Source organism: Amycolatopsis sp. NPDC059235, assembly GCF_042754125.1.
Lineage (GTDB): Bacteria > Actinomycetota > Actinomycetes > Mycobacteriales > Pseudonocardiaceae > Amycolatopsis > Amycolatopsis albidoflava.
Genome location: NZ_JBHZAG010000059.1, coordinates 1 through 55,267 on the forward strand (window position 1 = coordinate 1; position 55,267 = coordinate 55,267).

At 68.7% G+C, this 55,267-nt stretch carries 57 protein-coding genes (1 of these 57 cut by a window edge); 23 read left to right on the top strand and 34 right to left on the bottom strand.

Features of this window, described 5'->3' with window-relative positions:
* Window positions 1-181: 181 nt before the first annotated feature.
* The 17 genes from ACFXI3_RS31045 to ACFXI3_RS31125 form a co-directional block, all read right to left on the bottom strand.
* Window positions 182-529, bottom strand: coding sequence for a hypothetical protein (locus tag ACFXI3_RS31045; protein WP_378404295.1), 348 nt, complete (start codon window positions 527-529; stop codon window positions 182-184).
* Between the two features lie 170 nt (window positions 530-699).
* Window positions 700-2,445, bottom strand: coding sequence for a CocE/NonD family hydrolase (locus ACFXI3_RS31050; protein WP_378404296.1), 1,746 nt, complete (start codon window positions 2,443-2,445; stop codon window positions 700-702).
* Between the two features lie 24 nt (window positions 2,446-2,469).
* The gene (locus ACFXI3_RS31055; protein WP_378404298.1) at window positions 2,470-3,696 is read right to left on the bottom strand and encodes an MFS transporter; all 1,227 of its coding nucleotides are present in this window, start codon (window positions 3,694-3,696) and stop codon (window positions 2,470-2,472) included.
* Window positions 3,697-3,794: 98 nt separating this feature from the next.
* Window positions 3,795-4,772 (bottom strand): biotin-dependent carboxyltransferase family protein, encoded by a 978-nt coding sequence (locus tag ACFXI3_RS31060; RefSeq protein ID WP_378404300.1) that lies wholly within the window; start codon window positions 4,770-4,772, stop codon window positions 3,795-3,797.
* Window positions 4,766-5,662 (bottom strand): allophanate hydrolase subunit 1, encoded by an 897-nt coding sequence (locus ACFXI3_RS31065; RefSeq protein ID WP_378404302.1) that lies wholly within the window; start codon window positions 5,660-5,662, stop codon window positions 4,766-4,768. The genes ACFXI3_RS31060 and ACFXI3_RS31065 overlap by 7 nt, the downstream gene beginning before the upstream one ends.
* The gene (locus ACFXI3_RS31070) at window positions 5,659-6,408 is read right to left on the bottom strand and encodes a 5-oxoprolinase subunit PxpA (protein ID WP_378404304.1); all 750 of its coding nucleotides are present in this window, start codon (window positions 6,406-6,408) and stop codon (window positions 5,659-5,661) included. The genes ACFXI3_RS31065 and ACFXI3_RS31070 overlap by 4 nt, the downstream gene beginning before the upstream one ends.
* Before the next feature lie 2 nt (window positions 6,409-6,410).
* On the bottom strand, window positions 6,411-7,733 hold the full coding sequence (locus ACFXI3_RS31075) for an aspartate aminotransferase family protein (RefSeq protein WP_378404306.1): 1,323 nt from the start codon (window positions 7,731-7,733) through the stop codon (window positions 6,411-6,413).
* Window positions 7,730-8,710, bottom strand: a complete 981-nt coding sequence (locus ACFXI3_RS31080) for a phosphotransferase (RefSeq protein WP_378404307.1) — start codon at window positions 8,708-8,710, stop codon at window positions 7,730-7,732. Before ACFXI3_RS31080 ends, ACFXI3_RS31075 begins: the two co-directional genes overlap by 4 nt.
* Window positions 8,707-9,465 carry an SDR family NAD(P)-dependent oxidoreductase gene (locus tag ACFXI3_RS31085; RefSeq protein WP_378404309.1) on the bottom strand — a complete coding sequence of 253 codons (759 nt, stop codon included), beginning with the start codon at window positions 9,463-9,465 and terminating at the stop codon, window positions 8,707-8,709. The genes ACFXI3_RS31080 and ACFXI3_RS31085 overlap by 4 nt, the downstream gene beginning before the upstream one ends.
* A gap of 189 nt (window positions 9,466-9,654) precedes the next feature.
* A complete protein-coding gene (locus tag ACFXI3_RS31090) occupies window positions 9,655-10,227 on the bottom strand; it encodes a TetR-like C-terminal domain-containing protein (protein WP_378404311.1) in 573 nt (190 codons plus the stop codon).
* Window positions 10,228-10,250: 23 nt separating this feature from the next.
* The gene (locus ACFXI3_RS31095) at window positions 10,251-11,747 is read right to left on the bottom strand and encodes an MFS transporter (RefSeq protein WP_378404313.1); all 1,497 of its coding nucleotides are present in this window, start codon (window positions 11,745-11,747) and stop codon (window positions 10,251-10,253) included.
* A gap of 29 nt (window positions 11,748-11,776) precedes the next feature.
* Window positions 11,777-12,679, bottom strand: a complete 903-nt coding sequence (locus ACFXI3_RS31100) for an NADP-dependent oxidoreductase (RefSeq protein WP_378404315.1) — start codon at window positions 12,677-12,679, stop codon at window positions 11,777-11,779.
* Window positions 12,676-14,223, bottom strand: coding sequence for a carboxylesterase/lipase family protein (locus ACFXI3_RS31105; protein WP_378404317.1), 1,548 nt, complete (start codon window positions 14,221-14,223; stop codon window positions 12,676-12,678). The genes ACFXI3_RS31100 and ACFXI3_RS31105 overlap by 4 nt, the downstream gene beginning before the upstream one ends.
* A gap of 223 nt (window positions 14,224-14,446) precedes the next feature.
* A complete protein-coding gene (locus ACFXI3_RS31110) occupies window positions 14,447-15,163 on the bottom strand; it encodes a TetR/AcrR family transcriptional regulator (RefSeq protein WP_378404319.1) in 717 nt (238 codons plus the stop codon).
* Between the two features lie 84 nt (window positions 15,164-15,247).
* Window positions 15,248-16,060 carry a class I SAM-dependent methyltransferase gene (locus ACFXI3_RS31115; protein ID WP_378404321.1) on the bottom strand — a complete coding sequence of 271 codons (813 nt, stop codon included), beginning with the start codon at window positions 16,058-16,060 and terminating at the stop codon, window positions 15,248-15,250.
* A gap of 10 nt (window positions 16,061-16,070) precedes the next feature.
* Window positions 16,071-16,523: a GbsR/MarR family transcriptional regulator gene (locus ACFXI3_RS31120; RefSeq protein ID WP_378404323.1), complete on the bottom strand. Its 453-nt coding sequence runs from the start codon at window positions 16,521-16,523 to the stop codon at window positions 16,071-16,073.
* Window positions 16,524-16,556: 33 nt separating this feature from the next.
* Entirely contained in the window at window positions 16,557-17,489 is a 933-nt protein-coding gene (locus ACFXI3_RS31125) for an alpha/beta hydrolase (protein WP_378404325.1), read from the bottom strand.
* A 108-nt stretch (window positions 17,490-17,597) separates the two neighbouring features.
* Here ACFXI3_RS31125 and ACFXI3_RS31130 point away from each other — a divergent pair, with 108 nt between their 5' ends.
* Both ACFXI3_RS31130 and ACFXI3_RS31135 read left to right on the top strand, forming a co-directional pair.
* On the top strand, window positions 17,598-17,936 hold the full coding sequence (locus tag ACFXI3_RS31130; RefSeq protein WP_344286812.1) for a helix-turn-helix transcriptional regulator: 339 nt from the start codon (window positions 17,598-17,600) through the stop codon (window positions 17,934-17,936).
* Window positions 17,933-18,847: a hypothetical protein gene (locus tag ACFXI3_RS31135; protein WP_378404327.1), complete on the top strand. Its 915-nt coding sequence runs from the start codon at window positions 17,933-17,935 to the stop codon at window positions 18,845-18,847. Before ACFXI3_RS31130 ends, ACFXI3_RS31135 begins: the two co-directional genes overlap by 4 nt.
* Before the next feature lie 70 nt (window positions 18,848-18,917).
* On the opposite strand, the gene ACFXI3_RS31140 is transcribed toward ACFXI3_RS31135, so the two are convergent.
* Both ACFXI3_RS31140 and ACFXI3_RS31145 read right to left on the bottom strand, forming a co-directional pair.
* Window positions 18,918-19,787 (bottom strand): cyclase family protein, encoded by an 870-nt coding sequence (locus ACFXI3_RS31140; protein ID WP_378404329.1) that lies wholly within the window; start codon window positions 19,785-19,787, stop codon window positions 18,918-18,920.
* A 44-nt stretch (window positions 19,788-19,831) separates the two neighbouring features.
* On the bottom strand, window positions 19,832-20,188 hold the full coding sequence (locus tag ACFXI3_RS31145) for a winged helix-turn-helix transcriptional regulator (protein ID WP_378404331.1): 357 nt from the start codon (window positions 20,186-20,188) through the stop codon (window positions 19,832-19,834).
* Between the two features lie 86 nt (window positions 20,189-20,274).
* Here ACFXI3_RS31145 and ACFXI3_RS31150 point away from each other — a divergent pair, with 86 nt between their 5' ends.
* A complete protein-coding gene (locus tag ACFXI3_RS31150) occupies window positions 20,275-21,570 on the top strand; it encodes an MFS transporter (RefSeq protein ID WP_378404333.1) in 1,296 nt (431 codons plus the stop codon).
* On the opposite strand, the gene ACFXI3_RS31155 is transcribed toward ACFXI3_RS31150, so the two are convergent.
* The 3 genes from ACFXI3_RS31155 to ACFXI3_RS31165 all read right to left on the bottom strand — a co-directional run bounded on the left by ACFXI3_RS31155 (window position 21,554) and on the right by ACFXI3_RS31165 (window position 24,707).
* Window positions 21,554-23,161 carry an ABC-F family ATP-binding cassette domain-containing protein gene (locus ACFXI3_RS31155; RefSeq protein WP_378404335.1) on the bottom strand — a complete coding sequence of 536 codons (1,608 nt, stop codon included), beginning with the start codon at window positions 23,159-23,161 and terminating at the stop codon, window positions 21,554-21,556. The two genes, ACFXI3_RS31150 and ACFXI3_RS31155, sit on opposite strands and share 17 nt — an antisense overlap.
* Window positions 23,162-23,436: 275 nt before the next feature.
* Window positions 23,437-23,853, bottom strand: coding sequence for a Dabb family protein (locus ACFXI3_RS31160; RefSeq protein WP_378404337.1), 417 nt, complete (start codon window positions 23,851-23,853; stop codon window positions 23,437-23,439).
* 11 nt (window positions 23,854-23,864) lie between these two features.
* Window positions 23,865-24,707 (bottom strand): NmrA family NAD(P)-binding protein, encoded by an 843-nt coding sequence (locus tag ACFXI3_RS31165; RefSeq protein ID WP_378404339.1) that lies wholly within the window; start codon window positions 24,705-24,707, stop codon window positions 23,865-23,867.
* Window positions 24,708-24,821: 114 nt separating this feature from the next.
* Here ACFXI3_RS31165 and ACFXI3_RS31170 point away from each other — a divergent pair, with 114 nt between their 5' ends.
* Entirely contained in the window at window positions 24,822-27,488 is a 2,667-nt protein-coding gene (locus ACFXI3_RS31170; protein WP_378404341.1) for an AAA family ATPase, read from the top strand.
* Here the strand turns inward: ACFXI3_RS31170 and ACFXI3_RS31175 are convergent.
* The 3 genes from ACFXI3_RS31175 to ACFXI3_RS31185 are packed head-to-tail and all read right to left on the bottom strand — an operon-like array spanning window position 27,454 to window position 28,864.
* A complete protein-coding gene (locus ACFXI3_RS31175) occupies window positions 27,454-27,735 on the bottom strand; it encodes a hypothetical protein (RefSeq protein ID WP_344286828.1) in 282 nt (93 codons plus the stop codon). The genes ACFXI3_RS31170 and ACFXI3_RS31175 overlap by 35 nt on opposite strands.
* A complete protein-coding gene (locus tag ACFXI3_RS31180; protein ID WP_378404343.1) occupies window positions 27,732-28,187 on the bottom strand; it encodes a DUF2269 family protein in 456 nt (151 codons plus the stop codon). The genes ACFXI3_RS31175 and ACFXI3_RS31180 overlap by 4 nt, the downstream gene beginning before the upstream one ends.
* On the bottom strand, window positions 28,184-28,864 hold the full coding sequence (locus tag ACFXI3_RS31185; protein ID WP_378404345.1) for a DJ-1/PfpI family protein: 681 nt from the start codon (window positions 28,862-28,864) through the stop codon (window positions 28,184-28,186). Before ACFXI3_RS31185 ends, ACFXI3_RS31180 begins: the two co-directional genes overlap by 4 nt.
* Window positions 28,865-28,985: 121 nt before the next feature.
* Here ACFXI3_RS31185 and ACFXI3_RS31190 point away from each other — a divergent pair, with 121 nt between their 5' ends.
* From ACFXI3_RS31190 to ACFXI3_RS31235, 10 genes are all read left to right on the top strand, one after another.
* Window positions 28,986-29,945, top strand: a complete 960-nt coding sequence (locus ACFXI3_RS31190; RefSeq protein ID WP_378404347.1) for a GlxA family transcriptional regulator — start codon at window positions 28,986-28,988, stop codon at window positions 29,943-29,945.
* 95 nt (window positions 29,946-30,040) lie between these two features.
* Complete coding sequence (locus tag ACFXI3_RS31195) at window positions 30,041-31,081, top strand: ABC transporter permease (protein ID WP_378404349.1); 1,041 nt, start codon at window positions 30,041-30,043, stop codon at window positions 31,079-31,081.
* Complete coding sequence (locus ACFXI3_RS31200; protein ID WP_344286838.1) at window positions 31,078-32,043, top strand: ABC transporter permease; 966 nt, start codon at window positions 31,078-31,080, stop codon at window positions 32,041-32,043. The genes ACFXI3_RS31195 and ACFXI3_RS31200 overlap by 4 nt, the downstream gene beginning before the upstream one ends.
* A complete protein-coding gene (locus ACFXI3_RS31205; RefSeq protein ID WP_378404351.1) occupies window positions 32,040-33,047 on the top strand; it encodes an ABC transporter ATP-binding protein in 1,008 nt (335 codons plus the stop codon). Before ACFXI3_RS31200 ends, ACFXI3_RS31205 begins: the two co-directional genes overlap by 4 nt.
* The gene (locus ACFXI3_RS31210; protein ID WP_378404353.1) at window positions 33,047-34,057 is read left to right on the top strand and encodes an ABC transporter ATP-binding protein; all 1,011 of its coding nucleotides are present in this window, start codon (window positions 33,047-33,049) and stop codon (window positions 34,055-34,057) included. The genes ACFXI3_RS31205 and ACFXI3_RS31210 overlap by 1 nt, the downstream gene beginning before the upstream one ends.
* Entirely contained in the window at window positions 34,050-34,994 is a 945-nt protein-coding gene (locus tag ACFXI3_RS31215; protein ID WP_344286844.1) for a LysR family transcriptional regulator, read from the top strand. Before ACFXI3_RS31210 ends, ACFXI3_RS31215 begins: the two co-directional genes overlap by 8 nt.
* The gene (locus tag ACFXI3_RS31220) at window positions 34,991-36,691 is read left to right on the top strand and encodes an ABC transporter substrate-binding protein (RefSeq protein WP_378404355.1); all 1,701 of its coding nucleotides are present in this window, start codon (window positions 34,991-34,993) and stop codon (window positions 36,689-36,691) included. Before ACFXI3_RS31215 ends, ACFXI3_RS31220 begins: the two co-directional genes overlap by 4 nt.
* A gap of 37 nt (window positions 36,692-36,728) precedes the next feature.
* Complete coding sequence (locus ACFXI3_RS31225) at window positions 36,729-37,799, top strand: hypothetical protein (protein ID WP_378404357.1); 1,071 nt, start codon at window positions 36,729-36,731, stop codon at window positions 37,797-37,799.
* Window positions 37,800-37,854: 55 nt separating this feature from the next.
* On the top strand, window positions 37,855-38,880 hold the full coding sequence (locus ACFXI3_RS31230; RefSeq protein ID WP_344286850.1) for a LysR family transcriptional regulator: 1,026 nt from the start codon (window positions 37,855-37,857) through the stop codon (window positions 38,878-38,880).
* Window positions 38,881-39,540: 660 nt separating this feature from the next.
* Window positions 39,541-40,137, top strand: coding sequence for a TetR/AcrR family transcriptional regulator (locus ACFXI3_RS31235; protein ID WP_378404359.1), 597 nt, complete (start codon window positions 39,541-39,543; stop codon window positions 40,135-40,137).
* A gap of 4 nt (window positions 40,138-40,141) precedes the next feature.
* On the opposite strand, the gene ACFXI3_RS31240 is transcribed toward ACFXI3_RS31235, so the two are convergent.
* Window positions 40,142-40,711 carry a TetR/AcrR family transcriptional regulator gene (locus tag ACFXI3_RS31240; RefSeq protein WP_378404361.1) on the bottom strand — a complete coding sequence of 190 codons (570 nt, stop codon included), beginning with the start codon at window positions 40,709-40,711 and terminating at the stop codon, window positions 40,142-40,144.
* A 31-nt stretch (window positions 40,712-40,742) separates the two neighbouring features.
* On the opposite strand from ACFXI3_RS31240, the gene ACFXI3_RS31245 reads away from it, so the two are divergent.
* Window positions 40,743-41,141, top strand: a complete 399-nt coding sequence (locus ACFXI3_RS31245) for a PaaI family thioesterase (protein ID WP_344286857.1) — start codon at window positions 40,743-40,745, stop codon at window positions 41,139-41,141.
* Between the two features lie 3 nt (window positions 41,142-41,144).
* Here ACFXI3_RS31245 and ACFXI3_RS31250 read toward each other — a convergent pair whose 3' ends face one another.
* Window positions 41,145-41,933: a hypothetical protein gene (locus ACFXI3_RS31250; protein ID WP_378404363.1), complete on the bottom strand. Its 789-nt coding sequence runs from the start codon at window positions 41,931-41,933 to the stop codon at window positions 41,145-41,147.
* A complete protein-coding gene (locus tag ACFXI3_RS31255; protein ID WP_378404365.1) occupies window positions 41,930-43,174 on the bottom strand; it encodes an MFS transporter in 1,245 nt (414 codons plus the stop codon). The genes ACFXI3_RS31250 and ACFXI3_RS31255 overlap by 4 nt, the downstream gene beginning before the upstream one ends.
* Before the next feature lie 170 nt (window positions 43,175-43,344).
* On the opposite strand from ACFXI3_RS31255, the gene ACFXI3_RS31260 reads away from it, so the two are divergent.
* Window positions 43,345-43,926: a hypothetical protein gene (locus ACFXI3_RS31260; protein ID WP_378404367.1), complete on the top strand. Its 582-nt coding sequence runs from the start codon at window positions 43,345-43,347 to the stop codon at window positions 43,924-43,926.
* On the opposite strand, the gene ACFXI3_RS31265 is transcribed toward ACFXI3_RS31260, so the two are convergent.
* Both ACFXI3_RS31265 and ACFXI3_RS31270 read right to left on the bottom strand, forming a co-directional pair.
* Complete coding sequence (locus ACFXI3_RS31265; RefSeq protein ID WP_378404368.1) at window positions 43,923-44,552, bottom strand: O-methyltransferase; 630 nt, start codon at window positions 44,550-44,552, stop codon at window positions 43,923-43,925. The genes ACFXI3_RS31260 and ACFXI3_RS31265 overlap by 4 nt on opposite strands.
* Window positions 44,549-45,139, bottom strand: a complete 591-nt coding sequence (locus tag ACFXI3_RS31270; protein WP_378404370.1) for a nuclear transport factor 2 family protein — start codon at window positions 45,137-45,139, stop codon at window positions 44,549-44,551. The genes ACFXI3_RS31265 and ACFXI3_RS31270 overlap by 4 nt, the downstream gene beginning before the upstream one ends.
* Before the next feature lie 137 nt (window positions 45,140-45,276).
* Between ACFXI3_RS31270 and ACFXI3_RS31275 the strand changes: the two genes are divergently transcribed.
* The gene (locus ACFXI3_RS31275; RefSeq protein WP_378404372.1) at window positions 45,277-46,047 is read left to right on the top strand and encodes an AraC family transcriptional regulator; all 771 of its coding nucleotides are present in this window, start codon (window positions 45,277-45,279) and stop codon (window positions 46,045-46,047) included.
* Window positions 46,048-46,050: 3 nt separating this feature from the next.
* Here ACFXI3_RS31275 and ACFXI3_RS31280 read toward each other — a convergent pair whose 3' ends face one another.
* Both ACFXI3_RS31280 and ACFXI3_RS31285 read right to left on the bottom strand, forming a co-directional pair.
* Complete coding sequence (locus ACFXI3_RS31280) at window positions 46,051-47,367, bottom strand: carboxylesterase/lipase family protein (protein ID WP_378404374.1); 1,317 nt, start codon at window positions 47,365-47,367, stop codon at window positions 46,051-46,053.
* A gap of 15 nt (window positions 47,368-47,382) precedes the next feature.
* Window positions 47,383-48,288: an MBL fold metallo-hydrolase gene (locus tag ACFXI3_RS31285; RefSeq protein WP_378404376.1), complete on the bottom strand. Its 906-nt coding sequence runs from the start codon at window positions 48,286-48,288 to the stop codon at window positions 47,383-47,385.
* Between the two features lie 102 nt (window positions 48,289-48,390).
* On the opposite strand from ACFXI3_RS31285, the gene ACFXI3_RS31290 reads away from it, so the two are divergent.
* Entirely contained in the window at window positions 48,391-49,260 is an 870-nt protein-coding gene (locus tag ACFXI3_RS31290) for a helix-turn-helix domain-containing protein (protein ID WP_378404378.1), read from the top strand.
* 75 nt (window positions 49,261-49,335) lie between these two features.
* Here the strand turns inward: ACFXI3_RS31290 and add are convergent, their stop codons facing one another.
* A complete protein-coding gene (add, locus tag ACFXI3_RS31295) occupies window positions 49,336-50,364 on the bottom strand; it encodes an adenosine deaminase (RefSeq protein WP_378404380.1) in 1,029 nt (342 codons plus the stop codon).
* Between the two features lie 172 nt (window positions 50,365-50,536).
* Window positions 50,537-50,935, bottom strand: coding sequence for a hypothetical protein (locus ACFXI3_RS31300; protein WP_378404381.1), 399 nt, complete (start codon window positions 50,933-50,935; stop codon window positions 50,537-50,539).
* Between the two features lie 943 nt (window positions 50,936-51,878).
* On the opposite strand from ACFXI3_RS31300, the gene ACFXI3_RS31305 reads away from it, so the two are divergent.
* The 5 genes from ACFXI3_RS31305 to ACFXI3_RS31325 form a co-directional block, all read left to right on the top strand.
* Window positions 51,879-52,109 (top strand): DUF397 domain-containing protein, encoded by a 231-nt coding sequence (locus ACFXI3_RS31305; protein WP_378404383.1) that lies wholly within the window; start codon window positions 51,879-51,881, stop codon window positions 52,107-52,109.
* Between the two features lie 151 nt (window positions 52,110-52,260).
* Entirely contained in the window at window positions 52,261-53,163 is a 903-nt protein-coding gene (locus tag ACFXI3_RS31310) for a Scr1 family TA system antitoxin-like transcriptional regulator (protein ID WP_378404385.1), read from the top strand.
* Between the two features lie 39 nt (window positions 53,164-53,202).
* Window positions 53,203-54,081, top strand: a complete 879-nt coding sequence (locus tag ACFXI3_RS31315) for an SAM-dependent methyltransferase (protein WP_378404412.1) — start codon at window positions 53,203-53,205, stop codon at window positions 54,079-54,081.
* Between the two features lie 48 nt (window positions 54,082-54,129).
* Complete coding sequence (locus ACFXI3_RS31320) at window positions 54,130-54,603, top strand: MarR family transcriptional regulator (RefSeq protein WP_344286886.1); 474 nt, start codon at window positions 54,130-54,132, stop codon at window positions 54,601-54,603.
* A gap of 77 nt (window positions 54,604-54,680) precedes the next feature.
* Window positions 54,681-55,267, top strand: the 5' end (the start) of a protein-coding gene (locus tag ACFXI3_RS31325) for a serine hydrolase domain-containing protein (protein ID WP_378404387.1). The gene runs 772 nt beyond the window's last position; 587 of the gene's 1,359 nt are visible here — the first part of the coding sequence; the start codon lies at window positions 54,681-54,683; its stop codon lies beyond the right edge, outside the window.

Here is a 55,267-nt window from a genome sequence, read left to right on the forward strand (position 1 = left end):
ATTTTTTTTTTTTAAATAATACTGTCTCGTCTTTCTTGGGGGCCGCCAGCGACCCCCCGTTTTTTCCAAAACACCGGTTTGTGTGGGGGCCCCCCCCCGCCGGGGGGGGGGCCCCCGCCAGCTCGCGAAGGAAGTCAAGGAGGCCAATCACGCCGCCGATTCTAGCCGTGGACCGCCCGGCTCAGCGCACGGTGAACGGCAGGATCGAGTACGAATGCTGACAGTCCAGCGCCACCCAGTAATTCCCGTTCCCCGCCGGAGTCACGTCCGTCCGTACCGTCGCCTGCGCGGTGCCGACATAGGTGTGCGGGTTCGTCGGGAATCCGGTGAGCACGTTCGACCACAGCTGGCGCACCGGGCCGTCGTCCTTGGTGCATTGCCAGCTCATCGTCACCGGATCCCCGGGCGCGCCCGAGTTCGGATCGAGAGTCAGCTGCGAAGTCCTCGGCGACGCGGCCGAAGCAGGCCCCACCGCGCCGATCCCGGCCAGCCCCAGCACGCCAAGCAAGACAATTGTCCGGCGAATCATAACCCCTCCCCAGGTTTAGAACTCCCCACGATAGAACCGCGCACTTCGCTCTGTCCAGCCATCTCCGCGACCAGACGCCGCCCATCGAGGGCGGCGTCTGGCGGTTTCGCGAAACCGGCGGTTCCGTGCCGCGGGTTCGGCGGGTTGACACCGGTTCGCGAAGTGTGCGGTCAGGCTCCGGGAATCCGGGGCAGCAGCAACTGCGGTCGCTGGTTTTCAGTGCTGTGCAAGGTAGTCCGTCCGCTGTACGCCGCGCGGTCGCGGTCGCCGGGGAGTTCGTGCCAGTACGCACCGCTCCCGCGGACTTCGCGGCCGTAAGTCAGCTCGTGCGGGCCGGGCAAATGGTGCTCGTAATCCTGGCCGCGCACGGACACCCCGAGCGCGTAACCAGCCGGGACCACGATCGAGAACGGCCAGATTTCCACGTCCGCCTCGTACACCTCTCCAGGCGTCAGCGGCGACACCGCGGTGTGCCGCTGCCAAGGACGATACGGGCGGGAAAGTTCCGGATCGAGTTCGCGGTGCGACAGGCGCAGCCAGCCCTGACCGACCGGACCGTGCGGCTCGAAAGCAGTCGGGAAAAGGACTTCGACGCCATCGGGATCGAACAGGTGCACCGTGACGAAGAGATCCGCGTCCTCAGTCGTCGATGAAACAAACAATTTCAACGCCGCCGGACCGGTGTATTCCACTGCTTGCGAAGCAGTCGGCAAGGTGAACAGCAGCCCTTCCGACCGCGCGACGAACTCAGCTTGCTGCCAGCCGGACGGAGCGTGTTCGGTCAGTGCGCGAGTGCCGAGGTCGAGATGCAGCGCGGTCCATTCGGTGCGCGCGAGCGGCCATTCCCTTTCGTGGCGCAGGAAAAAGCTGTCCGGCGTGCGTACCTGCAATTGAACCGGCGGCTGCGCGTCCCAGCCGTTGGCTTCACCCTTGAGGAAATGGTCGAAGAACCGGCGCTGCACGTCGAGGCCGTAATCGGTGTAGAACTCCGTCCAGTGCTCCAGCCCGTGCACCTCCAGCCACTTATGCTCGGACGAAACCCGTTGGAATCCCTCGAAGTTGCCGCGCGAATGCAGCCCCATGCCACCCCAGTTCGAGGAGGACAGCACCGGGACGGTGATCTTCTCCAGCACCGCGGTCCGGTCCTGATAGTAGTTGTCAACGACCGGCCGTTCGAGCAGTACGTCGGAGATCCGGATCGCGGCTGCCGCCAGTTCTTCCTCGGTACGCACGGGTTTCCCGGAAACGCGGCGGCCGGTGTTCGGGTTGACCGGCGAGTTGGCGCGGCCGTGCTGGACGCGCAGCACCTGGTTCGGCGCCCAACTGGGCATGAACTCCGTCGGGATCCCGCCGTGGTGGGTGTATTCGCGGAAGTAGTCGGACGCGCCCTCCCACGGGCAGATGGCTTTCAGGTGCGGCGGGGACAGCGCGGCGGCCAGCCATTGATTGGTCGCGAGATAGGAGATGCCGAGCATCCCTACGTTGCCGTTGCTCCACTCTTGGACCCCGGCCCATTCGATCGCCTCGTAAAGATCTTGCGCCTCACGCGGCGAAAAGAAGTCGATCACCCCTTCGCTGCCGCCGGTCCCGCGCACGTCGATCCGCACGCACACGTAGCCCTCCGGCACCCACCGCTCCGGGTCCGGATACTCCCAAACCTGGTACGCCCCAGTCGAAGTGGCCACCACTTCGGGATGATCGCGCACCAGTGCGGCGAACTGCGACGGGAACCCGTCCGCGAACGAAAGCCCCTTCCCGTACGGACTGGCCGCGAGCAGCACCGGATGCGGCTGGTCGTCGTCCGGCCGGAAGATGTCCGCGGCGAGCGTCACGCCGTCGCTCATCGTGAGCCGGACGTCCCAGTCGACCCGCATGCCGTCGCGCACTTCGGAATACGGTTCGTAGTGCTGTGTCATGATTTTCCTCTCTGTCCTTTGTGGTCAGTCGCGCGGTTTGCCCATCGCGGCCATCGCGACGAGGCCGACGACCGGGATCGCGCACAGCTGGACGACTCCGGCGGTGTGCCATCCCAAACCGGATTTGACGGCCGCGAAGAAATAGCCCGACACGCTCGCCGGGAGATACATGGCCGCGACGAACAGCCCGCTCGCCCGACCCGCCTTCGCGGCGGGCACCGAACGCTGCATGAGCGCGTTCGTGTTGGTGTAGACGATCCCGGTGAACGCGATCCCGAGCACCAGGGAAAGCACGAGCTGCGCGGGATAGGCGTCGGCGAAGGCGAAAATGCCCGCCCCGCACCCGGCGATCGCGGCGAATCCGACGAGGTTGACCAGCCGCTGGTCGAGCCGGTCGGCGAACATCCCGCAGAAGACCGACGTGAGCGCGCCGAGCCCGAACATGCCCGCGGCGACCGAGATCTGGCTGCCGGAGTAGCCGTGCGCCTCGCGGAGATAGGTGGGATACAGCCCGAGGTAACCGTAGATGGAGAAGCCCGCGGCAAGGGTGGCGATGGCGCAGCAGACGACCCGGCGGTTGCAGAACCGGATCTCCGTACCGGGAGCCGGCAGCTCACGGGGTGCCTCCTGGCGTCCGGTTTCCGTCATCGACCGCGGCACCGTGAACGCCATGACGACGAGAATGACCAGGCCGAGCCCGCCGAACACCAGCAACGGAACGCGCCAGTTCCCGGTCGAGGACAGCAGCGCGCCGCCCCACAACGGGCCGGCGAACGCGCCGAGCCCGAACGCCGCGTTGATCGACCCGATCGCCACCGCGCGGTTGCGGTGGAAGTACGCGCCGACGGCCGCGTACAGCGCCGCGTTCTGCGCTCCTTCGCCGACGCCGGACAGGATCCGCCACGCCGTCAGGTCGACGAGCCCGTGCGCCGTCGCCTGCAGCGCGCAGGTGATCGAGAACAGCAGCAGGCTCGCGATGATGACCCGTTTGCGCCCGATCCGGTCGGCCAGGTACCCCGCCGGGATGCCGGCGAGACCCATTCCGAGGGTGAAGATCGTGGACAGCGTCCCGGCCTGGGTGCCGGTGAGCAGGTAGGTCTGCTTGATGTCCGGCAGCAGGATGGCGAACACCTGCCGGTCCATCGCGTTGACGAGGTAGGTCAGGTCGAGGACGAGCAGGATGAGCAGGGTCCGGACGGTCCAGGGCGAGGCATGCCTCGGAGCGGCGACGGCGAGGTCGGGAGTGGTCATGGCGGGGCTCCTCGGAACGAGGCGGGTACGAGCGGCGCTGGCGAACGGGGGCGTTCGCGCCGTCCTCCGGGGACGGCCGGGTGCTGCCGGAAGACAGGTCAGTACAGGGAAAGCAACCGCAGCCCACGCCGCACCTGGTCGAGCCGGTTACGGCTCTCGCGGCGGGCGGCGACGGCCTGATCGAGCGACACCGGCACGAAACGGACCGTGTCCGGTGCTTTGAGCTGGGCGAGCACGTCGAGGTCGGCGGTCACGACGGTGCCGATCGTGGCGTAGCCGCCGCCGGTCACGGCGTCGCGCAGCAGGCAGATGGCCTCCTCGCCGTTGGGGACCTGCACCGAGCCGACCGGGTAGCCGAGGTCGACCACGTTGCTGGGGTTGTCGCCCGCGCCGAACGGGGCTTCGCGGTCCACGAACCGCAGTGCCGGGCCGATCAGCCTGCGGCCGGTGCGGTCGGATTCGGCGGAGACGGTGAACGTGGAGAAGAAGAATTCTTGGACGCTCTCATCGGTGAAGCGGTACCGGCACAACCCTTCGACCAGCCGCAACGGTTGGTGTCCGCCGAGCGCGGGACGCAGCCGGGGATCGACGGTGCTGCCCGCGCCGGGACAGAATCCCTCGGTCTCGTCGCCGATCGGCAGGGTGTCGCCGTCAGCGAGCGGGCGGCCGATCGCCGAACTCTGGTAAGTGGATCGGCTGCCGAGGAACGGCTCCGTCGCGATCCCGCCGCGCACCGCGAGGTAGGCGTGGCAGCCGGTGCGCAGCGTGCCGATTCGCAGTACTTGGCCCGCATCCACGGACAGCGTCTGCCAACACCCGGCGCGCGTTCCGCCGATGCTGATCTCGGCTTCGCCACCGGTGACCGCCACGGTGGCCGGTTCCGCGAAGCGCAGCTCCGGGCCGATCATGGTGATCTCCAGCGTCGCCGCGGTTTTATCGTTGCCCACCAAGAGGTTTGCGCAGCGGTGTGAGTACTGGTCGAGCGCACCAGAAGGAGGCAGGCCGATGGCGTATTGCCCGGCGCGGCCGAGGTCTTGGACGAGCGTGCGAGCGCCCGGGGCGAGGACGGTCAGCATGACAACGCCGCCGTCAGCTTCCGCGGATAGCCGGCCGGATCGGCGAGGAATTCGGCAAGCGCGAACCGGACCGGTGCCCGACGGTATCGGTAGCGGCCTTCGCGGGAATCGGTGCGCAGTTGCGCGTACTCCTCACCGGGAATGGGGCGGAAGCTCAGCAACGTCGAAATCGTGGCGAGCACTTTCGACGTCTCGAACCCGGGCGTCCGCTGCGCGAGATCGGCGACGGGAACCGGGGAACGGCCCAGCAGCTGGTAGCCGCCGACGCCCGCGGTGGGATAGACGACGGTGAACGCGCCGCCGTGGGCGACTGCCCTCGCCGGGGTTTCGGTCCGCGGCCGCAGGTATTTCGGGACCTGGAGTTGCCGTTCGCGCGGAACGAGCTGGACACATTCGGTGTTTCCCGGTTTGAAACACGGAAATGTGACGATGAAGGGTGCCGACGAATGCGCGGCCACAAGATCAGCCGCAGAGGCCAGCCCGTTGACGCGCGCGGTATAGGCGAGATCGGTCTCCCCCGCCGACTGGTGCCGGTCGCGGAACTTCATACAGACCCGCTCGGTCTCCGGATCTCCGTACCAGACCGGGATTTCGACGATCTCCGTATCCAGTGCGACCGATCCCGCTTCTCCGAACCGCTCGTGCAGCCGGGCCAGCGTTCGTACCAGTTCGCGCGGGTGCACAACCTCGGGATCGACACGCACGAGGTAGCTGGCGTTCGCCGGGGCGACGTCGAGGATTCCGGGAAGCTCGCGCCGGGACAACTCGCCGGTGATCGCCTGGATTCGCAAGGCCTGCGCGAGATCCATGCTTTCGCAGACCTCGACGAACACGAACTCGTCGCCGCCGAAACTGGCCCGGGCGCCGTCGGCGAAAACCTCGTAGCTCATGCCGCACGCACCACGAACCCGGCCGCCTCAAGACGTCGACGCACCGCCTCCGCGACCGCCACCGCGTTCGGTCGATCACCGTGCACGCACACCGAGCGCACCGGCATCGGAATCACCGTTCCGTCGACCGTCCGGGCCGTCCCGCGCGCCATTTCCAGCGCCCGATCTGCCACCGCGGCCGGGTCCTTGGCCTGCGGGACGGGTTCGACGAGGTTGATGCCGTCCTGGTCGAAGTCGAGATCGGCCGCGTTCTCCGGGATCACCGGCAGCCCGGCCGCGACCACCGCACGCAGTGCCTCGGCAGGCGCGAACATCAGCGGCACTCCAGGCAAAACCGACTGAAGCTCTCGCGTGACGGCGACCGCCAGCTCCGGCGAACGGCAGATCCGGCCCATCAGCGCACCGTGCGGTTTGACGTGCGTGAGCGGCACCTCCTCGACCGCCGCGAGTCCGGCGAGCGCGCCGACCTGGTAGAGGATGTAGTCGACCACGTCGGAATCGGTCGCGGGCAAGGCCCGGCGGCCGAAGCCCAGCAGATCCGGATAACCGGGGTGGGCTCCGGCGGCGATCCCGGCGTTCCGCGCGCGGACCAGGGACGCGCGCATGGTCGCCGGGTCGCCCGCGTGGTAGCCGCACGCGATGTTGGCGGTGGTGATGTGCTGGAACAGGGCGTCGTCGTCGCCGAGGGTCCAGCGGCCGAAGCTCTCGCCGGCGTCGGCGTTCAGGTCGATCGTCGGTGCGGTCATGCTCACCTCCGGACTCGGGCGGCCGCGTCGGCGAAGCGCGCCAGCAGCAGGGCGGCGTCGGCGGCGGAAAACACCAGCGGCGGCCGGATTTTGATGACGTTGCCGTGCGGCCCGGACGCCGACACGAGCACGAAGTTCTCGCGCAGATCGTCCACAAGGGACTGAGCGAGCGCCCGGTCCGGCTCGGTGCTGTCCGGTGCGGTCACCTCGATCCCGAGGAACAGTCCGGCACCGCGCGCCTCGACGAGAAACGAATGCGCCTCGACAATTTCGGCGAAGCCGCTGAGCAACTGTGCGCCGATCTCGCGGGCGTTGTCGATCAGTCCTTCGCGCTCGATAGTGTGGAGCACTGCCGAGGCCGCCGCGATCGGCACGTTGCTGCCGCCGAAAGTGTTGAAGTAGCGAACCTTCTGGCCGAATTCCCGGCCGATCTCGTTCCGCAGCACGGTCGCGGCCACCGGGATCCCGTTTCCCATCGGCTTTCCCAACGTCACCAGGTCGGGCACGACGTCGTGTCGGCCGAAGCCCCACCATCCGGCTCCGGTGCGACCGAATCCGGCTTGGACTTCGTCGGCGAGGTAAACCCCGCCGGCCGCACGGACTTCGGCGGCGAGGACGCTGAGCAGATCCGTCGGGAACGGCTGCACACCGTCGGAAGAGAAGATGCTGTCCACCACGAGCGCGCAGACGCCAAAGCCGTGCCGCTGGAGGTCTTCGATGGCTGCCCGGATCTCGGTGCGCAGCAGATCCGTCACATTGTGGTGCCGCAACGGATCTGGTGCGCTGATCGTGCGCACGTGCGGTCCCAGCGGTGATGCCGGGCCAAGGGACGGGGAGAAGGCGGCGACCTCGGCGGTCACGCCGTGATACGCGTTGCGCGTGACGATGACTCCGGTGTTTCCGGTGTGCGCCCGTGCGATTCTCAACGCCAGGTCGTTCGCTTCCGAACCGGTGCAAGTGTAGGTGACCCGGTCGAGTTCCGCCGGGAAAGTCGCGAGCAGCCGTTCGGAGAAATCGAGCAGATTTGCTTGCAGGTAACGGGTGTTCGTGGTGAGCGTCGACAACTGCCGGGTCACCGCCTCGACGACGGCCGGGTGGCAATGGCCGAGCGAGACGACGTTGTTGTAGGCGTCGAGGTACTCGTTGCCCGCGGGGTCGTAAAGGTGCACGCCTGAGCCCCGGCTGACTTCGACCGGGTTGGTGTAGAACAGCTGATAGCCCGGGCCGAGCACCTTCGCACGCCGGTCGATCAGCTCGCGAATATGCTGTGGTTGAGCGGAAAGATGCTCGCTGGTGAAACCGTTGACCATTTCCGGACGGGTCATCGCCGCACCTCCAGCACTCGTTCGGCCGCCGCGGGGAGGTCCGCGTACCCGGCGCGGGCGGCGTCCCAGTCCCGGGAAGCGTGCGAAAGGACGTAATCCGCGCGGGCCGGATCCTGCCGAGCCCGCCAGGACGCGATCAGTGCGCGCTGCACCAATCTCGCGGTGGCCAGCAACGGAAGCAGCGCCAGTTCGTCTTCGGCGACCGGCCTGATCTGGAGATAGCCGCGCAGCCACGCCAGCGGGGCCGCCCACAGGTCCGTCGCGTCCGGGTCGAGGAGGTTCGAGAGCGCGATGGCGAGGTCGAAAACCACCGCTGTACTGAGCACGTCGCCGAAGTCGAGCACCCCGGCCAGCTCCCCGTTCGCGCCGACGAGGATGTTGTGCGGGCTCAGGTCGTTGTGCACCAGCTGGGTTTCCAGTTCGCCCGGACGGACCCGGGCCGCGCACTCCGCCAGGATCTCGTGCGCGAGCCCGTTCGTGGGCTCGAGCGCGCCGAGATGGCGCAGATCCCAGAGCAAGGTCCGGTTCCCGCCGCGGAAGCCGGCGAGCGCACGAGTGAGCTGCCCGTGCCAGCGCCCGAACGGCTCCGGGTCCGCCGGGCACCCGGCCAGCGGCTCCCCCGGCAAGAACGAGAGAACCCGCAACGACCGGCCGCTCGCGAGGTCGTGCAGATCCGCACCGTCCACACCGGACTTCACCACGGGAACCGGCAGCTCGGGCGCGGTGCGCTCAAGATGCCGCAACACCGCCGTCTGCAGCACCAGATCCTCGCGCGCTTCACCGCTCACCTTGACCAGGTAGCGCGCATCCGCCGCTTGGAGGACGAACGTCTCGTCCTTCTCCGACGCCATCCGCTCCAGTCGGCCGGACAAGCCGTACAGTTCCTGAAGCGCCGCAAGCACTACCTCTTCGTCGAGCGGTTTTGTGACCACGTCGAGCCCGCTCGCGGCCACGAGTTCGCGGAACTCGGGCTTCACGACGCCACCCAGCCGCCGTCGATCAGCAGGCTGGCACCGTGGATGTACGACGCGGCGGGCGACGCGAGGAACGCGACCGCGGGCGCGATGTCGCCGACTTCGCCGACGCGCCCCGCCGGAGTCGAGTCGAGCATCTGGCGCTCGTAATCGGAATCCGCGAGCAGATGCGCGTTGATGCTCGTGCGCACGTTGCCCGGCGCGACCGCGTTCACCCGGATGCCCTGCGGCGCGAACTCGGTGGTCAGCGATTTGACCAGCAGTTCCACCGCGCCCTTGGTCGCGCAGTAGGCGCTGGAGTTCGGGAACCCGACGTGCCCGCAGATGGACGAAACGAAGATGACGCTGCTGCCGTCGCCGAGGTGTTCGGACGCCGCCCTGGTCAGCCTGAACGGCGCGCGGACGTTGGTCGCCCACTGCGCGTCGAGCAGCTCGTCGGTGGTGTCGGCGAACGGCGTCGGCAGGAAAACCCCGGCGGCGTGCACGAGCACGTCGATGCCGCCAAAGCGGGCGACCGCGCGGTCCACGACTTCCTTGGGCCCGGCCGCGGTCGCGAGATCAGCGACGATCGGCTCCGCCTCCGCACCCGCCGCGGCCAGTTCCCCGGCCACCGCCCCGAGCCGCTGAGAATCCCGCCCCACCAGGGCAATCCGCGCCCCGGCGGAGCCGAGCTCGCGAGCGATCTGCGCCCCGATCCCGGAACTCGCCCCGGTGACGACGGCGATCCGGTCACGAAGCGGTGGTGCGCTGCCGGTCATAAGGACTCCGCTCTTAACGTTAGAAAACTTGCACTAACGAGAAGTATGCGAAGACATGACCACTAATGCAAGAGATCCTGCAGTTAGATTTTTCAGCCAGCCGTCAGACGTCCGTGAGGGGAACCCTGAGGGACTCAGAGTCCGTCAGGGTTCCCCTCACGTCCCTTGGCGAAGCAGGGGCAGCTGGCCTCAGGCAGTAGCGAGCGCCCGATCCACCAGCGCCGCCAACTCCGTATCCGGCGGCTCATACCCGAAAATCGCCCGCAGGTAGATCGGCGCCAGCACCACGTCGAAAACATGCGCCACCGTCGGCGGCTTCCCGCCGGCAGCGGCCACCCGGTCCAACGCCCGCTGCAGCTGCGCGGTCCGCTGCCGCAAATACCCGGCCGCATCGGCAGCAGCCTGCTCGCCCTGCCCGCCCCCGAGCGGAGACGTGGCCGCGGCCAGCGCGCGGAACAGTGCGAACCCCTCGCGCGTCTTCACCTGTCCGGCGACCGCGTGCGCCCAGTCGAGCAGGTCGCGGCGCAGGTCACCGCTGTCCGGGAAAGGGGCTTCCTCGTTGAGCTGCGTGACGGCGACGTCGAGGACCAGCGACTCGATCCGTCCCCACCGCCGGTAGATCGTCACCTCGTGCACGCCCGACCGTTCGGACACCTCCCGCACCGACGGCTGGTCGCGTCCCTCGGCGAACAGCTCGCGCACGGCGTTGTGCACCGCCGCGCGCGTACGAGCGGTTCGGCCTCCAGGACGGGTGTCTGCCATACGACCAGGCTAGCGTTCGCGGTTCAGGCCGCCGGGTCAGCGGGCAGCGGCAAGGGACCGCTGCGGAACAGCAGCGCGGCCAGCAGCGCGCTGCCGAGGAAGACTGCCGCCGCGATCCAGAACACCAGGCGGTATCCGGCGAAGGTCGCCTCGGCAAGGGTCCCGGTCGCCGGATGCGCGGCCAGGTAACTGGCGATCGCGGACGTCGCGAGCGAGCTGAACACCGCGGTGCCGATGGAGCCGCCGATCTGCTGGGCCGTCGTCACCAGCGCGGACGCCACCCCGGCGTCGCCGGGCTCGACACCGCTGGTCGCGGCGTTCTGCACCGAGCCGAAGATGCACCCGAACCCCACGCCGGTCACGAGCAGGGCGGGCAGGATGTTCGCGGCGTAGCTCGAGTCCGCGCCGATTCCGGTGAGGATGACCATGCCGACCGCGGCGAGGAGACAGCCCAGGGTGACGATCGGCCGCGGCCCCCAGCGCGGCAGCAGCACCGCCCCGGAGAACACCGCTCCGACCATGACCAGACCGATCATCGGAAGGAATGCCACGCCAGTCTGCACCGGGCTGAACCCCAGCGTGTTCGCGAGGTAGAACGTGAGGAACAGGAACACCGCGAACATCCCGGTCCCGCTGATTGCCAGGGTCAGATACGCCGCGCCCCGGACCCGGTCCAGGATCACCCGCAGCGGCAGCAGCGGATGGGCGGTGCGGCGTTCGACGACCACGAAGACGGCGATGAGCGCGACACCCGCGAGCACTGGCCCGAGCGTCCGGAGGTCGTGCCAGCCGTTCCGTTCCGCGGTGCCGAGGCCGAAGACGATCCCGATCAGGCCGAGGACCACGGCGACCGTGCCCGCGATGTCGAGCCGGACCCGCCGCGGCCGCTCGGCGTCGTGAAGCAGCACCAGCCCGCCGGCGAACGCGACCGCCGCGATGATCAGGTTGACGTAGAGGCACCACCGCCACGACAGGCCCTGCGTGAGGACGCCGCCGAGCAGCAATCCCACCGCTCCGCCCGCCCCGGAGATCGCGCCGAAGATCCCGAACGCGCGGCCGCGTTCCTTGGCGTCGTCGGCGAAAGTGATGGACAGCAAGGACAATGCGGCCGGTGCGAGCATCGCGGCGAACGCACCTTGCCCGATTCGCGCGGCCAGCAGGGTCGCGAAGTTCCCGGCGGCGCCGCCGACCGCGGAGGCGAGCGCGAACCCGCCGATGCCGACGAGGAAGAGCCGCTTCCGGCCGAAGTAGTCAGCCAATCTGCCGCCGAGGAGCAGCAGGCTGCCGAACGCGAGCGCGTAGCCGGTCAGCACCCATTGCCGGTAGTCGGCGGGGAATCCGAGGTCGTGCTGCGCGCTCGGCAGGGCGATGTTGACGATGGTGGAGTCGAGGATGTCCATCAGCTGGGCGAGGCTCAGCACGACGAGCGCCAGCCAGCGATGCTTGTGGCGCACGGCGTTTCCGGGCGCGCTCCGGGGAGCCGGCTGGGTGGTCCCGGCCGGCGAGAGGTCAGAATTCATGAAGTTCTCTCGATTGAGTAGGAGGCCCGTCAGCCGGGCAGCAGCACGAGCTTTCCGCGCACACGGCCCGATTCGCCGACCCGGTGCGCTTCCGCGACCTCGGTCAGCGGGAACGTCTGCCCGACGGGCAGGGTGAACTTTCCGGCTTCGATCAATTCGCCGAGCTGGGACAGCACGTACAGCGCGTGTCCGCCGTCGCCGCGGCTGAACCGCACGCCGTACTGCTGAGCGCCGGCGAAATCGGCGACGGTGATGACGTGTTCGGGACCTCCCGCGAGCTGAATCAGCTCCGGCAGGACCCCGCTTCCGGCGATGTCGAGCGCCAAGTCGACACCGTCGGGCGCGAGCGCGCGGACCCGGTCCGACATACCAGGTCCGTAAGCGACGGGTTCGGCGCCGAGCGAGCGTAGAAAGTCATGCGTGGCAGGGCTTCCCGTGCCGATCACGCGGGCGCCCCGGGCCACGGCGAGCTGCACCGCGGCACCGCCGACGCTGCCGGAAGCCCCGTTGACGAGCACCGTGGCACCGCTGTCGACGCCGAGCTGGTCGAGCGCACGCGCGGCAGTCTCGGCCGCTGCGGGCAATGCGGCCGCCTCGGCGAAGCTGAGCGAGGGCGGGATCTTCTCGTAGCAGAACAGCACGGTCAGTTCTGCTTGCGCGCCACCGGAAGCAGCGAATCCATAGACCCGATCGCCGATCGCGACCTCCGTGACGCCCTCGCCGAGTTCGTCCGCGACGCCCGCCGCTTCGTGCCCCATGGTCTGCGGGAGCTCCTGGTCCATCAGGCCCTGGCGCTTCTTCCAGTCGCTCGCGTTGACGCCCGCCGCGCGCACGGAGATCCGGATCTCGCCGGGTCCGGGGTGCGGGTCCGGGACGTCCGCGATCTCGAGGACTTCCGGGCCGCCGAAGGTGCTGAACCGGACTGATTTCATCGGGTACTCCCTTTTCGGCCCGAGGCCGAGGATCGAAGAGGCAGGCACGGGAAATCGTGGCCCGCCCACAAGTTCGCGGACAGCTGTTCCGGATAAGACCGCACGATCGGGTCGGCGCCGATCACCCAGGTCGTCCCCGCGTCGTCGAATTCGGGCCAGCCGGGCCCCTCGCCCCGCGCGAAGGCAGTCCAGGCTTTCCGCATCGTCGCCGAGATCCTGACGAGTTCGGCATTCGGTTGCGGCCCAAGCAGTTTCTCGACCAACGGCCCGGTCAAGTTGCCGAACGTCAGCGCGACGTCGACGCCGTGGCAGGCTCCCAGCGCCCCGGCCGCTTCGAGGACGAACTCATACCGGAACGAACGGCCGGTGTGGTCCCGGGAAAGGTGTGCCGACGGCATGCGGAACAGCCAATCGGAATGCAGCGTTTCGTAGAGCTGTTCGGAGGTCGCTTCCGGAAAAGCCGCGCGGTAGCCTTCCGGAGCTAATGCGCTGAGCGCGTCTTCCGTCATTCTCTCGGTGACCCGCCCGAGCATTCCGCGCCCGGCGAGCATTTTCCGGAACTCGTCGCGGGTGTGCCCGACGATCAACTCGACGTCCCGGGAAGCACCGTTTCTGAGCGCTTCCCAAGGCGTGGCAGGAAGAACGTCGCCATCGACGACCGGCGAAAACGGCGTCACCCCGTACGCGAAGGCACCCCAGTGATCGGCGTACTCGCGCAGATCAAGCGCGCCCACTGCCTTGGCAAGTGCCGCGGGTGAGATAGCACTGAGCCCTTCAACGGTCGGTTCAGCACCGACTCCCGCCGCGATCGTGGCCATGACGTCCGCCGCCAATTCCGGCGAGACAAACGTTCCCGGCACACTCTGCGCGATCGCCCGGCGGAACAGCCCGGCCGCCCGCGGCATCGCGAGCAACGCGGCGACCCCGCCCGCGCCCGCGGATTGGCCGAAGACCGTGACCTGCTCCGGGTCGCCGCCGAACGCGGCCGCGTTGTCACGGACCCACTCGAGCGCCGCGACCTGGTCCAGCAGCCCGCGGTTCGCCGGAGCCCCGGCGATCTGCCCGAAACCCTCGACGCCGACGCGGTAATTGAACGTCACCACCACGACGCCGCCCTGTTCGGCGAGGACCGCTCCGTCGTACCCGGAGTCCGCCGAGCTTCCGGCGAGGTAGCCGCCGCCGTAGACCCAGACCAGCACCGGACGGCGGCCGGCCAGGTCAGCGATCCAGACATTCGCGGTGAGGCAGCCGCGCCCGTCGTCGACCGGTTCCCGCCGCGGCGCCACGGCCGAGGAAGGCACCTCCGCCTGGGCCGGGATCGGGCCGAAGACCTCGGCGTCGAGGACGTCCGCCCAGGTCACGGGCGGCCGGGGCGCCGCGAAACGCAGGTCGCCCACGGGCGGCGCGGCGAAGGGGACGCCCCGGAAGACGGCGAGGTCTCCTTCAATCGTGCCGCGGACCGGGCCGTGCGAGGTCGTCGCCACCGGCCGGGCCGCTGGGGTGCCAGCCGATCCGGTCCGGGGCTGGGCTGTCAGGTTGTCCACGAACACTGTTCTATCAACGAACAGTGTTCCTGTCAACGCGCACGAACCCGCCTCCCGAGCAAGGTGTTTTCAGAAACGCCAGGTGGCGGCGGGCTCGCTACCCGCGTGGCGGCTCCGCTCCCGCAAAAGTCCGTGAGGGGAACCCTGAGGGAATCAGATTCCCTCAGGGTTCCCCTCACGGACATCGGCACCGCGCGCGCGGGCGGGATCCGGCGCGGATCGTCTACCGGCGCGTCAGACCGTCGATCATCAAAGAGACCGCGAAATCGAAGCGGTCATGCCCTTCCCCGGCAGTCAGCTCGACAGCGTGACTTGCGGTGTAGGGAAATTCCTCCGCGGGCAACGAGGCCAGCCGACGCTGCATCTCGTCCCGCCCGACGACCCACACGGCGTCCTTCTCCTCCACCCGCCGCCGCACGATCGACGTCTCCAGGCAGTAAGCGGCCACGTAGAGCAGCAGCGCGTCAACACCCCAAGCCGCGGCCTGCGCCGTAACCCCGCCGTTCAGCAGGATCGCCAGCATCCCTTCGTTGAGCCGCGCGGTGTCGAGATCCGTCGGAGCCACCGCGAAAGCCGCGCCGGAGATTCCGGGGTAGGCCAGGTACAGGTCGCGCACCTGGGCGCACACGTCGCGGATCTGCTCGCGCCAGTTCGCGGCATCCGGCGTCGGCAGGACGATTTTCGAGCTCAGCCGGGCAATCAGCAGCTCGTCGAGATCGGTTTTGTTGACGACGTGCGCGTAGAGCGAAGCGGGGCCGGTGTTCAGCGCGTCGGCCACGCGGCGCATGGACAGCGCCTCGAACCCCTCGGCCGAGATGATCTCCAGCGCGGTGTCGACCACCTGCTCGACGGTGATCGGCACCGTGCGCCGCCGGGGCTTGGGACTGGTTCCGGAGTTCGGTGACTGGTGCCGTGCCGCACGGCGTTCTTTCGGGTCCACCACCGCACCCTATCCCGGAGTGTTCGTCGGCCGAACACTGTTCGTCCCCGGCCTGCGCACTCGCCGAGACACCGCGGCGCAAGACTAGAACCGGTACCGAAGCACCCGAGTCCCCTGCCGAGACAACGCGGTGCTGCACCCCATCAACCGGGTCACCGCGCGCAGCGGCTGAGGGAAACAGCTGACCTCCGGAACACGGGTTAGAAACTGCTCGTCGACCAGAGTCAGGCCGGCCTGCCAGCGCTCCGGTTCGTGCGCGTCGTCGAAACCCTGCGCGGCGGTGATTCCGATGGCCTTGATCGTCGGGTGGTACGTCATCGACCAGGCCGCGAACCGGGTATAGCCGTTGAGCGCCAGCTCCCCGGTGTCGAAATGCGCGGTCAGCTGCTGAGTCATCCGCTGAAACGCGTCGCCGGGCAGGAACGGCAGCACGCCCTCGGCCACGATCATCGCCGGCCGGTCGCGGGGCAGCGGGTCCAGCCAGCCAGACGTGGTCAGGTCAGCACCCACGCACTCGGATACTTCAGGCAGGAATTGGGAGCGCAGGGCGACGACGTCCGGGAAGTCGATGTCATACCAGTCGACGCCGCCCGGCGGGGCACAGCGAAGCGCCCGCGAATCGAGGCCGCACCCGAGGTCCAGCACGACCGCGTCCGGGTGGGCGGCGACGAACGCCCGGACCGCTTCGTCGAGTTTCTTGGCGCGCAAGGCGGTACCGCAGACCAGGCTCGGTTTGACCTTGAGCCGGGCGAAGTCGTAGTCGATCTGTTCGGCGACCCGGGCCGAATGGGCGTCGTCGAGAATCGGGTGCGGCGACTGGGAATCCAGCGCCCTGGCATACAGCGTGAGCAGCAGGGTTTCCCGGAGCGGATCCAGGGCGAGACGCAGGCGTGACACGAGAAAGTCCTTACGTTTTCAAGGGATTGCGCGCCGCGAGGTCGCGCAGCCAGGTCAGGGACCGTTGCGCGGCGCGGATGCGTTCGGTGTTCGGGCCGCCCCCGGCGAGTTTCATGCCCTCGTCGGCGATGTCGCCGAAGGCGCCGAGGCTGTCGAGCTTGCGCTGGACAACCTTGTGCCAGGCGTCGTCCTCGATGCGGTAGTAAGTAGTGCGGTCGCCGGGGACGCGGACCTTGCGGATGAGCCCGATAGTGGTCAGGAAGCGCATGTTCGACGTCAGCGAGGCGCGGCTGGCCTGGATCGTGTCGGCGATCTGGCCCGCGGACAGCTCCGGCGGGTCGCAGATCATCAGCAGGCCGAGGATGCGCCCGGTGATCGGCGGGAGCGCCCATTCTTCGACACAGAACGTCGCCACCCGCTCGACCCACTGCAGCACCTCGACCTGCTTGTCCTGATCGGACATCGCGCGCCCTCCTCGGCCAGCTCTTCAGATCCGTCACTCTGTCATGGCGGCCCCCGTCGCGCGGGAAGGCACCGGGGTGACGCCGGACTGCGGAGCCGTGCGCAGGTGCTGGTCGAACCAGTCCACGGCCAGCGCCATCGCCTCGTCGAGACCGGGCCCGGTGTAAAGGCCGAGCACGTCGTAGGGCAGCACCTCAAACCGTTTCGGCTCGCCCGCCTTGGCGAACGCGCTCTGCGCCTCTTCGAGCACGTGGTAGGGATCCCAGCCGCCGTTGGCGATCATCAACAGCGGGGTCGGGGCCAGCCGGTGGATGAGTTCCTCGGGCGCGAAGGTGAGCATGTGCTCGGTCGAGTCGAGCGTTTTTTCGTTGCGGTAGGAGGGAAACATCTCCGCGGCCACATCCGGCGCGTCCCGCACGCTGTGCCCCAGCTTCAGGTGCGGGACCCGCGCGCTGGCCTCGCCCTCGTACCGCCGCTGCCAGTCCTCGTCGAGCTGATCGCGCACCGCGCGCACCCCGGCCCAGCCGGCCAGCCGTTCCAGGTATCGCCATCCGTTCCACACGCTGGGGCTCTGCACGACGACACACTTCGCGCGCCGGTCGAGCACCGCCGCCTGCACCGCGACTGATCCGCCGATGCTGACGCCCCACAGCCCGATCCGTGCGCTGTCAACTTCCGGCCGTTGCTGCAGATAGGAGATGGCGCTGCGAAAATCCTCCGCCTGCCGTTCCGGATAGTCCTGCCCCCGCGGCTCGCCTTCGCTCCCGCCGACCGTGCGGTAGTCGATCGCCAGCACGGCGAACCCGGCGCGCACGAAGTACGGCGCGAACACGGCCAGCGCCTCCTTGACCATCACCCCGCTGTGCCCCAGCACCAGACCGGGCACCGGACCCTCGACATCCGGCAGGTACAGATCTCCGGCGCACCGGGTGCCGAGGCTGTTGAACCTCACCTGTTCCAAGTTCATCGCTGCTCTCCCCTTCTTGCTAGTTATTTCAGTCTGCACTGAAACAACTAGCAACGTCAATCAGTCAATCTGGTCGCCATATACAGCTCATCGGTATATGCTTCCCTCATGAATGACGGCGCTTTACGCGAGCCGACCTTCCTGGTCCTCACCGCGCTCGCCGCTCAGCCGCAACACGGCTACGGCGTGCTGCGCGACGTCGAGACGATCTCCGGCGGCCAGGTCACGCTGCGGGCCGGCACGCTGTACGCCGCGCTGGACCGGCTCAGCGCGGAAGGCTGGGTGGAAGTGGATCGCGAGGAAGTCGTGGACAGCAGGCTGCGCCGCTACTACCGGCTGACCGAACCGGGAGCCACGCGGCTGGCCGCCGAAGTCCAGCGGCGGCAACGCCACACCACCGCCGCCGAACAGCGGCTTCAGCTCCGAAGTGCGGAAGGACTGGCGTGAACGACCTTGAGCGGCGCTACCGGCGGCTGCTGGCTTTGTACCCGCGCGCGCACCGGACCGTGCACGGCGAAGAAATGCTGGGAGTACTGCTCGACGGTGCCGGAAACCGAAGCAGGCCAGGGAAAGCTGAGACTCTGGACCTCCTGAGGGGAGCCGTCCAAGTGCACTGGCGACACGCGCTGAGCGGCAACGGCCGCCGGGATGCCCTGGCGATGGTCAGCTTGTTCGCACCGCTGCTCCTGCTGACCGGAGCCGCTTCGACGGTGCGCGAGATCCGGAGCGTGTCCCGAATGGACGGTTGGCCGCTGAGGATGTGGCTCAGCGCGCTAGCCGACGTTCCAGTGTGGACACTCTGGCTCGCCGCCGCGGTGGTCGGCGTATGCGGCCTGCGCCGGGCGTCGGTGGCCCTCGCCTGGTTGGCCACCGCCGGTTTGCTCGCTGTCGCGGTCCTCGATCCCGCCCGGCATTGGGCAGTGGACGTGACCGCGGGCTGGGTACTGCTCAGCGTTTTCGCGGCAATCGCGATGACTGTGTCCCCAGGCCCACGCCATGGGTTGGCTCTGCTGGGCCGGTGGCGACTCGCCGTTCTCGTCAGCACGGTCGCGGTGTTGCTCGCTCTCACGACGACAGCCCGGGGCATGCACCTTCCCCTGGCTGAATTGGTGCAGCTGGTGGTGCTCGTGGTCGGCGTCTTCGCTGCCTGCCGGGTTAGCACGCGAAGCGGCCGTCGTGCGGCGCTGCTCCTTCTCGTGCCGCTCATCGCGGTGCCGGTCGTCGCGCGGGTGCTCGGACGGCTCGATGCCTACACCGTTCTGCCGGTCGTCATCTACGCCGTACCCATAGTCGTCACACTGGGATTCGCTGTTCTGCTTCACCGGTTCGACCGGCCTCCGCACCCGAAACGAAACTGAGCAGACCGGCCAGAACAAGAGACTGCCCTCGCAGCCACCAAAAGAGGGCCGACGGGGAAGGCCAAGGCGCTCAAAAGATCGCGAGCGGATTGACCGGCACCCCCGTCAACCCGAGGATCCGCGGCGGTGCGGCGACAAGGAGAAAGCTGTACCGGCCAAGCTCCGCGCACACCGCGGCGAGTTCGTCGGCGTCCACGGCGTCGATCAACGGCATGCCCAGCCTCGGGAGGGCCACCCCGTGCATCGCGAACGGTTGCGAGGGCGGGTAAACATCCGAGAGGTCTCCGGCATACAGCGACACACCACGGTCGTGCATCCACCGCACCGCGTCGACGCTCATGCCGGGCATCGGGTTTCCGCGGTAGCGCGTCCGCACCCAGCCGAACCGCGCGACCAGTGCGTCGCCGGGTTCGAGGTGGACTTCGAAGCGTTTCTCCGCGGCATCGAGGTCCTGCCCGGTGATCGCGCGATCGGCGGGCACCGGTCCGTCCGCACCGAGATCGAGCAGAATTCCCCTGGTCACAATCCCTTCGGCGAACGCCGCGGTCGACCCGTGCGCGACGCCGCCCATCGTGACGCTCTCGTTCGCCGGGCGACCCGGGTACACCTGTCCGTCCTGCGGGATGTGCGCCAGCGCGTCCAGATGCGTCGACAGGGTGTGGTGGTTCGTCACCGTCATGGCGTCCGCGTGCGCGAACGCGGGGCTTCCGGTGTACAGCATGAGCTGCTGCACCGGCGATTCTTCGGCGGTCCGCGGCGGGAAGGGGCCGCTCAGCACGGGCGCGGGCCGGATCGGCACGGCGAGGGAGACCGAGCGGCCGGTGCGCACTTCGCGCCCGGCTCGTTCGCGGACCTCGTCGGTGATCAGGTTCAGGGTGCCGCGCTCGTCGTCGGCACCCCAGCGACCCCAGTTGCTCGGCAGTTCGTCCCGTTCGCTCATGACCTTGATCCTACGGAGAATCCGCGGCCGAACAGCCCGGCCGATCACCGGCCGGGGTCGTGCTCCTCGGCGTAGGACCGGCCCCACGCCGCCATCGCGTTCAGCACCTCCTGCGCGTTCTCGCCCACTTCCGTCAGGCTGTACTCGACCTTCGGCGGCACCTGCGGGTACACCACGCGCCGCAAGAGGCCGTCGGCTTCCAGTTCACGCAGTTGGCGCGTCAGGACTCGGTCGGTGAGATCTGCCAGCAGGCGCGAGAGTTCGCCGAAGCGGAGCACGCCGTGATCGGCCAATGCGTGCAGGATGCTCGGCTTCCACGCGCCGCCGAGGACCATCGTCGTGATCTCGGCGGCGCATGAGGTTCGCCACGCTCGCACGGCCTTCTCCGTTTGCGGACGCATCCGACCTCCTCACTATCCATCCGGTTAGTACCGGACGGCGAAGTCCGTACTTGTCGGTCACGGGGGTACCCGGACAGGATCCTCGCATGGCGTTGACCCGGGTGGAGCCGCGGCGCGGGCTCGTTTTGATTCCTTTGCTGGCTGGGGTGCTCGGCGGAAGCCTCGCCCTCGGCATGGTCAACACAGCGCTGCCGCGGATCGCTTCCGAACTGCAGGTGTCCGCGCCGGCACGCGCGTGGATCGTCGACGTGTACCCGCTCGCGCTGGCGGTCGCGATGGTCGGCGCGGCTCGCGCGGGCGACCGGTACGGGCGGAAACGCGTGCTGTTGCTCGGGGTGAGCGCGCTGGCCGTGCTCAACGCCGTCGCCGCGGCTGCCACCAGCGCGGCGTTGCTCATTGTCTGCCGGGGGTTGCTCGGGGTGGCCGGCGCGCTGATTCTGGCCGGGGTCGTCGGCACGATCGGATCGCTGTTTTCCGGGCGCTCGCTCGCGTTCGCCAACGGATCGTGGATCACCACGCTGGGAGCGGGGAACGCGCTGGGACCGGTCGTCGGCGGGTTGCTGACCGAAGGACCGGGCTGGCGCTGGGTTTTCCTCGCGCTGGTGCCGCTCGCGGTGATCACGATCGCGCTGGCGGTGTGGCTGCTGCCCGAATCAGTCGGGCAGGCGGCTGCCGGATGGGAGCTCCCGAGTCTGCTGTGGTCGGTCGCGGCGATCGGCGGGATTGTTTACGGGCTGCAGGAAATCACCGTCGCACCGGTGCGCGGGTCGTTGTGCACTGCGGCGGGCGTGGTCGCGGGAGTGGTGTTCGTCCGCCGACAGCTTCGGCTTCGGGAACCGTTGTTGCAGGTCCGGCTGTTTCTGCGGCCGGGGTTCGCGTCGGCGTTCGCGCGGATCGTCGTTTCCGCCGCGACGGCCGCGGCTTGTCTCTATCTCGTCAGCCTCGAACTCCAGCACGCGCAAGGGCGTACGCCCATCGAGGCGGGTTTCGCGTTGGCTCCGCAAGCTGTGGCCACCGCGGTCGGCGGGTTGGTCGCTCCGTTCAGCGTGAACTGGCTGCGCAGCCGGACGTCGACGTCCATCGCGTTGGTGATTCAGGCGGCCGGTCTAGCCGCGATTCCGTTGACGCACACGGTTCTTCCGGTCGCGTTGGTCGGGTTCGGGTATGGCGCGATCGGCACTTTGGCGACCACGGCGCTGTTCGAGGCCGCGACCGCCGAGCACGCCGGAGCGGCCGGGGCGACTCAGGAAGTGGGGTTCGCCATCGGCGCGGGCGGCGGGGTCGCCGTGTTCAGCACGATCGCCAATCTCGGCGGAGGGACGGGTTTCGCGGCGGCGCTGATCGCGGCGGGAGCGGTCACGCTCCTCACCGCGATCCGCTGACCGTTGTTTCCTCCACTGTGGACCCGAGCTGCACCCACCTCGTCGCCCCGAGCGTGTGCAGGAACGGAAGGTCGTGGCTCACCACGATAAGCGCGCCGGAGTACGACTTCAGCGCTTGCGACAGCTGCCGGACGCTGGCCAGGTCCAGATTGTTGGTGGGCTCGTCCAGCAACAGCAGCTGCGGCGCTGGTTCCGCCAGCAGCAACGTCGCCAGCGTCGCCCGGAAACGCTCGCCGCCGGAAAGGCTTCCGGCTGCCTGATCAGCCTGCCGGCCGCGCAACAGGAACCGCGCGAGCTGGGCGCGGATCTCGTTGTTCGACGCGGACGGAGCCGCCCGGGCCACGTTCTGCGCGGCCGACACCGTGTCGTCGAGAAGGTCGAGCCGTTGCGGCAGCCAGCGCACCGGAACCGGCACTTTGACTGTCCCGGATCGCGGCTCGATCGCCCCGGTGATGGTCTGCAGCAGCGTGGTTTTGCCGGAACCGTTCGGCCCGACCAACGCGATTCGCTCCGGCCCGCGCAGCGCGAGGTTCACCGAGAGGCCGTTCCGAAGCTCCACATCGGACAGAGTCAGCACGTCTTTTCCGGACGGCACCGTGGTTTCCGGAAGGTCGATCCGGATCTCGGCGTCGGCGCGGACCGCGTCCTCGGCCTCCTTCAGCCGCTCCTTGGCCTCCGCCACCTTGCCGAGATGCATCGTGCGATGCTTGCCCGCGGCGATTTCCGCGTCCTCCTGGCGTTTGCGCATCCGGACCTTGGGCTCGCGCTTGTTCTCCCACTGCTTCCGGCCGTAGCGAGCGCGCCGGTCCAGTTTGGTCCGCGCCTCGAGCAGCTCCCGCTTCTGCCGTTTGAGATCCGACTCCGCGACCCGCATCATCCGCGAAGCGGCCTCCTGCTCGACGGCCACCGCCGCCTCGTAATCCTCCAGATTCCCGCCGTAAAAGGTCACCTCCCCGGACCGGAGATCGCCGATCCGGTCGACGTGGCGCAGCAGCTCGCGATCGTGAGATACCAGCACCAGCACGCCTTTCCACGCCCGGACCGCCTCGCCGACCCGTCGCCGGGCGCGCAGGTCCAGGTTGTTGGTCGGTTCGTCGAGCACGAGCACGTCCGGCTGCCGCAGGAACTGCGCGGCGAGGCCGAGCAGGATCAGCTCGCCGCCGGACAGCTCCCCCGCCCGCGCGTCCAGCGCGACGTGCGCGAGGCCGAGCTGATCGAGCGTCGCGCGGGTGCGTTCCTCGACGTCCCACTGGTCGCCGACGGTCGCGAACTGGCGTTCGCCGGCTTCCCCGCGTTCGATCGCGGCGAGCGCGGCCCGGATCTCCGCTACGCCGAGCACTTCGTCGACGCGGCGTTCGGTGCCGAGGATCAGGTTCTGCGGCAGGTAGCCGAGTTCGCCGGACACGCTGATCGAGCCCGCGGTCGGCCGCAGCTCCCCGGAAATCAGCCGGAGCAGGGTGGATTTCCCGGAACCGTTGAGCCCGATGAGCCCGGTGCGGCCCTCGCTGATCGCCAGGGTGAACCGATCGAAGACGACCTCGCCGTCCGGCCAGGCGAAACTGAGGTCCGAGCACACAATGGACGAAGACATAAGCGTGACTCCTCGTTCGTGATGGACAGGAACGTGAAGACACCGCGGTACGCACGTGTGTTACGGGACGGAATTCCGGTTGCCGTCATCCGAGGCCAGACGCGCGACGGGCGGAAGAACCCGGGTCGCGGTGTCTCTGAACCTCAGAAGATCAATATCCCTCTCCGATGAACGGCAGCAGCTCCTCGTCAGTGTACCCAACGGCCCGGTCCGGACGCGAACGAATTAACGCGGCGGGCGTGGTTCCCCGGCGAAACCACGCCCGTCGCACCGCGTCAGCCGTCGTGTTTGCCGGGCGCCGCGCTGCCGGTGTACTCGGCCAGGCCGGCGATGAGGTCCGCGATGTCCGGCACGTTCTCGAACCGGATCCGGTGCACCTCGGCGATCTGCGCGCCGATCTCCGGGTCCGGGTCGTCGGTGATGTCGGACGACACGAACTCCTCCACGAACGGCAGCCCGATCCGGTCCAGTTCGAGGTGCGCCGGGTGGTTCATGTAGTCCGAGTACCCCGCGATGTCCTCGATCACCAGGACGGCGCCGATTTCGTACTTCCCGCCGAAATCCGGGCCGACGACGCGGGCCTTGACCGCCGGGATCGCGTCGAACAGCTCGCGCATCGTCGCGACGAGCTCAGCTTTCTTCTCCGCCGTGACTCCGGGCTTGAGCGTGAACCGAATGCTGTGGTAGATCATCGAATTTCCTTTCAGAGAGCCGCGAACGCGGCGGAGTAGTCATGGGCGAAATCGGTGAGGTCGCGCGCGGGGCGTCCGGTGAGATCGGCGACGGAGGTGTGCACCTCGGCGGCCTCGCCGCGCGCGTAGTGGGCGTAGTCCTCGACGAGGCCGCCGATCTGCCATGACGGGAGCAGGCCGGTCAGCGCGGCTGCGAACTGGTCGGCGGGTGCGTCGTGGAACGCGATGTCCCGTCCGGTGGCGGCCGAGAGCGCGGCGGCGATCTCGGCGTGGGTCACGGCGCGCGGGCCGGTGAGGGTGTAAGTGCGGCCGGAGTGTCCGGTGCCGGTTAGCACGGCAGCGGCGGCAGCTGAGATATCCCTGGTGTCGATGACGCTCACGGCTGCGTCGCCGATGGGTGCGGCGAAGAATCCCTGCGCGATGGTGGCGGAGAAGTTGAGCAAGGCCTGCAGGTAGAGGTTCGGGCGGAGCACGGTGTAGTCGAGACCGATCTTCTCGACGTGTGCCTCGACTTCGGCGTGCCAGCGCAGGAAGCGCACCGGTGAATCCGCGCGGGCGGCGTACTGGGAGAGCAGCACGAGGCGGTTGACGCCGGCGTCGCGCGCCAAGTTGGCGAACTGGATCTGCAGCTCGGCGGCATCAGGCGCGGACGGGCTGTTGAGGAACACCGCGTCGACCCCCTTCAGCGCCGCGGCGATCGACGCCGGGTCCCGCAGATCGGCGATGACGGTCTCGACGCCGTCGACGGGACGGCCCCGGGTCATGGCGCGGACGGTGCTGCCGCGGGCTTGAAGTGCCGGAATCAGCGCGGACCCGACGGTTCCGGTCGCTCCGGTGACGAGCACGGTGTCCATTGTGGAATTTCCTTTCCTCTGGTGACCTGTCACCAGGATCGTCCGGACACCCCGCCGCTCGCGTCGGTGACAATCACCTATCTCGCCCGCGGCGGCTGCCCTAAGGTTCGGACCATGCCCACGACGTCCTCCCTCATCGGCCGGCACGACGAGATCGAGCGCCTGCTCGCGCTGGTCCAGGCCGCGGAGCGGGGCGAGGGCGGGGTGCTCGTCCTCCGCGGCGAGCCGGGGATCGGCAAGAGCGCGCTGCTGGACCACGTCGAACACGCCGCGGAGCGGTTTCAGCGGATCCGCGCGTCCGGGTCGGAGTTCGAGGGCGAGATGCCGTTCGCGGCGCTGCACCAGCTGTGCGTTCCGGTGCTGGCGCACCTCGACACCCTCTCGATTCCCTACCGCGATTCCCTCCTGGTCGCCTTCGGCCTGGCCGACGGCGCGCCCGACCCGTTCCGCGTCGGGCTCGCCGCGCTCGAACTGCTGGCCACCGCAGCCGCGGAACGTCCGATGCTGTGCGTGATCGACGACGCGCACTGGCTGGACGCCGCGTCGGCGCGGGCGCTGACGTTCCTGGCCCGGCGCATTTCGGCCGAGCCGATCGCGATGGTGTTCGCCGCCCGCGACCAGGATCCGGTCCCCGGGCTCGACGAACTGCCCGGGCTGACCGTCGGCGGCCTGAGCGACGCGCAGGCACGCGAGCTGCTGGCCGGGGAGAAGACCGTGACGCTGGACGAGCGGGTGCGCGACCGCCTGCTCGCCGAAGCCCGCGGCAACCCGCTGGCCCTCATCGAACTGCCCAAAGCCGGCGGTTTCGCGCTTCCGACGCCGTCGCCGATCGCGAGCCGGATCGAGCGGAGTTTCCTCGCCAGAATGGCGGACCTGCCCGCGGACGCCCGGGAGCTGCTGATCCTCGCGAGCGCCGATCCCACCGGCGACCCGAGCCTCCTGTGGACAGCCGCGCGACAGCTGGACCTCGATGTGCCCACCGCGAGCGCCGCGGCTGAAGCGTCGGGGTTGATCCAGTTCGACACCCGGGCCCGCTTCAGTCATCCGCTGGCGCGCTCGGCCGCTTACCGCGCGGCTGAGCCAAAACAGCGGCAGACGGCGCACCGAGCGCTCGCCGACGCCACCGATCCGGACACCGCTGGCGACCGCCGCGCTTGGCACCGGGCGCAGGCCACCTCCGGGCCGGACGAAGACGTCGCGGCGGAACTGGAGCTGTCGGCGTCCCGCGCGCAAGCCCGTGGTGGTGTGGCGGCCGCCGCCGCGTTCCTCGAGCGCGCCGCCGCGCTGTCGCTCGACCCCGGCAAGCAGGTCGAACGCACGCTGGCAGCCGCGCGGGCGACGCTCGCGGCAGGCCGGACCGAAGCGGCGGCAGACCTGCTGACCAGCATCGATACCTCGCCCCTGGGGATCCCGCAGCACGCCTCGGTCGACCTGTTGCGCGGGCAGATCGCCTTCGTCCAAGGCGCGGACGGGGCTGTCCGCGGTCCGGAAATCATTCTGCAAGCCGCGCGGCAGCTCGCGGACAGCGATCCGGAACGGTCGCGCGAGTTCCTGGTGGCGGCGCTGGAGATGGGGCTGGTCGTCGGGAGGGCCGCGGGCGTGCTGGACCGCGTGCTCGCCGCCGCGCCCCCGTCCGGGCCGCCGGACCTCCTGACCGCGCTGGTGCGCTTGACCACCGAGGGACACCGGGTCGGCGTGCCGGCGATCCGGCAGGTCCTCACCGGCGCCGACGAAGGCTGGACCCGCACGCCCGCCCTGGCCACCGTGCTCGCGGGCGAACTGTGGGACCTCGACCTGCACCGGACGATCATCGACTGGCTGACGCGGACCGGACAGTCGACGGGATCGCCGATGACTGTCCGGCTCGGTCTCTCGCAGGCGGCGGTGTACGCGGTGCTCACCGGAAACTTCGGGCAGGCGATGGCCGCGATCGCCGAGGAGGAAGCCATCGCCGACGCTCTCGGCGATCCGCCGCAGCTCTACCCGCGGGTGCACCTCGCCGCGATGCGCGGGCGCAAGCAGGAGGTGCTCGACCTGTTCGCCGAGGTCACGAGCCGACGCACCGGGCAGCTGACCGCGAACGCCCACTGGTCGATGGCCGTGCTGCACAACGGACTTGGCGACTACCCGGCCGCTCTCGAAGCTGCCACGCAGGCCGTCGCGAGCGGTGACCTCTTCCTCACCGGCATCGCGCTGCCCGAGCAGATCGAGGCCGCCGTCCGGTGCGGAGAGGACGCCGTCGCCCGGTCAGCTCTGGAAGCGCTGGTCGAGCGCACGGAACCCGCTGGCACCAGCTTCGCGCTCGGCGTCGCGGCGGGCGCGCGGGCGATGGTCGACGACACGGAAGAGGGCTATCTGGCGGCGCTCTCGTATCTCACGGACAGTCCGCTTTCCGTGCAGGTCGCGCGGGCACACCTGCGGTACGGGGAATGGCTGCGCCGCGCGGGCCGTCGTCGTGACGCGCGCGAGCAGCTGCGGACGGCGCACGAACAGTTGTCGAAGATCGGGCTGGAGGCGTTCACCCGACGGGCCGCCGACGAACTGCGCGCTACCGGAGAGGTGGCGCGCAGCCGGTCCTCGCACACCTACGACCGGTTGACCATGCAGGAGATGCACATCGCGCGCGAGGTGGCTGCCGGGGCGACGTCCAAGGAGGTGGCTACACGGCTGTTCCTCAGCCCTCGGACGGTGGACGCGCATCTTCGCAATATCTTTCGCAAGCTCGGCATCACGTCACGGAGGCAGCTCAGAGATATGCCTGATCTTCGCGACGCGAGCTAGGCGGCGAAGCGGCCCGAGCCGCCAAAAGACCGCCGATTCCGGGAATCAGTGCCAGCAGCCAGATCCGATGACGGCCGCCCATGAGCAGGACAGCGGCGATCACCGTTGCGGTGTAAGCCAAACCGTGCACCGGGCCCAGCACCCGCGAGACCTCCGGCTGGTGCACGGTCACGATATTTCCCAGCATCAGCACGAGCGTCGCCAATTCCACCGCGCCGAGGATGTCCAGAATCCGCCGCGGACTCACAATCCGACTCCTGTCGTCGAGCCGGGACGGTAGATCATCAGCACGACCACCACTGCCCACAGCAGGTTGAAAATGCCGGTCGTCATTCCCAGGCGAGCTGAACTGACCGACTTTTGTTCGGACCCGAGTGCGTCGACGACGCGTTTCTGGCCCGGCAGGATGAAGCCGACCAGGATTCCGGCGGCCGCGACAGTGAGAATCAGCGACACGATCAGCCAGGTGTCCCCCAGCACTCCCATCCGCGCTCCGGTCGCGAGACCGAAGACCGGAACCAGCACCCCGATCACCGCGTAGACGCGGGTCGTCCGGTGCAGAACCTGCAGTGTCACAGCCTTTTTCGGATCGTCGGAGGCGAGCCGGGCGGCACTCGTGAACATGCTCGCGGCGACGGCGACCGGGCCGATGGCGAGAATGGCCGCCAGTACGTGAATCGACAACAGGAAAGCGTTCACGAGGAGATCCGCTCCCCGATCACGCTCGTGTGCGAAATCCGCCCGGCATCGGATTTCCAGGTGGTGCCACGGCGTTCGTATTCAAAAAGCTCCTCGACGGCACGCGCGGCGTGCGAACCGAAATCGCGCTCCAGCACGTACAGAGCCACGTCGAGGCCCGACGTCACGCCGCCGCCGCTGATGAGGTCGCCGTCGTCCACGACGCGGGCGCGGACGGCGTTCACTCCGGCGGCGCCGAGCAGGTCCACACCGAGCACATGCGTCGTCGCGGTGCGGCCTTCGAGCAGCCCGGCCATCGCCAGCGCGAGCGAACCCCCGCAGATGGTCACGACCGTGCTGTCCGGATTGTCGAACGCGCGCCGCAGCAACGGCATCGCGTCCCCGGACGCGAAACGCGACAACAGCACCGGAATGGTTTCGACGTCCGGGTCGCCGTCCATCGGCCCGGCGGCTCCGGGGACGAGGACGTAGCCGGGCGCGTCCGGGGCGAACGCGGCGGTCGCGGTCAGGGTGAGCCCGGGGACGCCGGAGCGCACGACGCCGGGACCGTCCGCGCTCACGAGCTCCACGGCGAGCTTGCCGCCGAGGAAGTCGCTTCCCGCCGACAACACCTCGAACGGCGCGATGGTGTCGAGCGGGTCGAACCCGTCGAAGAGCACGAACTGAGCACGGAGCATGAGCTGTTCCTTCCGATGGACGCCTTTGTCCATCGAAGCCCTCCGCGATGATCTTCACAATGGCTATCTGGACACCTTTCACCTGTATCTGGCCACACCCCAGATGCCTTACCCTGCAGGGATGCACACCACGGCAGTGCTCGCGCTCCCGGACACGATCCCTTTTGATCTGGCCACGCCTATCGAGACCTTCGGGCGCGTCCGACTCCCGGACGGCCGCCCGGGGTACCGGACCGTCGTCGCCGGTCCGGAGCGTGCGATCAGCGCCGGCCCGCTGCGGCTGACGATCGACGAGGGCTTGGACGCCCTCCAGCGCGCCGACCTCATCGTGGTGCCCGGACGGGAGAACCCCCTGGCGCCTGCCCCGCCCGCCGTCCTCGAGGCATTGCGGGCCGCCGCCGGCCGAGGCACGCGAATCGCGTCGATCTGCGTCGGGGCATTCACGCTCGCCGAAGCGGGATTGCTCGACGGCCGGGAGGCGACAACGCATTGGCTCGCCGCCGACGAATTCGCGCGCACCTACCCGGCCGTGCGCTTGAATCCCGACGTGCTTTACACCGACAACGGGAAAATCCTCACTTCCGCGGGTGCCGTCGCCGGAATTGATCTGTGCCTGCACATCGTCCAGAACGATTACGGAACCGCTGTCGCCGCCGATGCCGCGCGCCTCGCCGTCGCGCCATTGCACCGCCCCGGCGGACAGGCGCAATACATCGTCCGCAACCGCGCGCCCCGCCGCGCGACCGCGCTCGACCAGGTCGTGGCGTGGATCGAGGAAAACGCGTACCGGGACCTCTCGCTCGCGGACATCGCCGCCGCGGCCGGGCTGAGCGTCCGCACGCTGACCAGGCGATTCAAGGACGAAACCGGGCAAAGCCCCATGCAATGGGTGGCCGGGGTGCGCCTGCGGCAGGCGCAGGAACTGCTCGAAACCACCGACCACACCGTCGACCGGATCGCCGCGCAGACCGGGTTTCCCACGACGAGCAACTTCCGTTCCCAGTTCGGCCAGGTCGTCGGCGTGCCGCCCGGCGCTTACCGGAAAGTGTTCCGGCCGGGAACGCATCGGTCAGCTGATTAGTCCGTCTTATCGAATGCGATGCCGGTCTTCTTGCCGAAAAACGTGAACCTTCTCTAGCTTTTGCCCACAGGCGGCGAATCCGAGGGGGTGGCCAGGTGACCGAGCCCCGTCCTGCGCAGCCGGCGCTCGTCGGCCCGCGAGCAGAACCGGAGTCCGGCGGCGGGCCGTGGCGGCGCGGCCTGCGGGCGCTGCTCGGCAATTCCCGGGTCATGGTGTCGGCAGCGGTCCTCGCGGTGATCGTGGTGCTGTGCCTGCTCGCGCCGCTGTACGCCAGCCACGTTTCCTGCACTGATCCGTTCGTGGCCAACCCGGTCGGCACCACCGTGCTCGACGACGGAACCGTGCTGCCGCTGCTGCAACCAGCGCCCAAGGGCGTGGGCGTGCTTCCGCTCGGGCCGACCGGCGAGGCGCATTTCCTGCTCGGCGCGGACGGGGACGGCCGCGATGTCGCCGCGCGGATCCTGTACGGCGGCCGGAACACCCTCGTGATCGGCGTGCTCGCCGGGCTCGTCGCCTGCGCCGGAGGCCTCGTGGTGGGGCTGATCGCCGGGTACGTCGGCGGCGCCGTCGACGGCGTGCTGTCCAGGATCCTGGACGTCGTCTGGGCGTTTCCGGTGCTGATGCTGGCGATCTCGATTTCCGCGATCAGCTTCGCGTCCGGGATCAGCCTCGGTTTCGTCCGGGTCAGTTCCGGCAGTCTCGCATTGCCGGTCCTGATTATCGGGGTGGTCTACGTGCCTTATGTCGCGCGGCCGGTGCGCGGCGCGGTGCTGTCCGTGCGCGCCGCGGACTACGTCGGCGCGGCGACGTCCTACGGCGCCGGGCACGGCCGGATCATCCGCCGGGAAATCCTGCCGAACGTGCTGTCCCGGGTGATCGTGCTGTTCCCGCTGATGGTGGCGACCGCGATGCTGCTGGAGTCCGGGCTGTCGTTCCTCGGCATCGGCGTGCATCCGCCCGCCGCGAGCTGGGGCACGATCATCGAGGACGGCACGCAACTGCTGCGCAACCGGCCGCTGATGGCGATCGTGCCCGGCGCGCTGCTCGCGATCACCGTGTGCGTGCTGAACATCCTCGGCGACGCGATCCGGGACGCCTTCGACCCGAAGGCCGAACTCCGGATGCGTGCCCGGTGATCGGCTACGTCGTGCGCCGGGTGTTCTCCGCGGCCGGCGTGCTGATCGCGGTGAGCGTCCTGGTGTTCCTGATCTTCTTCAAGACCCCGGGTGTCGACCCGGCGCGGCAGATCGCGGGCAAACAGGCGACCCCGCAGGTGATCGCGCAGATCCGGACCGACTTCGGCCTCGACAAACCGTTGCCGGAGCAGTACTTCGCCATGATGAAACGCCTGGTCGTCGACCGGGACCTGGTGTCCTACACCGATCGCGGCCCGGTGCTGTCCCGGGTGGCCAAGACGATCCCGGTCACGCTGTCGCTGGTCGGCGGGGCCGCGGTGATCTGGCTGCTGCTCGCGCTCGGCGCGGGCACGCTTGCCGCGGTGTTCCGGGGCCGCGCGGTCGATCCGCTGCTGATGGGCCTGGGCCTCGTCGGCATGTCGCTTCCGGTGTACTGGCTCGGCGGCGTCGTCAACATGCTCACCCAGGGCTCCTGGCACAACAGCCTGTTCAGCTGGCTGCCGGAACTCGGCTACACGCCGATCAACGTCAACCCGCTGAAGTGGTTCGAGCAGCTGCTGTTCCCGTGGATCACGCTGGCGATCGGCACCGCCGGGCTGTACGCGCGCGTGCTGCGGGCCGATCTGATCGAGGTCGACCGGTCCGATTTCGTGCTCACCGCGCGGGCGAAGGGGCTTTCCGAATCCCGGGTGCTGCTGCGGCACGTGCTGCGGAACTCGCTGATCCCGTTCGTCAGCCTGTTCGGCCTCGACCTGGGGGCCATGCTCGGCGGGGCCGCGGTGCTCACCGAGCAGGTGTTCGGCCTGCCCGGGGTCGGCAACCTCACCTTCCACTCGCTCAGCCGATTCGACCTGCCGGTGCTGATGGCGGTGACGCTGTACGGCGCCTTCACCGTCGTACTGGTGAACCTCCTGGTCGACCTCGGCTACGCCGCCCTTGACCCGAGGATCCGAGTGCGATGACGACCTTGCCCGAGAAAGTCCTGTGCGCAGAAGGCCTGACCGTGGAGTTCCGCACGCGCGGCGGCTTGGTGCGGGTGGTGGACGACGTGTCGTTCGAACTGCGCGCGGGCGAAACCCTCGGCGTGGTCGGCGAATCCGGTTCCGGCAAGTCGGTCTCGATGCTCGCGCTGCTCGGCCTGATCCGCGACGGCAACGCGGTCGTCAGCGGCCGGGTGCTGTTCGACGGCCAGGATCTCCTCGCCCTGCCCGCGAAGAACATGCGCGACTACCGGGGCGACAAGATCGCGATGATCTTCCAGGATCCGATGACCTCGCTGAACCCGGTGTACCGCGTGGGATGGCAGATCGCCGAACAGATCCGCCAGCACCGCCGGGTCGGCATGCGAGCCGCCCGCCGCCGGGCGGTCGAACTGCTCGAGACGGTCGGCATTCCGAGCCCGGGCACCCGCGCGCGGGACTATCCGCACCAGTTCTCCGGCGGCATGCGGCAGCGGGTGATGATCGCGATGGCGCTGTCCTGCGAACCCGACGTCCTGATCGCCGACGAGCCGACCACCGCGCTGGACGTCTCGGTGCAGGCGCAGATCCTGCGCATCATCCGGGACCTGAGCGCCCGCACCGGCACCAGCGTCATCCTGATCACGCACGACCTCGGCGTGCTCGCCGGGATCGCGTCGCGGGTGCAGGTGATGTACGCCGGGCGGATCGTCGAGCAAGCGCCGACCGCGCAGTTGTTCGCCCGGCCGCAGCATCCCTACACCGTCGGGCTGCTCGGTTCGATTCCCCGGCTCGACGTGCCCCGCCCCGCTCGGCTGCCCTCCATCGAGGGCCTGCCGCCGCTGGCCGCCGACCTCGGGCCGGGTTGTGCGTTCGCGCCGCGATGTCCTGACGCGGAAGCGGTTTGCCTCGAACAACGGCCGGTTCTGCTTCCTTCGGCCCAGGAGCATTTCGACGCCTGCCTGCTGCGGCACGCGTCGACCCCGGACGAAAAGAGAACCGCCTGATGGCTGCCCTCCTGAGCACGACAGACCTGGTCAAATGGTTCCCGGTGCGGCGAAATCGGCTGGGCCGTCCCGGACGGCTGCGCGCCGTCGACGGCGTCTCGCTGTCCGTGCGAGGCGGCGAAACGCTCGGTCTCGTCGGGGAATCCGGCTGCGGCAAGTCGACCCTCGGCCGCTGCCTGGTCCGGCTGTACCAGCCGAGCAGCGGGTCGATCACCTTCGACGGCGCGGAGATCAGCCGAACGGGCCGGCGCGGGCTGCGTCCGGTCCGCCGGTCGGTGCAGATGATCTTCCAGGATCCGTACGCCAGCCTCAATCCGCGTCGCCGGATCGGCGATTCGATCGCCGAACCATTGCGCGTGCACCGCCAACCGGCGAGCCGGGCGGACATCGCCGAACTCCTTGTCCTGACCGGGCTTTCCGCCGAACTCGCCGACCGGTTCCCGCACGAGCTGTCCGGCGGGCAACGCCAGCGCGCGGTGATCGCGCGAGCGCTGGCGCTGCGGCCGCGCGTGGTCGTCGCCGACGAGCCAGTGTCCGCTTTGGACGTCTCGGTGCAGGCGCAGATCCTGAACCTGTTCGACGATCTCAAGGAACGGCTCGGGCTCACCTACGTGTTCATCGCGCACGACCTCGGCGTCGTCCGGCACGCCTCCGACCGGGTCGCGGTGATGTACCTCGGCCGGATCGTCGAAGAGGCACCGGTTCGCCAGATCTTCGCCGCGCCGCGCCATCCTTACACCGCGGCGCTGCTGGCTTCGGTGCCGATCCCGGATCCGGCGGCGGGCGCGGACTGGCGGGACACCACGCTCGCCGGGGACGTGCCCAGCCCGCTCGACCCGCCCAGCGGCTGCCGGTTCCACCCGCGCTGCCCGCGCGCCACCAGCGTGTGCCGCACGACCGAACCGGTGCTGACCAGGGAAAACGCCGGTCACGAGGTCGCCTGTCACCATCCGCTCGAGCCGGCGGTCCAGGTGGCGCCGGCCGGACCGAAGGCCGCTCGCGATGACTAGCGCCGACACCGACCAGTCCGCCCGTCCGACGCTCCCGCAGCTCGCGGCGCTGATCGCGATCTCCGCGACCGGCTCGTTCGCCGGGGCCGCGACCGCGCTCGGCTGCACCCAGTCCGCGGTCAGCCAGCGGGTCGCGAGCCTCGAACGCGGGCTCGGCGTCCTGTTGGTGCACCGGTCCCGGCAGCAGCGCCGGGTGTCGCTGACCGAAGCGGGCGACACCCTGGTCGCCGCCGCGGAACAGGTCGGCGGGATCCTGTCGGTCGCGGTCAGCCAGGTCGAGACGATTCGCAAGGGCCTGAACGCGACCGTCCGGATCGGGTTGTTCACCAGCGCGAGCGAGCGGGTGATCCCGCCGATGATGGCGGCGCTGCGGCGCCAGCCCGTCGACTACCGGATCGAATTGGTAGAGCTGGACCAGCAAGCTGAAGTATCCCGGCTGGTGCGCAACGGCGACATCGATCTCGCGTTCGTGAAACTGCCGATCACCGATCCGGCGCTGCTCACCGCGGAACTCCTCACCGATCCGTTCGTGCTGCTCGCGCCCGCCGGCGCGGAGCGGGTCTCGCCCGGCCGGCTCGCCGGGCTGCCGTTGATCGGCCTGCGCGGCCAGCGCGACCCGATGGAAGCCTGGGCCGCGTCGGTGGGCGCGGAGCTGAACTGGGTGCTGGAGATGGAAACCAACCACGCCGTCGAGGCGATGGTCGCCGCCGGCCTCGGCTACGGTGCGGTGCCCCGGCTCACCCTCGGCGGCCGAACCCCAGGCGTACGAAGGATTTCCCTCGCCGGCACTGTCCCGGCGCGAACCGTTGGCATCGCCTGGCGGCGCTATCACCCGAGGCTGGCGTTCATTCGCGGGGTCATCGACATCATCCAGAGGGTGTGCTCCCGCTCGGCGGAGATCCTGCCGCCGGTCGACGGCGAGGGGATGGCGCGATGAGGCGGATTCCAGCGGTGCTCGCGTCCTTGGTGCTCCTCGCCGCGAGCGGCTGCGCGGTGGACGACACGCTGGACCTGGCGTCGGTCGCGCCCGGCGATCACGGGCATCAGGGCGGGATCGAGGTCATGCTGTCGTCGGGCAACGTCGGCACCGCCGATCCGATGGTCAATTTCTCGACGTCGTCGTGGACTCTCTTCACCGCGACCTACGACGGTCTCACCGCGTTCACCAAGTCCGGTCCGGAAACCGGCCAGCACGTGGCCCCGGATCTGGTGACCGAAATCCCGAAACCGACGGACGGCGGTCTCAAGTGGACGTTCACGCTGCGGTCCGGGATCCGGTTCAGCGACGGGCGCGAGGTCCGGCCGACGGACGTCAAAGCGTCCTTCGAGCGGATGTTCAAGGTGCACGGGCCGACGACGTCCTCGCAGTTCGACGTCCTCGCCGGTGCGAAGGAATGCCTCGACACCCCGGAAACCTGCGACCTGTCGAAAGGCATCGCGATCGACGAAGCGGCCAATAAGATCGCTTTCACCCTCACCGAACCGGATCCCGAGTTCCCGCAGCAGCTCGGCCAGCCGCTGGCGTCGATCCTGCCCGCGGACACCCCGCCCGCGGACGTCGGCTCGGACGTGTCGAAACTGCGCTCGACCGGGCCGTACTACTGGGCGAGCTACGATCCGACCGACCGCGTCGTGATGAAACGCAATCCGTACTTCCGCTCCTGGTCGCCGCTGGCCGCACCCGAGGGATATCCGGACCAGATCGTGCAGAAATTCGGCCTCGAACCGACCGACCAGGTCACCGCGGTGATCAACGGGCAGGCCGATCTCGCGGTCGACTCGATTCCGCCGGACCGGCTGAACGAGGTCAGCGTCGACCATCCGAAGCAATTGCACATCGACCAGCTCGGACACGTCTGGTATTGGGCGCTGAACACGCGGATTCCGCCGTTCGACAATCTCAAGGCCAGGCAGGCGGTGAATTACGCGTTCGACCGGAACTCGGCGGTGCTGCAGGCGGGCGGCCCGGGACTGGCCGTCCCGACCTGCCAGGTCCTGGTGCCGAGCCTTCCCGGATACCAGCAGTATTGCCCGTGGACGAGCAACCCCGCCCCGAACGGCCTCGGGCCGTGGCGCGGCCCGGACCTCGCGAAGGCGAAACGCCTGGTCGCCGAATCCGGCACCGCCGGAGCCGCGGTTTCGGTGGTTCCCGGAAACAACCGGATGCATATCGCGATGGGCGAATACATGCAGACGCTGTTGACCGATTTAGGGTACCGTGCCACACTGAAACCGATGGACGAGGGATTGCAGTTTCCCTTTGTCCAGAATTCCGGAAATCACGTCGAAGCCGCCTTGACCGACTGGTCGCAGGACTATCCGGCGGCCAGCGATTTCCTGAAAGTGCTGACCTCGTGCGCCGCGTTCGTGCCGAATTCGGACGCGAGCCCGAACATCGGCGGCTTCTGCGATCCGGCCATCGACGCCCGGATGACCGAAGCCCTGCGGCTGGCCAACACAGACCCCGACGCCGCGAACGCGCTGTGGGCCAAGGTGGACCGCGCGGTCACCGACCAGGCCCCGTGGGTGTCCATGTACGTGCCGAAGTGGATCGATTTCACCTCGGCGCGGCTCGGCAATTACCGGTTCAGCGGCCAGTTCGGATTCCTGCCCGGCGTCGCCTGGCTGCGCTGATCTCTCCCCGAAACCCTTGCCCCGGAAAAGGAGCAGCATGCCGAACCCCTACGGTTCCTCGCGATACTCGCCCGACGCCGCGACGTTGCGCCGGCGTCTCCTGCCGCTGCTCGCCGCGCGCGGGCCGTCCGGCTACGAGGAAGAACCGGTGCGCGCCTGGGTCGAATTGGCGGGGGAATTCGCGGACGTGCACGTCGATCCGCTCGGCAGCGGGCACGCGGTGCTGAACCCGGGCAGCACGCCGCGGATCACGCTGATCGGGCACATCGACGAGATCGGGCTGAGCGTCAGCCACATCGACGAGGCCGGACGGCTGTGGGCCGTCAGCATCGGCTGCTGGGACGCCGCGATCCTGTACGGCCAGCACGTCGTGGTCCTCGCCGAGGACGGCCGGGTGCCGGGCGTGATCGGAACCGCGCCGCCGCATTTGAACGACGGCGATTCGACGCCGAAAATGGCCGATCTGTGGATCGACATCGGAGCCACCAGCCGGGCCGACGCCCAATCGGTGATCACGGTCGGCGACCCGGTGGTGTTCGGTTCGGCTCCGGTCGACCTGCTCAACGGCCGGATCGCCGCCCCGGCGCTGGACAACCGGCTCGGCGCGCTGGCCGTCCTCGAAGCGGCTCGCGCGGCAGCCGAGGCGTCGGTCACCGCCGAGATCTCCGTGGTCGCGAGCGTGCGCGAGGAAACGAGTTACCACGGCGCGATGGGCGCGGTCTACGCGACGGAACCGAATTTCGCGCTCGCGATCGACACGACTTTCGCCAGCGACATCCCGGAAGACGGCGTCGAACGCAAAACCGGCGACCACCGGCTCGGCTCCGGCCCGGCGATCGGCCGAGGCGCCGTCACCGACGAACCCATGGCGCGCAGCTTGCGCCTGCTGGCCAAAGAGCTCGGAATCCCTTACACCATCGAGGCTTACGGCGACGAGAGCGGTTCCGACGCCGACGCCATGGCAGCGGTCGCCGCCGGCATCCGCTGCGGCGTCATCAACATCCCCCTCCGGCACATGCACAGCTCCGGCGAAGTGGCGGACCTGGCCGACCTGGCCGCCACGATCGATCTCGCCGCCGCGTTCTGCCTCGCCGGAGGGACCCGGTGAACCCTGTTCGGGAACCCTGAGTTTCCCGGCGCCACCCGGCAAGGAGGCCAGCCCCATGATCGGCGCGGAACGACGGAACCGGCTCGGCCGGGTTGTGCTGGACGCGATCTGGTCCGACAACGGCCGCCTCACGCTGCTGCAGCTGAGAGCGCTCTACGCGGTCGCCAACGAGGGCTCCTTCGCGGCGGCCGCGGTCGCGCTCGGCTGCAGCCAGCCCGCGGTGAGCCAGCGCATCGCGTCGATCGAACGGCGCCTCGGCGTCGTGCTGGTCCGCCGGATGTCCGGGCAACGGCAGGTGCGGCTCACCGACGCCGGGATCGCGCTGGTCAACGCCGCCGAACAAGTGCAGGTCATCCTCCGCACCGCGACGAGGCACATCCAGGACATGCGGGACGGCCGCGAACCGACCGTCCGGATCGGCGTGTTCTCGAGCGTCGCGGTGCGGGTGATGCCGCTCGTGCTGGCCGCGATGCGCACGCAGCACATCCCGTGCCGCGTCAAACCCATCGAGGTCGACGACGACGTCCGCCTGCAGGAATTGCTGCGCTTCGGCGAAATCGACATCGCGTTCGTCATCTTCCCCCTGCAAAGCGGCGAAGCACACGGCCTGGAACTGTTCAGCGACCCGTTCATCCTGCTGGCCCCCCGAAACGCCCCGCTGGCCTCGGTGCCCCGCGTCCGGCCGGCAGACCTGCGCGGCCTGCCGATGGTGTGCCTGACCAGCGAACAACTGGAGGTCGCCGCCGAACTCCGCCGCCAGGGCATCGAGCCGAACTGGGTCTTCGACACGGACAAGATCCACGTCGTGGAACCACTGGTCGCCGCGGATGTCGGATACTCGATCGTGCCGCAACTGGCACTCGGGCAACGCCATCCCGGCGTCACGCGATTCTCGTTGAGCGAGATCGTGTCGCCCCGGGAGATCGGAATAGCTTGGCCGCCGCATCATCCTCGCCTCGGACTGCTGCTGCGAGTGGCGGACGTGATCCGCGGGGTGTGCGCGGATCCGGCGGATATCCTGCCGCCGATCGACGAGCCGGGGTGTGCTTCGGTGGAACAGGCGGTGCTTCGGCTTCAGTGACCGCCGCTACCGATTTCCTCCAAAAAGGAGAGAAGTCGCACGGACAGCTCTCTCGCCACTGACCCATGCTTTCCGCAGTGGAGACGCGGCACCGGGACGCCGTTGGCCCGGCGCCGCATCGTGGTGATCATGCCCGGGACGTCAGGACATGATCACGCGTTGGGGCGGTAATACGGGTAGCGGACCCGTTGCCATGATTTCCCCATTATTTTCCCGATCCCCCGATCGGGACATTCCGCGACCTGATCGAACACATTCAGGCACACCCCGCGCCGCAATGCCGGACAGTCGTCGCGAACTCGCCGACCTGCGGTGATAGCTACTTAGCGACAGACCTGCCGCGTCTCGTGCGCGACGCGAAGAAAAGCGGTGAAAACACCTGAATCCCCCTAGCGCTCGACTCCCCCATCTGACGCTGTAACAAAAGGCTACCGAACGTGCCCGCAAGCGGCCAAACGTCTTTCCCTGACGTCACCGAGATGGCGTAGCCACGGCAGGATCGTCGCACCCGGTGCAGCCACCCAGACCAACCAGCGCCGCCGAATGCCGCCGTATCCTTTCCTTCCGTCATTTTCCGAACAGCTCTGCCCGTTTCGCAATACCGCTCGCTCGGGGGCTGGTAGAATCGCGGGATAACCGCGGACAGGAAGGACCCGCGCGGTGCCACGCGCTGCAGAGCCGGAAACGCCCGTCGAGCGCCCCGGCGCCTACCGGAGCCGCTTCACCGGCGCGCTGGAGTCGCTGCTGGCGCGGAAACGGTTCCCGAAGATCACGATCGGCGACCTCGTCGGGCGGGCGCACACGTCCCGCCGCGGCTTCTACGAGCATTTCGCTTCCAAGGAAGCGTGCCTGCTCGCCCTGCTCTCAGAAGCGGCCGAAACGGGATCCGCGCAGGTAGCCGCCTCGGTCGACCGCACCGCGCCCTGGCAGACGCAAATCCGCCAGCTCGTCACGGCGTGGATCGGCGTCGTCGACGCCCGGCCCGCTGTCATGCTGAGCCACATCCGCGACGTGCCCTTGCTGGACGCCCCGATCACCGCCGACCTGAACCACGACGCTTACGTCAACGTCGTCCGCGCCGTCTCGGCCGGCACCGCGTTCCGGGAATCCGGCGGCGTTCCGCTGTCCCGGGTTCGCGCGCTGATTCTGTTCGGAGGACTGGAAAAACTGGCCGAGGACGCGCTGCGGCAAGGCGAGCCGGTGAGCGCGCACACCGAGGAAGCGGTGGAAACCGCGCTCCTTTTCGCGGCTTCGTGAGAGCTCAACCTGATACCGCGTCCACCAGCGTCCGGTACGCCTGCTGGCACCGGCGAATCCGCGCCGGACCCGGATCGTTCGCGATCTCCTGCCCCAGCGCGGTGAGCGACCCCAGCAAAGCGACCGCCAACTCTTCGACACCGCCGCCAGAGCTGCCCGCCTCGCGCAGCAGTGCGATGGTCGGCTCGCGCCACCACTGTTCGTCCAGGTTTCGCCACCGTTCCTGGCCCAGCACGGACGGACCGTCGACCAGAAGAATCCGTCCCACGGCCGGGTCCGCACACCGGCGGAGGAAGATCGAGCCGGACGCCTTGAGCCGGTCGGACGGCGTTCCGGCGCCGGATCGAGACCGCAGCACCCGGTGCAGATCGGCGTGCACCTGCTCGACCACAGCGCAGAACAGCTCCTGCTTGTTCTCCCAGTGGTGGTAGACCGCGCCCGTGGTGATCCCGGCCGCGGCGGCGATCTGGGCCAGCGAGGTCCCCGTATACCCCTGCGCGGCGAAGAGCCGCCGCCCGGCCTCGACGAGGTCGTGACGGGTGGTCCGGGAGCGTTCCTCGTTCGTTCGCCGCATCCACTTACCTAATCATGTTATGTTTCTGGACGTGGACACAGTACGGGCACAGGAGATCATCGACAGCAGCCCGTTCGGGCCGTGGTGGGGTTTCACGGTGAAGGCCGTCGACCCGGGTGTCGCGACCCTCTCCCTGCCGGCCCGGCCGGAGTTCTTCCGCCCCGGCGACGTCCTGCAGGGCGGATGTGCCATGACGCTCGCCGACGTCACCTGCTGGATCGCGATCCTCTCCGTCATCGGACCCGACGAGCCGGCCGTCACGGTGAACATGACCACCGCGTTCCTCGGCGCCGCACGATCCGACCTCACCTGCGAGTCAACCCTGACCCGAACCGGACGCCGCACGATCTACGGCACCGCGACAGTCACCGACGACGCCGGACGGCAGGTCTCCCACCACACCCTGACCTACCTCCGTCCGGGCCAATAGCCGTCAGCTCAGCGCGCGACGCAGCACGACCCACCGCTCCCCCGGACGGTCGACAGCGGTGGGATACCAGCGCGGCCCCAGTGCCGTGGTCAGCTCGGCGCTCCGTTCGATCAGCGAGCTGACCGCGGGTTCGCCGACGACGATCACCGCTGACCAGTCGACGTGGGCCAGGAGGTGGTCCTCGGCGACCCCGAACTGCGTGTCCAGGAGAGTGACCACGTCGTGGCCGGTGTCCGGGCTCGACTGGATCTCGCTGGTATCCGGCACCTCGGCGACGGTTTCCGGAAGGGGCTCCGAGGCGTCGTCCTCTCGTTCCTCGGACCACACATGGTCTTCGAGCCGGTCGATGCGGCGGCACAGGTCGAACGCCTGCTCGTCGGACAGGCGCAGGCACACGCTGCGGCCGTCGGCCAGCGTGAACGTCAGCTCCGCTTCGGGAACCCCGGCGCTGCCCGGTTCGGCCTCGACCGTCCCCGCGACGTCGCCGAACAACACCAGCTCGGCCGGGCTTTCGTGGCCCTGCCCCAGCGAAGGCAGGTTCGCCGCCATCTCGACCACGGAGTACGCGGCGGTCCAGAACGCTTCCTTGTCCCGGAAGTCCTTGCGGCTCTGGGTCAGCGTCCGCCCGATCCCGGCCGGTTCGACATAGGCCTCCACCCGGCCGGTGCCCAACCCCTCGTCCCAGGTCGCGGCGACCGTGACCTGGTTGGCCAAGCGTTTGCGGTAGGACTCGACCCGATCGTGCCGGGCGAGTTCCCAGCCGTCGGCCTGCTCGGGCCAGTCGTCGTTCACCGATGGGTCCTTTCGACGCGCGCTGCGGATACGGTCCTCCGACGCGTCGCGCGCGTTCCCAGTTCCGCGTTCTGGGCACGAGCAAGCAGGGTGACTGCAGCCGCGGCCGCGATCACCGCAGCGGTGACGAGTGCGGTCAACGGCCATCCGATCCGCTCGGCCGCCGTCGCGCCGAACGCGGTGCCGAGGCTTCCACCAGCGAAATAGACGACCATGTACGCGCTGTTGAATCGCGCCGGCGCACTGGGCTCGATTGCCAGCACCGTGCTCTGGTTCGCGACTTGAGCAGCGAAAAGACCCGCGTCAAACAGAGCCAAGCAGATCAACGTCGACACAGTGCTCGGCAAGGCGATGGCAAGTGCCGCGCTCGCAACGCCAGCGAGGCTCAGTCCACAGAGGATGACCCGACGCGCGCCCACGCGATCAGTCCAGGATCCGGCGATTCGCGTCGCGAGCATTCCCAGGATTCCGGCGAAGGCGTACAGCCCGATGCGTTCCGCGGAATACGAAAAGGGCGGCTTCGACAGCGCGACCGCGATTCCGGACCACACCGCGCAGAACGCGAAGAACCAGAGGGTGCCCCGGACCGCCGCGAGCCGAAGCGCGGAGTATCGCAGGTACAGCCCGGGAATCGAGCGCAAAGTGGCTAGGTAGCCGCGATTGTTCGCCCCGGCCACCGTCGGAAGCACGAGCAGTACCGCCACCGCGACAACCGCGCATCCGGCGGCGAAAACGCCCAGCATCGCCCGCCAGCCGATCAGGTCGGCCAGCCAGCCGCCGACGATGCGTCCGGCAAGGATTCCCGCTGAGATGCCAGCGGTGACGATCCCCAGCGCGGTAGCGCGCCGGTCCGGGCTCGACAGCCGGGCAGTCACCGAACTCAGGCCGGCGCCGACTGACGAGCACGCGCCGAGCACGCCGAGCACCAGACCGAGCAACCACACCTGTCCGACGATCGCGTTCAGCCCCAGTGCGGCGGCGAGCGCGGCGAACTGCGCGGACAGGACGTAGCGCGGCGGGAACTGGTCGACAAGCGGAACCAGCAAGGCGAGTCCGCACAGGTACCCGACCGGCCCGCACGCGAGCGCGACGCCGACCGCGCCGAGCGACGCGCCGAGGCCGCCGGCAACCTCGGCGATCGCGGGCTGCAACGGGTAGATGGCCGCGGTGCCCAGTGCGGCGGCGAGCGAGATGAATCCGACGACCGAGCCGTGAAGGCGCGGAGTGATATCTGAATGCACCGGCCGAGCGTAGGAAGATCGGGACGGGAAGCGCTGGCGAGAAACCGCCATCACCCGTGGCTTCGCGAAGGACCCGACAGCGGTACCGCGTTTGTGGGATGATCGAGTTCCATGACGACGCCACAGCCTGCGCCCGCCGTACGCTTCGAGCCGCTGGGCCTGGGCCAGTCATGACCGGCGAACGAGCCGCGCGGCAGATCGACGTCAGCCATCTGCCCGAGGACCTCGTGGCCCTCATCGACGCACTGAGACCCGGCGAAAACCTGGTCCTCACCAGGGACGGCGACCCGGTCGCGACGATCTCCGGCGCCGGCGTCCGGCCCGAATCCCCGCGCACGGACTACGACGACGTCACGGTCGTCGCCACCGCGATGAAGCTGTCGGCCTCGGCCCGGATGTCGCTGTCCGCCGAACTCGGTTCGGATTACGTCGTGCTGGATCTGCACTCGGCGCCGGCCACCGCGGACGTCCTGCTCGTGCCGCCGGTCAGCCCGCAGCTGATCGGAGGTCTCCGGGCGAAATTCCCGAAGGCCCGGGTCGTCCTCGCCGAGGTCGAGGACGCGGAGCTGGGCGTCAGCTACCACGGGCCGGTCCGGCGTCTGCTCGACGCCGGTGCCGAGACGTACCTGACCTCGGCGAACGTCCCGCACCTGGCGCGGCAACTCGACCACGCCGTCACCCAGCAGCGGCAGCACCTCACCGGCGGGAGCGCCGCGCCGCTGGAGATCGGTCCGGTGGAGCAGGGCGGTTAAGGTCCGACCTTGACCCCCAGTTCGGTACCGCCGTGCAGGGGCAGCGAGACCGACACGAAGCCGTTGGCCGGATCGCGGAGGTAGTCCAGGAAATCGGGTTCGGCGTTGTCGTTCATGACGTACCCGCCGATCCGGATTTGCGGCGCGACGAACTCGATGACCTCGCGGGCCAGCGACGGTTCAGCGCCCAGCCATCCGTCGATCAACGCGAAGTCGACCTCGCCGCCGAGATCGCGCAGCGTGAGCCGAGCGTCGCCTTCGCGGATTTCGGCGTAGCCGGCCAGCCCGGCCTCGGCGAGATTGTGCCGCGCGGCAGCGATTTTGGCCGGGACCAGCTCCGCGCCGATCACCGTGCCTCCGCCGTTGTCGCGCACCGCGGCCGCGGCGTAGAGCGTCGACATCCCCACCGAGGTGGCGAATTCGACGGTCCGGGTGGCGCGGATTCCCCGGCACAAAAGGTAAATCAGGTCGCCTTGTTCCGGAGAGATCGAGAAGCCGTATTCGCCGTATTCGTGCGGATCACGTTCGAGGCCGGACCGCGGGTCGTCGGCTGGATATTGCTGCGCGGCAACGAGCTTGTCGATGACAGCGTTGACGAGCGGATCGCGAAGCGGGCTGTGGGTCATGCGGAAACTCCCGTCAACCAGGCGTGGCCTTCTTCGAGGATCTCTTGTTCGCGCTTGCTGAAGCGGGTGGGGCAAGTGTCCGGCACCTGATGTCCGCTGTGCTCCAGCAGATAGGCCAGCGCGGCGTACTCGCGCGGATGCCGCCGGGGGTCGAGGTCGCCAGTGGGCCGGATTCCGTACGGATAAGTGAAGCCGCCCATGTCGTAGACGGAATCTCGGCGCACGATGCGCCACCTGCCGTCACGACGTTCGACGCGGTCGAGGAATCTGTTGTGGACAGTCACGCCGAGCCCCAGTTCGAGGTGGTCGGCGACAAGCATCGCGTTGGTCTCCACGAAGGCGCGATCACCGGCGGCCTCGATGACGGGCGCACCGATGAAATGCTTGCTGCGCAACGGGCCGCCGCTCATCCGCCGTGATCCGTCGACAAAGTCCTTGGCCGGGCCGGAAAACCACAGGATCGTCAAGGTCGCGTCGTCGTGGAACAGGCTCGCCAACGCGTCCCAGTGCTCCCGGTCGCGATGGATCCAGCCGGTCATCAGGTCGGTGATCGCCTGCCGGTCAGCGGCTCGGATTTCTTCCGTCACAAGGAATCTCCCAGGGAACTAGGCTCGTCCAGCCAGCATCGCCCGGCGGAGAACCCGCTGCCACCGCCCGCCGGACAGCCGATACCGGCATCCCGCCAAGATCACCAGCGGGCAGTTTTCCGGTATCCTGGGAACCGATGCCGAACCGCCGCCACTCCTGCTGGTCGGGCGACGATCCCATCCAGGGCCGCTGGTCGCTGGCCCACGGGGAAGGGGTCGCCGCGCATCAGCACGCGCGGGGACAGCTGCTGTACGCGGCGAGCGGGCTGCTGGCTACGACCACCGAACGGGGCACGTGGGTCGCGCCCGCGGACCGCATCTCGTGGACGCCGCCTCGCTTCGAGCACGGCCATCGCGCCTACGGAGAGACCGAGGTCAGCATCCTGGAGGTGCCCGCCGATCTGTGTGCCGAGCTGCCCTCCGCGCCGACCGTGTTCACCGTGTCCGCCCTGCTGCGCGCCGCGGTCTTGAAGCTGACCGGCGGCACGACCCTGCGCCCAGATGTCGGGGATCGGCTGCTCCGGGTGCTGGTCGACGAGCTGACCGAACTCCCCGAACAGCCGGTGTACCTGCCCGAACCGGCCGACGACCGGCTCCGTGCGGTCACCGATCTCCTGCGCGGGAACCCGGCCGAATCCGCCACGCTCGGCGAACTCGGCCGGGCCGTCGGGGCCAGCGAGCGAACGTTGAGCCGGTTGTTCCGCGGCGAACTGGGGATGAGCTTCTCGCAATGGCGCTCGCAGCTGCGCATCCAGCACGCGCTGGTCCATCTCGGGCAGGGCCGTTCGGTGACCGACACCGCGCTGCGGTGCGGATGGGCCAATCCGACCAGCTTCATCGAGACCTTCGCCGCGATCCTCGGCCAGACTCCAGGGAGTTATCAGGCCGCGCTCCGAGCCACCCGGTAACGTTCAGCCGAAGCGATGCGCCTCAGGCCGTTGCGGGTCATACGCTGCCCAGCCCGGCTTCCCCTCCCGCGCGAACGCGACCCAGGCGGCATGCACCTCCGCCGCAAGGCCGGCCGGAGCGGCGTCCGGACCGAGCAGGCCAGTGTCACCGTGCAGCCAGGGCTCGTCGGCGAGATCGAAGACGAACGGCAGCTCGACGGTGTGCGCGGCGCCGAGCCGTCCGTCCAGCGCAGTGGAGCGATACCCGAACGAATAGACATAGGTGCGGCCGGTTGAGATCTCAGCGTGCGCCCGCGCCATCCGAGTGGTGCCAGCCCCGAACAGCGCCTCGCCCAGCTGGCCAGCGGTGTCGTCCGGTTTTCCCTGCGGTACCAGGTAAAGCCGCCCCTCCTCGACGTTCGTGCCGATCAGCAGGTCGACGTCGCCGACCAGGCTGTCCGCGGGCTGCACCGGCAGGACCAGGCTGAACAGACTGAGCCCGGCGAGCGGATCCGCCGCGGTGGCGGTCCGCAGATCCAGCCCGGCCAGCGCGGGCAAGATCTCCAGGAACCGCTCGTCCGAGACATCAGCGAACGCCGCCGCAGTCGGATCGACGCCCAACGCCGCAGCAGCAGCCGACGTGACCCGTCGCGCCTGCTCCGGAGTGAACGCACCCGTGCCGCTTCCACTTTGGACAATCGCGCGCCGGAACAGTCCCTTGGCCTCCGGAGTCGCGAGCAGCGCACCGGTGAGCGTCGCACCCGCGGATTGCCCGAACACCGTGACATTTCCCGGATCCCCGCCGAACGCGGCGATCGAATCGCGCACCCACCGGAGCGCGGCGAGGACGTCGAGCAGCCCGCGATTGTCCGGTGCTCCCTCCAGGGCAAGGAAACCCGGAATGCCGAGCCGGTAGTTCACCGTCACGAGGACGACGCCGTCACGGGCGAAGGCGCTGCCGTCGTAGAGCGCGGCGCGGGTCGACCCGGTGACGAACCCGCCGCCGTGCACGAAAACCATGACCGGACGGTTTCCAGCGTCCGCGGCCGGGGTACGAACGTCGACCGTCAGATATTCCGTTCCAGGGACCCAGCCCGGCCCGAAGTACGGGCTCATATCAAGGCGACCGAAGTCGCGGACAGGCTGCGGCGCGGTCGGCGACGGCTGGGTCCCGTCGCGGACTCCGGACCAGCCCGGATGCGGCACCGGCGGAGCGAACCGGCCAGGCCCGCTCGGCGCGGCGGCGTAGGGAATGGCCCGGTAGGACTCGCCCGCTGCGCCGCGTTGGCCGCGGACCGCGCCCGCCGCGGTCTCGACGACCGGATTTTCCTGCTGAGACATAAGAATCACTTCTTTCTAGGAGATCCGGGAGAACCCGGCCCACTTCTTGATCGCGAACTTCGACCCGTCCCGCTCGACCTCCGCCGCCCCGGATCCAGGAAAGTGCGCCGGGAACAGCAGCGCGTTGTCCTCGGCAGCACGGCCGAGCAGAGCGCGCCGAGTCGCCCGCGCCTCCGCCGGGTCCTCGCAGAAGCAGGAATTGGTCTCCGGCTCCGCGATCTGCAGCGGGGTATGCACCAGGTCGCCGACGAACAGTGCCCGGTCGCCACCGGAATCCAGCGTCAGGACAGACGAACCGGGCGTGTGCCCGGGCGCGAGGTCGAGCCGCAGATTCTTGTCGATCCGGTACGTCCCGTCCCACAGCTGGACCTGACCCGCCTGCCGCACCGGCGCGACGCTGTCCTCGAAGACGTTCTGGTTCCCGCGCCCGAACACGGTCTCGTTTTCGTTCGCCGGATCCCAGAACTCGAAGTCCCGCAACGGCATCAGGTAGGTGGCGTTCGGGAAGGTCGGCACCCAGCCTCGGCCGTCGAGGCGGGTGTTCCAGCCGACGTGATCGATGTGCAAATGGGTGTTGACGACGACATCGACGTCCTCGGGCGAGACACCGGCGGCGGCGAGGTGCTCGAGGTAGCCGGTGTCGAGGCGGCTCCACACCGGCGCGTACGGCCGGTCCTTGTGGTTGCCGACGCCGGTGTCGACGAGGATCGTGCGGCCCTCGCTGCGCAGCAGCCAGGACTGGATCGCCGACTGGCATTCGCCGGTCTCCGGATCCCAGAAATCGGGGGCCAGCCAGCCGCGGTGCTCGTCCCACGAGCCCGCCGGGCTGTCCGGGAAGAACTGGTCCGGGCGCATCTCGACCGAGCCGTAGAACTCCTTGACGCGGGTGACCGTGACGTCGCCCAGAATGATCTCGTCCATGCGACCGAGCCTGGGCGCCCGAGCGCGCCCGGACCAGTCCCGCGTTTTCCTACCCCGCGCAGGGTGTGGCAGCGCTGTCGCACCCGGCGGATAGTGGAAGCCATGACCGCTGGCCCGCTAGGCGACTTCCTGCACGCACGACGAGCCCGGCTGCACCCCTCCGACGTCGGCCTGGCGGACGTCGGACCACGCCGTCGTGTCGCCGGCCTGCGCCGGGAAGAGCTGGCGCACCTGGCCGGCGTCAGCGTCTCCTACTACACGCGGCTGGAGCAGGGACTCTCCCGAGGCGCGTCAGCCGAGGTGCTCGACGCGATCGCGCGCGCCCTGCAACTGGACGCCCACGAACGCGCCCACCTCGACCGCCTCGCCGACGCGGCGCGCCGCACGCCCAAGCCGCGCCGTCCACGCCCGGAGAAGCTGGCCGACGAAACGCGCGACCTCCTCCGCGCAGTCGACGGCGTCCCGGCGCTGGTGCTGGGCCGCCGCACCGACGTGCTGGCGTGGAACGCCCTCGGCCATGCCCTGCTGGCCGGGCACCTGGACCTGGCCCAACGCCCCAACCTGAGCCGGATGCTGTTCCTGGACCCGCACTGCCGCGACCTGTACGCGGATTGGAAACGCAAGGCCCGCGCGGTGGTCGGCAACCTGCGCATCACCGTCGGAAAGCACCCGGACGACCCGCTGCTGGCCGAACTGATCGGCGAGCTGACGATGAAGAGCCCGGAGTTCGTCTCGCTGTGGCGCGATCACCGGGTCGGCCCGTGCGACGCCGATTCGTACGAGTTGCGGCATCCGGTGGTGGGGCGGGTGAGGGTGACACAGCAGACGCTGTCGGTGGCGCGGTCGCCGGAGCAGGTGCTGATCGTGTGCACGACCCCGGCCGGCTCGGCTTCGGAGGAGGCGTTGGCGTTGCTTCGCCAAGTCAGCGAGCGGACCTCTGACGCGGACGAAACGGTGCGCACGGCGAACTGACCGATCGGGACCGCGGCCAGCGGAAAGACGCTGGCCAAGTAACGTCGACGGCCGCTTCCGCCGCGCCTCAGCCGGTCAAACCTCCGCGCCGGCGTCCTGCGCCACCAAGTCGATCTCCGCCAGCAGCTCCGCCTTTCCCGCCTCCCCCAGAAACGAAGCCCGCACCGCGTTCCTCGCCAGCTCAGCCACCTCAGCCGCCCGCAAACCGAGCGTCGTCGCCACCGTCAGGTACTCGCCTTCCAGGGTCGCGCCGAACATCGGCGGATCGTCGGTGTTGAGCGTGACAACGAGCCCGTGGTCGAGCATCCGCCGCACCGGATGCGCCGCGATCGAGGGCACCTGGCGAGTCCGGACGTTCGACGTCGGGCACACCTCCAGCGGGATCCGGTGTTCGGCGAGGTAGGCCAGCAACGCCGGGTCCGTCGCGCAGCTCGTGCCGTGGCCGACGCGTTCCGCGCCGAGGTCGTGGACGGCCGACCAGATGGTCGCCGGACCGCTCGTTTCCCCGGCGTGCGGCACGCTGTGCAGGCCCGCCTCGCGCGCGGCGGTGAAGAACGGCTCGAATTGTGCCCGGCCGACCCCGATTTCCGGGCCGCCGAGGCCGAAGCTGACCAGTCCGTCCGGACGTTCCCGCAGCGCGAACACCGCGGTCTCCCGTCCGGCTCGGAGGCCCTTCTCTCCGGGAATGTCGAAGCACCAAGCCAATTCCACGCCGTGCTCCGCCTTCGCGACGGTGCGGCCCTCGACGAGCCCGGTGAGCAGTTCGTCGCCGGGCAGGCCGTCGAGGAGGTGGTTGTACGGCGTGACAGTCACTTCGGCGTAGCGGACGTTCTGGCGGGCGAGTTCGGCCGCGAGACCGGTCACGAGGGTGCGGATGTCGTTGCGGTCCTTGAGCATCGACTGGACGGCCCAATAGACCTTGAGGAAATGATCGAAGTCGCGGAACACGAAAAACTCTTCCAGCTCAGCAAGATCCGCGGGCACGCCGGCCTCCGGATGCCGGCGGGCCAGCGCCAGAACTGTTTCGACGCTGGCGGAACCGACGAGATGGACGTGCAGTTCGGCTTTGGGCAGGGCGTGAACGAACGCGCGCAGGCCAGACATGAGGAAGCTCCCTGAAGAAAGAATGAGGTGACGGAGGAAGAAAAACGGGACGACTCAGGGAGCGAGGTCGCCACGATCGCGGTCGGCTCCGTAGAGCGGCAGCTGGAACTCCGGCACGGACTCCACTGTAGCGGAGATCAGCCGCAGGACACGGAAAATCCGCGGGAAGCCGTTACCGCCGATGGCTGGGGCGCGCCTGGTTGAACAGCACCGCGCTGCAGATCAGCACCAGTCCGGCGACCGCGACCCCGACCACCGGGCTGATCAGCAGCGCCACCGTGCTGATCACGCTCGCGGCGAAGGCCAGTTGCAGGCACGCCCACAACACTGGCGTCACCCACGCCAGCGCCCCGGACGCCGCACACACCCACCGGCCCCGTGCGACCGGTTTGCGGTGCCGTCCCGGGCCGCGGCGGGCGAAGACTTTCGTCGCGGCGGCCACCATCTCGTCCCGAGTCGCGATCCGCCGCCCGCCGCGGGCCGGTGCGACGGCCGCGCCGAATTCGACGCGTTCCACTCGTCCGGCGCGGTCGTCGTCTGGCGGGCCGGCGTTCTCCAGCGGTAGAGTCATGCCGTCTGTTCCTTTGCCTAGAAGAGGTTTCAGACATCCCCGTGGCCCCCTGCTGCAACAGGGGGCCACATCTATCTCTCCGGGCGCGCGACCCAGTTCGATAGTTCTCATCTTGGCCAAGAGCGGGCAGACCTCGAGACCTACTGACGGTCGTCTCGCCGAGCGGCGCCCAGCTGTCGATTAACGGTAAAGAGACACGACGAACTACCGTGCGCGATATCAGTCCGCCGGTTCAGCCCTACACTTCCGCGGACTTCGGCGAAAACGAACTCCTCGACCGAACTCCGGCTCGCGCGCGTCCAATCAGGTGCCGACCTGCCCCCACCTGGATAAATGCCGAGTCACCCTCCGTGCTCGCACCCACTGGCACAGGACAAAACGCCCATCCAGCCGGAGGTAAGCGGCGATTTCTAGCGCATCAGGAACCGCTTTTCATCACCCACAAGAGTGGTAGCATGTGATCAGAGAGAAAGGACCGCGAAGAACCGCGACAGCGGCGCTGCCAGTCGTCGCCAAGAGCTCTGACCAGTGATTTTCTCACGAAAACCGGATCGCGGGACAAAAATTGGCATTCAGCCAACCCACGCGAACTACTCCGTTCATCGCACGCCCCCAGGCATCCGCCGACTGGAATATGCATGCCTTACCGGGCGAGCCAGAATATTCTTACATGCCTTGCCGCCACGGCTTACGGCGACCCGGACGCGGTTCGCCGGAATGCTGCCGACCAGCCAATAACGCTGCCGCACTGGACAAATACCGGCCATGAACAGGACAGAGCCCGCACCCTCGATCACCGCGAGAAAACCGCCCCGACGCCAAACAGGTGAACCTATCGGCCCATTTCGGGATTGTGCAAGTCCGCGCCTTGCTTCGGCATATTCCATCCTTGATCCTGAGTTGAATATGCCAGCAAAAGACAACGGCTTGACAAGGACGAATCATGAGTTCTTACGATCCGAACACCGTGAGTTCTTCGCTCGACGACACCGCCTGGCAGCGGCCTTCGGCGTGCGGCGGCAACGGCGGGGACTGCGTCGAAGTCAATCTGAGCGATCCCGATCTTGTCGCGGTACGGGATTCCAAGATCGGCCGTTCCCCCGCGCTCGTCTTCGGCAATCAGGAATGGGAGGCGTTCGCCGGCGCGCTGCGCGAGGGGCAGTTCGACCGCTGAAAGATCGGCATCCCGGTCCCCCCGCCCGAAACACGTCCCGGACGCCCCGGACGGGCTCCGCCCGTCTTGGCCGGGAGTAATGCTAGGACTACTATGCTTTTGTGCCCGGCAACGGTATCTCCGCCTCCCCCGATCGGACGGCTCGCGCCTCGTGAGCCGGCTTTCCGTCGAGGCCCAGCTGGTCGAGCTGGGCAAGCTTCTCGTCGCCGCCCGCGTCGAACGCGGGCTGACCCAGGGCGAACTCGGCGACGCCCTCGGCTACACGCAGCCGAACATCAGCAAGATGGAGCGGGGCAGGACCCGCGTCCACCCGCATCTGCTCGACAAGTGGATCGGCTTCCTCGAGGTCGCTCCCGCCGCCGCGGCGACGATGCGGCAGTACAACCAGGCCTCCCGCGCCGACCGGGTGTGGAACGCCCGCCGCCTCGCGGCCAGCCCCGCCTGGTTCCATCCGGTGTTCGAGGCCGAGCAGGAAGCCGCGATCGTCCTGAAGTGGACCGGCGAGCGCATCAGCGGGATGCTGCAGACCGAGGACTACATGATGGAGCAGTTCCAGGCCTACGGCCGCACGGACGTGACCGACGCCGTGCACGAACGCAAGCTGCGGGCCAAGCTCCTCGACGACTACCCGGACCGGACGTACAAGTTCATCCTCAGCGAAAGTGCGGTCCACCGGCTGACGCGGGCGCACACGGACAACCCGTACGTCGCGCTCGGCCAGGTCCGGCATCTGCTCGGCCTCGCCCGCAACCATCCCGGGGCGACGATCCGGTTCGTGCCTTTCGAGAAAGGGCCGTTGCACGTCGGCCCCGATTTCACGATTTTGCAGTTCGCCAACAGCAAGCTCGACCGTTCGTTCGCCGAAACGTCGAATGGCGTCCAGACGTTCATGAACGACTCCGAAACCTACGACACCGATCTGCAATCCTGGGAATCCCTTTCGAGTGTCGCCCTTTCGGCGGAGGAATCGGCAATTCTTCTCGAAGAAGCCGAAGCGGATCTGATCAGCACCCGTACGCCCGCTGTCCGGCGGCCCGGAGAGCGGCTACGCTGATCCCGCGCCGTCGACCACGAGGAGAAGCTGGTGACTGGCCTGGAACACGAGTCCTTTCCGCCGCCGGGGATCGACCTCAGCCATCCCAGCGTGGCCCGCGTCTACGACTATTACCTCGGCGGAACCGCGAACTGGGAAATCGACCGGCAGTTCGCCGAACGCATGCTGCGCGATTACCCGATGGTGCGCCCGATCGCGCAGGCCAACCGGAGGTTTCTGCACCGGGTGGTCCGGCATCTGGTGCGCAAGGGAATACGGCAAATCGTCGACCTCGGTTCCGGCGTCCCCACGATGGGGCACGCGCACGAAATCGCCGAGCAGATCGCCCCCGGAGAGGTGAAAGTCGCCTATGTCGACTGCGAACCGGTCGCCGTCGCGCATTCCACCAGCCTGCTGCGGGACCAGGGCGATCCGGCCCGGCACGTCGCCCTGCACGCCGACCTGCGCGACCCGCGGCGGCTGTGGTCCCTGCTCGCCGGCTCGGGCGTGATCGACCTGGACCAGCCGGTAGCCCTGCTGCTCATCTCCGTCCTGCATTTCGGGCAGCCGCCCGCCCCGGACAGCGGCGGCGCCGAAGACCTCGGGCCCGGCTCCGTCGCCGCCTACCGCGATCTCCTCGTGCCCGGGTCGTATCTGGCGCTGTCCCACGTCACCGACGAGGGCGTCCCGCCGCACTGCGAGCAACTCCTCGCCGACGCGAAGGAGCGGTACGCCAACGCGGGCACCGATCTCATCTACCGCAGCCGGGCCGAGATCACCGAACTGTTCGGGGACTTCGCACTGCTCGACCCCGGCGTCACCTGGACGCCGCTGTGGCATCCGGAGGAGGCGGGCCCGGACGACCAGCCGCTCCCGCTCTGCGCGGCCAACGAGTCACTGCTGCTCGCCGGGGTGGCACGCAAGGAGCTATCCATCTGAAATGACGGAGATTTGCGTTATCTCAGTCATTACGCTAACTTGAGCTGCATGGACGAGGACTGGGAACTCGCGTTCGCCGACGACGCCGGCCGCCACTTCGCGCGGCAGTACGGCATGACGCCGATGACCGGGCGGGTGATCGGCTGGCTGCTGCTCTGCGATCCGCAGCAGCAGACGATCGCCGAACTCGCGGGCGCGCTGCGGGCCAGCCGCAGTGCGGTCACCAGCGCGATCAGCGAACTCGAAGAGTGGTCCTGGGTCCAGCGCACGCGAACGGCCGGGGAACGGGTCGACCGCGTGCGGCTCGCTCCGGACGTGTGGCTGCGCCTGCTCGACAACCAGTCCGAGTACGCCTCGCTCAGCGCACTGGCGCGACGCGGACTGGAAGCGATGACCGATCAGCCCGCTGAACGACGGGCGCGGCTGGAAGAACTCGCGGAGTTCACGAAGTTCCTCGCCGAGCGGATGCCCGAGCTCGCCGTCGAATGGCGCGCTCGGCGCGAAGCCTTGCACAGCAAGTAAATCCGGCTTCACCACGCGCCTGGCGAATCTCGTCAGGCGATTTCGCCCTGCCCGAAATATCTCACTGGGGAGAACTGATGTCTTTCGATCACGCGCACTGGCAGGCCCGGCTCGACACTCTGCGCGCCGCCCACGGCGTTCCGGGTGCGTCCTTGGCCGTGCTCGACGGCGGAGAGGTGCACGAACTCGCGAGCGGCGTCCTGCACCGAGGGACCGGCGTCGAGGTCACCACCGACTCGGTGTTCCTGTCCGGCTCGCTCGCGAAGACCTACACCGCGACCGTCGTGCTGAACCTGGCCGACGCGGGCGCCCTCGACCTCGACACCCCGATCGTCAAGCTGCTGCCGGAATTCGCGACGCCGGACCCGGTCGCCACCGAGACGATCACCGTCCGGCAGCTGCTCAGCCACACCGGCGGCCTGACCTGCGACTTCACCTACGACTCCGGCCGCGGCGACGATTGCCTCGCCCGCTACGTCGAAGCCGCCGCCGGGGTGGCGCTGGACTGCCCGCCCGGCACGGCGCTGTCCTACAGCAGCGTCGGGTACGCCGTGCTGGGCCGGGTCATCGAGGTCGTGACCGGCAAGACGTGGGACCAAGCGGTTAAAGACCTGCTCTTCACCCCGCTTGGGCTGGAACACTCGATGACGCTGCCCGAGGAGGC

Bases quoted from the DNA above. Each gene is read 5' to 3' on its own strand.
- ACFXI3_RS31045 (WP_378404295.1), bottom strand. From the start codon at position 529: ATGATTCGCCGGACAATTGTCTTGCTTGGCGTGCTGGGGCTGGCCGGG.
- ACFXI3_RS31050 (WP_378404296.1), bottom strand. From the start codon at position 2,445: ATGACACAGCACTACGAACCGTATTCCGAAGTGCGCGACGGCATGCGG.
- ACFXI3_RS31055 (WP_378404298.1), bottom strand. From the start codon at position 3,696: ATGACCACTCCCGACCTCGCCGTCGCCGCTCCGAGGCATGCCTCGCCC.
- ACFXI3_RS31060 (WP_378404300.1), bottom strand. From the start codon at position 4,772: ATGCTGACCGTCCTCGCCCCGGGCGCTCGCACGCTCGTCCAAGACCTC.
- ACFXI3_RS31065 (WP_378404302.1), bottom strand. From the start codon at position 5,662: ATGAGCTACGAGGTTTTCGCCGACGGCGCCCGGGCCAGTTTCGGCGGC.
- ACFXI3_RS31070 (WP_378404304.1), bottom strand. From the start codon at position 6,408: ATGACCGCACCGACGATCGACCTGAACGCCGACGCCGGCGAGAGCTTC.
- ACFXI3_RS31075 (WP_378404306.1), bottom strand. From the start codon at position 7,733: ATGACCCGTCCGGAAATGGTCAACGGTTTCACCAGCGAGCATCTTTCC.
- ACFXI3_RS31085 (WP_378404309.1), bottom strand. From the start codon at position 9,465: ATGACCGGCAGCGCACCACCGCTTCGTGACCGGATCGCCGTCGTCACC.
- ACFXI3_RS31090 (WP_378404311.1), bottom strand. From the start codon at position 10,227: ATGGCAGACACCCGTCCTGGAGGCCGAACCGCTCGTACGCGCGCGGCG.
- ACFXI3_RS31095 (WP_378404313.1), bottom strand. From the start codon at position 11,747: ATGAATTCTGACCTCTCGCCGGCCGGGACCACCCAGCCGGCTCCCCGG.
- ACFXI3_RS31100 (WP_378404315.1), bottom strand. From the start codon at position 12,679: ATGAAATCAGTCCGGTTCAGCACCTTCGGCGGCCCGGAAGTCCTCGAG.
- ACFXI3_RS31120 (WP_378404323.1), bottom strand. From the start codon at position 16,523: ATGTCCGATCAGGACAAGCAGGTCGAGGTGCTGCAGTGGGTCGAGCGG.
- ACFXI3_RS31125 (WP_378404325.1), bottom strand. From the start codon at position 17,489: ATGAACTTGGAACAGGTGAGGTTCAACAGCCTCGGCACCCGGTGCGCC.
- ACFXI3_RS31130 (WP_344286812.1), top strand. From the start codon at position 17,598: ATGAATGACGGCGCTTTACGCGAGCCGACCTTCCTGGTCCTCACCGCG.
- ACFXI3_RS31140 (WP_378404329.1), bottom strand. From the start codon at position 19,787: ATGAGCGAACGGGACGAACTGCCGAGCAACTGGGGTCGCTGGGGTGCC.
- ACFXI3_RS31145 (WP_378404331.1), bottom strand. From the start codon at position 20,188: ATGCGTCCGCAAACGGAGAAGGCCGTGCGAGCGTGGCGAACCTCATGC.
- ACFXI3_RS31150 (WP_378404333.1), top strand. From the start codon at position 20,275: ATGGCGTTGACCCGGGTGGAGCCGCGGCGCGGGCTCGTTTTGATTCCT.
- ACFXI3_RS31155 (WP_378404335.1), bottom strand. From the start codon at position 23,161: ATGTCTTCGTCCATTGTGTGCTCGGACCTCAGTTTCGCCTGGCCGGAC.
- ACFXI3_RS31160 (WP_378404337.1), bottom strand. From the start codon at position 23,853: ATGATCTACCACAGCATTCGGTTCACGCTCAAGCCCGGAGTCACGGCG.
- ACFXI3_RS31165 (WP_378404339.1), bottom strand. From the start codon at position 24,707: ATGGACACCGTGCTCGTCACCGGAGCGACCGGAACCGTCGGGTCCGCG.
- ACFXI3_RS31170 (WP_378404341.1), top strand. From the start codon at position 24,822: ATGCCCACGACGTCCTCCCTCATCGGCCGGCACGACGAGATCGAGCGC.
- ACFXI3_RS31185 (WP_378404345.1), bottom strand. From the start codon at position 28,864: ATGCTCCGTGCTCAGTTCGTGCTCTTCGACGGGTTCGACCCGCTCGAC.
- ACFXI3_RS31190 (WP_378404347.1), top strand. From the start codon at position 28,986: ATGCACACCACGGCAGTGCTCGCGCTCCCGGACACGATCCCTTTTGAT.
- ACFXI3_RS31205 (WP_378404351.1), top strand. From the start codon at position 32,040: ATGACGACCTTGCCCGAGAAAGTCCTGTGCGCAGAAGGCCTGACCGTG.
- ACFXI3_RS31210 (WP_378404353.1), top strand. From the start codon at position 33,047: ATGGCTGCCCTCCTGAGCACGACAGACCTGGTCAAATGGTTCCCGGTG.
- ACFXI3_RS31215 (WP_344286844.1), top strand. From the start codon at position 34,050: ATGACTAGCGCCGACACCGACCAGTCCGCCCGTCCGACGCTCCCGCAG.
- ACFXI3_RS31220 (WP_378404355.1), top strand. From the start codon at position 34,991: ATGAGGCGGATTCCAGCGGTGCTCGCGTCCTTGGTGCTCCTCGCCGCG.
- ACFXI3_RS31225 (WP_378404357.1), top strand. From the start codon at position 36,729: ATGCCGAACCCCTACGGTTCCTCGCGATACTCGCCCGACGCCGCGACG.
- ACFXI3_RS31230 (WP_344286850.1), top strand. From the start codon at position 37,855: ATGATCGGCGCGGAACGACGGAACCGGCTCGGCCGGGTTGTGCTGGAC.
- ACFXI3_RS31240 (WP_378404361.1), bottom strand. From the start codon at position 40,711: ATGCGGCGAACGAACGAGGAACGCTCCCGGACCACCCGTCACGACCTC.
- ACFXI3_RS31260 (WP_378404367.1), top strand. From the start codon at position 43,345: ATGACCGGCGAACGAGCCGCGCGGCAGATCGACGTCAGCCATCTGCCC.
- ACFXI3_RS31265 (WP_378404368.1), bottom strand. From the start codon at position 44,552: ATGACCCACAGCCCGCTTCGCGATCCGCTCGTCAACGCTGTCATCGAC.
- ACFXI3_RS31275 (WP_378404372.1), top strand. From the start codon at position 45,277: ATGCCGAACCGCCGCCACTCCTGCTGGTCGGGCGACGATCCCATCCAG.
- ACFXI3_RS31280 (WP_378404374.1), bottom strand. From the start codon at position 47,367: ATGTCTCAGCAGGAAAATCCGGTCGTCGAGACCGCGGCGGGCGCGGTC.
- ACFXI3_RS31285 (WP_378404376.1), bottom strand. From the start codon at position 48,288: ATGGACGAGATCATTCTGGGCGACGTCACGGTCACCCGCGTCAAGGAG.
- ACFXI3_RS31290 (WP_378404378.1), top strand. From the start codon at position 48,391: ATGACCGCTGGCCCGCTAGGCGACTTCCTGCACGCACGACGAGCCCGG.
- add (WP_378404380.1), bottom strand. From the start codon at position 50,364: ATGTCTGGCCTGCGCGCGTTCGTTCACGCCCTGCCCAAAGCCGAACTG.
- ACFXI3_RS31300 (WP_378404381.1), bottom strand. From the start codon at position 50,935: ATGACTCTACCGCTGGAGAACGCCGGCCCGCCAGACGACGACCGCGCC.
- ACFXI3_RS31305 (WP_378404383.1), top strand. From the start codon at position 51,879: ATGAGTTCTTACGATCCGAACACCGTGAGTTCTTCGCTCGACGACACC.
- ACFXI3_RS31320 (WP_344286886.1), top strand. From the start codon at position 54,130: ATGGACGAGGACTGGGAACTCGCGTTCGCCGACGACGCCGGCCGCCAC.